The sequence below is a fragment of the Robbsia andropogonis genome (genome assembly GCF_034047095.1).
Classification (GTDB): Bacteria; Pseudomonadota; Gammaproteobacteria; order Burkholderiales; family Burkholderiaceae; genus Robbsia; species Robbsia andropogonis.
Genome location: NZ_CP139170.1, coordinates 115,344 through 173,014 on the forward strand (window position 1 = coordinate 115,344; position 57,671 = coordinate 173,014).

Annotated in this window: 45 protein-coding genes and 1 pseudogene (1 of these 46 only partly in view); 22 read left to right on the top strand and 24 right to left on the bottom strand. The window is 59.9% G+C overall.

What is annotated here, in order from left to right; genetic code table 11:
- Positions 1–303: 303 nt before the first annotated feature.
- On the bottom strand, positions 304–1,413 hold the full coding sequence (locus tag SJQ66_RS14140) for an arginase (RefSeq protein ID WP_052738187.1): 1,110 nt from the start codon (positions 1,411–1,413) through the stop codon (positions 304–306).
- 15 nt (positions 1,414–1,428) lie between these two features.
- Positions 1,429–2,706: an ornithine--oxo-acid transaminase gene (gene rocD, locus SJQ66_RS14145; RefSeq protein WP_236693408.1), complete on the bottom strand. Its 1,278-nt coding sequence runs from the start codon at positions 2,704–2,706 to the stop codon at positions 1,429–1,431.
- A gap of 106 nt (positions 2,707–2,812) precedes the next feature.
- Between rocD and SJQ66_RS14150 the strand changes: the two genes are divergently transcribed.
- A complete protein-coding gene (locus SJQ66_RS14150; RefSeq protein WP_320534916.1) occupies positions 2,813–3,889 on the top strand; it encodes a LysR family transcriptional regulator in 1,077 nt (358 codons plus the stop codon).
- On the opposite strand, the gene SJQ66_RS14155 is transcribed toward SJQ66_RS14150, so the two are convergent.
- The 3 genes from SJQ66_RS14155 to SJQ66_RS14165 form a co-directional block, all read right to left on the bottom strand.
- Entirely contained in the window at positions 3,866–4,798 is a 933-nt protein-coding gene (locus SJQ66_RS14155) for an SDR family oxidoreductase (protein WP_236693409.1), read from the bottom strand. The two genes, SJQ66_RS14150 and SJQ66_RS14155, sit on opposite strands and share 24 nt — an antisense overlap.
- Before the next feature lie 191 nt (positions 4,799–4,989).
- Complete coding sequence (locus tag SJQ66_RS14160; protein ID WP_024904974.1) at positions 4,990–5,580, bottom strand: YceI family protein; 591 nt, start codon at positions 5,578–5,580, stop codon at positions 4,990–4,992.
- A 58-nt stretch (positions 5,581–5,638) separates the two neighbouring features.
- The gene (locus SJQ66_RS14165) at positions 5,639–6,223 is read right to left on the bottom strand and encodes a cytochrome b (protein WP_081765104.1); all 585 of its coding nucleotides are present in this window, start codon (positions 6,221–6,223) and stop codon (positions 5,639–5,641) included.
- 293 nt (positions 6,224–6,516) lie between these two features.
- On the opposite strand from SJQ66_RS14165, the gene SJQ66_RS14170 reads away from it, so the two are divergent.
- The 5 genes from SJQ66_RS14170 (at position 6,517) to SJQ66_RS14190 (ending at position 13,875) form a co-directional block, all read left to right on the top strand.
- Positions 6,517–7,449, top strand: coding sequence for a LysR family transcriptional regulator (locus SJQ66_RS14170; protein ID WP_024904972.1), 933 nt, complete (start codon positions 6,517–6,519; stop codon positions 7,447–7,449).
- A 121-nt stretch (positions 7,450–7,570) separates the two neighbouring features.
- Positions 7,571–10,834 (top strand): hybrid sensor histidine kinase/response regulator, encoded by a 3,264-nt coding sequence (locus SJQ66_RS14175; RefSeq protein ID WP_024904971.1) that lies wholly within the window; start codon positions 7,571–7,573, stop codon positions 10,832–10,834.
- A gap of 19 nt (positions 10,835–10,853) precedes the next feature.
- Positions 10,854–11,681 (top strand): CheR family methyltransferase, encoded by an 828-nt coding sequence (locus tag SJQ66_RS14180; RefSeq protein WP_036012055.1) that lies wholly within the window; start codon positions 10,854–10,856, stop codon positions 11,679–11,681.
- A 5-nt stretch (positions 11,682–11,686) separates the two neighbouring features.
- Positions 11,687–12,418, top strand: coding sequence for a chemotaxis protein CheB (locus tag SJQ66_RS14185; protein ID WP_313905212.1), 732 nt, complete (start codon positions 11,687–11,689; stop codon positions 12,416–12,418).
- Positions 12,415–13,875, top strand: coding sequence for a hybrid sensor histidine kinase/response regulator (locus tag SJQ66_RS14190; protein WP_320534917.1), 1,461 nt, complete (start codon positions 12,415–12,417; stop codon positions 13,873–13,875). Before SJQ66_RS14185 ends, SJQ66_RS14190 begins: the two co-directional genes overlap by 4 nt.
- 480 nt (positions 13,876–14,355) lie before the next feature.
- Here SJQ66_RS14190 and katE read toward each other — a convergent pair whose 3' ends face one another.
- On the bottom strand, positions 14,356–16,482 hold the full coding sequence (gene katE, locus SJQ66_RS14195) for a catalase HPII (RefSeq protein ID WP_320534918.1): 2,127 nt from the start codon (positions 16,480–16,482) through the stop codon (positions 14,356–14,358).
- Positions 16,483–16,812: 330 nt separating this feature from the next.
- Between katE and SJQ66_RS14200 the strand changes: the two genes are divergently transcribed.
- Complete coding sequence (locus tag SJQ66_RS14200) at positions 16,813–17,577, top strand: phytanoyl-CoA dioxygenase family protein (protein ID WP_024904966.1); 765 nt, start codon at positions 16,813–16,815, stop codon at positions 17,575–17,577.
- Positions 17,578–17,995: 418 nt separating this feature from the next.
- Here the strand turns inward: SJQ66_RS14200 and SJQ66_RS14205 are convergent, their stop codons facing one another.
- Together SJQ66_RS14205 and SJQ66_RS14210 are read right to left on the bottom strand one after the other, a co-directional pair.
- On the bottom strand, positions 17,996–19,048 hold the full coding sequence (locus SJQ66_RS14205) for a serine/threonine protein kinase (protein ID WP_024904964.1): 1,053 nt from the start codon (positions 19,046–19,048) through the stop codon (positions 17,996–17,998).
- Between the two features lie 94 nt (positions 19,049–19,142).
- Positions 19,143–19,379: a hypothetical protein gene (locus tag SJQ66_RS14210; RefSeq protein ID WP_024904963.1), complete on the bottom strand. Its 237-nt coding sequence runs from the start codon at positions 19,377–19,379 to the stop codon at positions 19,143–19,145.
- 584 nt (positions 19,380–19,963) lie between these two features.
- On the opposite strand from SJQ66_RS14210, the gene gshA reads away from it, so the two are divergent.
- The gene (gene gshA, locus SJQ66_RS14215; protein WP_253464249.1) at positions 19,964–21,598 is read left to right on the top strand and encodes a glutamate--cysteine ligase; all 1,635 of its coding nucleotides are present in this window, start codon (positions 19,964–19,966) and stop codon (positions 21,596–21,598) included.
- A 35-nt stretch (positions 21,599–21,633) separates the two neighbouring features.
- Here the strand turns inward: gshA and SJQ66_RS14220 are convergent, their stop codons facing one another.
- The 9 genes from SJQ66_RS14220 to gspG all read right to left on the bottom strand — a co-directional run bounded on the left by SJQ66_RS14220 (position 21,634) and on the right by gspG (position 29,798).
- Positions 21,634–23,151, bottom strand: a complete 1,518-nt coding sequence (locus SJQ66_RS14220) for an efflux transporter outer membrane subunit (protein ID WP_024904961.1) — start codon at positions 23,149–23,151, stop codon at positions 21,634–21,636.
- Between the two features lie 162 nt (positions 23,152–23,313).
- Positions 23,314–24,108, bottom strand: a complete 795-nt coding sequence (gene gspN / locus SJQ66_RS14225; RefSeq protein WP_046152470.1) for a type II secretion system protein N — start codon at positions 24,106–24,108, stop codon at positions 23,314–23,316.
- A 131-nt stretch (positions 24,109–24,239) separates the two neighbouring features.
- On the bottom strand, positions 24,240–24,809 hold the full coding sequence (gspM, locus tag SJQ66_RS14230; RefSeq protein ID WP_024904959.1) for a type II secretion system protein M: 570 nt from the start codon (positions 24,807–24,809) through the stop codon (positions 24,240–24,242).
- Positions 24,806–26,593, bottom strand: coding sequence for a type II secretion system protein GspL (gene gspL, locus SJQ66_RS14235; protein WP_320534919.1), 1,788 nt, complete (start codon positions 26,591–26,593; stop codon positions 24,806–24,808). The genes gspM and gspL overlap by 4 nt, the downstream gene beginning before the upstream one ends.
- 15 nt (positions 26,594–26,608) lie before the next feature.
- Entirely contained in the window at positions 26,609–27,751 is a 1,143-nt protein-coding gene (gene gspK, locus SJQ66_RS14240; RefSeq protein WP_082102457.1) for a type II secretion system minor pseudopilin GspK, read from the bottom strand.
- Positions 27,748–28,410 carry a PulJ/GspJ family protein gene (locus SJQ66_RS14245; protein ID WP_051504637.1) on the bottom strand — a complete coding sequence of 221 codons (663 nt, stop codon included), beginning with the start codon at positions 28,408–28,410 and terminating at the stop codon, positions 27,748–27,750. Before SJQ66_RS14245 ends, gspK begins: the two co-directional genes overlap by 4 nt.
- A 31-nt stretch (positions 28,411–28,441) precedes the next feature.
- A complete protein-coding gene (gene gspI / locus SJQ66_RS14250; RefSeq protein ID WP_024904955.1) occupies positions 28,442–28,900 on the bottom strand; it encodes a type II secretion system minor pseudopilin GspI in 459 nt (152 codons plus the stop codon).
- Positions 28,900–29,364 (bottom strand): GspH/FimT family pseudopilin, encoded by a 465-nt coding sequence (locus SJQ66_RS14255; protein ID WP_236693410.1) that lies wholly within the window; start codon positions 29,362–29,364, stop codon positions 28,900–28,902. Before SJQ66_RS14255 ends, gspI begins: the two co-directional genes overlap by 1 nt.
- A 50-nt stretch (positions 29,365–29,414) precedes the next feature.
- Complete coding sequence (gene gspG, locus SJQ66_RS14260) at positions 29,415–29,798, bottom strand: type II secretion system major pseudopilin GspG (RefSeq protein WP_236693415.1); 384 nt, start codon at positions 29,796–29,798, stop codon at positions 29,415–29,417.
- A gap of 290 nt (positions 29,799–30,088) precedes the next feature.
- Here gspG and SJQ66_RS14265 point away from each other — a divergent pair, with 290 nt between their 5' ends.
- The gene (locus SJQ66_RS14265; protein ID WP_024904952.1) at positions 30,089–30,508 is read left to right on the top strand and encodes a type II secretion system protein N; all 420 of its coding nucleotides are present in this window, start codon (positions 30,089–30,091) and stop codon (positions 30,506–30,508) included.
- Between the two features lie 23 nt (positions 30,509–30,531).
- Here the strand turns inward: SJQ66_RS14265 and gspF are convergent, their stop codons facing one another.
- The 3 genes from gspF to gspD all read right to left on the bottom strand — a co-directional run bounded on the left by gspF (position 30,532) and on the right by gspD (position 35,847).
- The gene (gene gspF, locus SJQ66_RS14270; RefSeq protein WP_046152413.1) at positions 30,532–31,794 is read right to left on the bottom strand and encodes a type II secretion system inner membrane protein GspF; all 1,263 of its coding nucleotides are present in this window, start codon (positions 31,792–31,794) and stop codon (positions 30,532–30,534) included.
- Positions 31,795–31,861: 67 nt separating this feature from the next.
- Positions 31,862–33,307, bottom strand: a complete 1,446-nt coding sequence (gene gspE, locus SJQ66_RS14275; RefSeq protein ID WP_036012017.1) for a type II secretion system ATPase GspE — start codon at positions 33,305–33,307, stop codon at positions 31,862–31,864.
- Positions 33,304–35,847: a type II secretion system secretin GspD gene (gene gspD / locus SJQ66_RS14280; protein WP_320534920.1), complete on the bottom strand. Its 2,544-nt coding sequence runs from the start codon at positions 35,845–35,847 to the stop codon at positions 33,304–33,306. The genes gspE and gspD overlap by 4 nt, the downstream gene beginning before the upstream one ends.
- Positions 35,848–36,460: 613 nt before the next feature.
- On the opposite strand from gspD, the gene SJQ66_RS14285 reads away from it, so the two are divergent.
- Complete coding sequence (locus tag SJQ66_RS14285) at positions 36,461–36,883, top strand: lytic transglycosylase domain-containing protein (RefSeq protein WP_046152415.1); 423 nt, start codon at positions 36,461–36,463, stop codon at positions 36,881–36,883.
- Positions 36,884–37,094: 211 nt separating this feature from the next.
- Here the strand turns inward: SJQ66_RS14285 and SJQ66_RS14290 are convergent, their stop codons facing one another.
- Complete coding sequence (locus SJQ66_RS14290) at positions 37,095–37,373, bottom strand: HU family DNA-binding protein (protein WP_024904948.1); 279 nt, start codon at positions 37,371–37,373, stop codon at positions 37,095–37,097.
- A 334-nt stretch (positions 37,374–37,707) separates the two neighbouring features.
- Here SJQ66_RS14290 and SJQ66_RS14295 point away from each other — a divergent pair, with 334 nt between their 5' ends.
- The 6 genes from SJQ66_RS14295 (at position 37,708) to SJQ66_RS14320 (ending at position 47,979) form a co-directional block, all read left to right on the top strand.
- Complete coding sequence (locus SJQ66_RS14295) at positions 37,708–40,314, top strand: bifunctional tRNA (5-methylaminomethyl-2-thiouridine)(34)-methyltransferase MnmD/FAD-dependent 5-carboxymethylaminomethyl-2-thiouridine(34) oxidoreductase MnmC (RefSeq protein WP_320534921.1); 2,607 nt, start codon at positions 37,708–37,710, stop codon at positions 40,312–40,314.
- Positions 40,315–41,792: 1,478 nt separating this feature from the next.
- Positions 41,793–43,160 carry a cation:proton antiporter gene (locus SJQ66_RS14300; RefSeq protein ID WP_024904946.1) on the top strand — a complete coding sequence of 456 codons (1,368 nt, stop codon included), beginning with the start codon at positions 41,793–41,795 and terminating at the stop codon, positions 43,158–43,160.
- Between the two features lie 156 nt (positions 43,161–43,316).
- On the top strand, positions 43,317–44,441 hold the full coding sequence (locus SJQ66_RS14305) for a YbdK family carboxylate-amine ligase (RefSeq protein WP_024904945.1): 1,125 nt from the start codon (positions 43,317–43,319) through the stop codon (positions 44,439–44,441).
- Between the two features lie 770 nt (positions 44,442–45,211).
- Positions 45,212–45,910: a MarR family winged helix-turn-helix transcriptional regulator gene (locus tag SJQ66_RS14310; protein WP_024904943.1), complete on the top strand. Its 699-nt coding sequence runs from the start codon at positions 45,212–45,214 to the stop codon at positions 45,908–45,910.
- A gap of 334 nt (positions 45,911–46,244) precedes the next feature.
- Positions 46,245–47,354, top strand: coding sequence for an NADH:flavin oxidoreductase/NADH oxidase (locus SJQ66_RS14315; RefSeq protein ID WP_253464254.1), 1,110 nt, complete (start codon positions 46,245–46,247; stop codon positions 47,352–47,354).
- Between the two features lie 19 nt (positions 47,355–47,373).
- Positions 47,374–47,979 carry an SET domain-containing protein gene (locus SJQ66_RS14320; protein ID WP_253464255.1) on the top strand — a complete coding sequence of 202 codons (606 nt, stop codon included), beginning with the start codon at positions 47,374–47,376 and terminating at the stop codon, positions 47,977–47,979.
- Between the two features lie 169 nt (positions 47,980–48,148).
- Here the strand turns inward: SJQ66_RS14320 and SJQ66_RS14325 are convergent, their stop codons facing one another.
- Positions 48,149–49,684, bottom strand: a complete 1,536-nt coding sequence (locus SJQ66_RS14325) for a sensor histidine kinase (RefSeq protein ID WP_046152474.1) — start codon at positions 49,682–49,684, stop codon at positions 48,149–48,151.
- A 171-nt stretch (positions 49,685–49,855) separates the two neighbouring features.
- Positions 49,856–50,536 (bottom strand): response regulator transcription factor, encoded by a 681-nt coding sequence (locus SJQ66_RS14330; RefSeq protein WP_024904939.1) that lies wholly within the window; start codon positions 50,534–50,536, stop codon positions 49,856–49,858.
- A gap of 171 nt (positions 50,537–50,707) precedes the next feature.
- Between SJQ66_RS14330 and SJQ66_RS14335 the strand changes: the two genes are divergently transcribed.
- Positions 50,708–50,929: a DUF3717 domain-containing protein gene (locus SJQ66_RS14335; RefSeq protein ID WP_024904938.1), complete on the top strand. Its 222-nt coding sequence runs from the start codon at positions 50,708–50,710 to the stop codon at positions 50,927–50,929.
- Between the two features lie 379 nt (positions 50,930–51,308).
- Here SJQ66_RS14335 and SJQ66_RS14340 read toward each other — a convergent pair whose 3' ends face one another.
- Positions 51,309–51,602 (bottom strand): 4a-hydroxytetrahydrobiopterin dehydratase, encoded by a 294-nt coding sequence (locus SJQ66_RS14340; RefSeq protein WP_024904937.1) that lies wholly within the window; start codon positions 51,600–51,602, stop codon positions 51,309–51,311.
- 348 nt (positions 51,603–51,950) lie between these two features.
- Between SJQ66_RS14340 and SJQ66_RS14345 the strand changes: the two genes are divergently transcribed.
- The 5 genes and pseudogenes from SJQ66_RS14345 to SJQ66_RS14365 all read left to right on the top strand — a co-directional run.
- Entirely contained in the window at positions 51,951–52,424 is a 474-nt protein-coding gene (locus SJQ66_RS14345) for an Lrp/AsnC family transcriptional regulator (RefSeq protein ID WP_024904936.1), read from the top strand.
- Positions 52,425–53,380: 956 nt separating this feature from the next.
- On the top strand, positions 53,381–55,342 hold the full coding sequence (gene mnmG / locus SJQ66_RS14350; RefSeq protein WP_320534922.1) for a tRNA uridine-5-carboxymethylaminomethyl(34) synthesis enzyme MnmG: 1,962 nt from the start codon (positions 53,381–53,383) through the stop codon (positions 55,340–55,342).
- 86 nt (positions 55,343–55,428) lie between these two features.
- A complete protein-coding gene (gene rsmG / locus SJQ66_RS14355) occupies positions 55,429–56,067 on the top strand; it encodes a 16S rRNA (guanine(527)-N(7))-methyltransferase RsmG (RefSeq protein WP_253464280.1) in 639 nt (212 codons plus the stop codon).
- Positions 56,068–56,337: 270 nt separating this feature from the next.
- Positions 56,338–57,093, top strand: a pseudogene (locus SJQ66_RS14360) (ParA family protein); the annotation flags it as partial.
- Positions 57,094–57,200: 107 nt separating this feature from the next.
- A protein-coding gene (locus tag SJQ66_RS14365; RefSeq protein WP_036011985.1) for a ParB/RepB/Spo0J family partition protein crosses the window boundary here: on the top strand, positions 57,201–57,671 show its 5' portion. 429 nt of this gene lie beyond the right edge of the window; only the first 471 of its 900 coding nucleotides appear in the window; its start codon is at positions 57,201–57,203; the stop codon falls past the right edge of the window.

A 57,671-nucleotide genomic window follows, 5' to 3' on the forward strand; every position in this document is an offset into this window, starting at 1 on the left:
GCCAAAACAACATACAAGTTGGTGGACGGTCGGGCCTCTCCCATTTCGCCGGCATTGTCACGTTGGTGAGGGTGGCGCGAAAAATGACGTTTTACGACCACCGTTCAAAACGCGGGCAGACCCTGACTGCGGGGTAACCGCGATCACGCCCGTGTTATCCACCGCGTTATCCACCGGCTTTGCCCGTCTATTTCGCTCAATTGCACACAGCGTTATCCACAGCCCCACTCAATCCGAATATCCCGCCGCAGTTCGCCCGAATACACGGCTCGGCACGCGCGAGGCGTATCAACCGGCGCCCCGTCACGCCACTACCGCTATCGCCACGTCCGGATGCACGCCGTGCAGCATGCGATGCGTGTCCGCCTCCTGCCAGCCCGGGCATAACGCCGCGCACAGCAAGGCGCGACAGATCGCGGCGGTTGGTTCGGCGCCATGCGACGGCCCTTCCACGCCAAGCGTCGCCCCATCCGACGCCCCTTCGCGTTCCGGGTTGTATTCCACGAGTTCGAAGCCGATCAGACGCGGATCACCGGCAAAGCGTGGCATGGCCGCAATCGCCTCATGTGCGGCGATCCCGTCTTCCACTGGCGAACCCACCGCCATCGCTTCCCGTGGATCGATCGCGTCCACATCGAAACTGACGCCATAGCCACAAGTGCCCCGTGTCGCGATATCCACCGCTTCTTCCAGGCACGCGTCCAAACCACGCGCCTGCACCTCCGCGATGCCGAATACCCTGACGCCCAGTCGATTCAGCAGGGCCGCCTCGCCATCCTCGAAACTCCGCACGCCGACCACCGCGACATTCTCCGGGCGAACCTTGCCGCGCCAGCCGCGTAGATCCGTCAGCGCCGGTGCGCCATGGCCCAGCAACGCTGCCAGCGGCATGCCATGCGGGGCTTGGCTCTCCGACGTTTCCGGCGTATGGCTGTCCAAGTGCGCATCAATCCAGATGAGACCAATCCGGCCCGCCTCGCCCAGTCGCGTCTTATAGGCATCCGCAATCCCGCTCCACGTGCCTGCCGCAACCGAGTGGTCACCGCCCAGGATCAACGGAAACAGGCCGCGCGTGATGATATCGGCCGTGACCGCTGCCATCCCTGGCGCGAATGCGCTCACAGCGTCGAGCTTCGACGGCACTGCATGCGCCGGATCGGCCGCGTGCCGCGTGCCGCCTTCATGCGCCAGATAGTGCGTATCCACGAGTGTCGCCCCCAGCCGGACATCCCGGCCGACACCGGAGCCGCCCGCGCGGAGGTCCGTCGCGATACCCGCCTCGATCAACGCCTCGGGTCCCAGGCGACACCCGATGATCTGCGCACCGGTGCCGATCGACGCGCGGACCAATTCCAGCGGGGGCAATGCCGCGCAAGGTGTAACGGCAGTCAGTGCCGGGCGGAGCAGGGTCATGGTACGAACTCCCATTCATCGAAAATCGTTTAGTACACGCAACAGGACGCCTACGGCCCATTGCAACGTCTCATCGTTGATCGCCAGCGGTGGCGACAGGCGGATCGTGTTGTGATGCGTGACCTTCGTCACGATGCCGGCATCCATCAGCGCATGGCACACCGCTTCGGCGTCGACGGAGGCCACAAACTGGACACCGATCATCAGTCCCTTGCCACGGATGTCCGCAATCAACGGATGCGCCGCGTCGCGCAACAGCCCGACAAGCAAGGCGCCGCCTTGTTCGGCGCGCGCGCATAATCCCTCGTCTCGCAGCACCTGCAAGGCCTCATGACCCACCCGCGCCGCCAGCGCATTCCCGCCGAACGTGCTGCCATGATCGCCTGGGCGGAAGACCGTCATCAGCGCTTCACTGCCCACTACCGCGGAAACCGGAAGGAAGCCTCCGCCAAGCGCCTTGCCGAGACAAACCGCATCCGGCCGCACACCTTCGTGATCGCAGGCAAGCATGGCGCCAGTGCGCCCCAATCCGGTCTGAATCTCATCGGCCACCAGCATGACGTCGTGCGTGTCGCATAGTGCCCGGAGCGCTGCCAGAAAGCCTGGCGGCGGAACATTGACACCGCCTTCACCCTGGATCGGTTCGACGAGAACGGCACACGTACGAGGCGTGATCGCGGCACGTACCGCATCGATATCGCCATACGGCACGCTGACGAAACCCGGCGTCAGCGGTCCGAACCCGGCGCGGTATTCGGGATGCGACGAGAAGCTGACGATGCTCGTGGTGCGGCCGTGAAAATTGCCGTCGAATACGATGATTTCCGCCTGTCCGTCGGGAATGCCCTTTACCGTATGGCCCCATTTGCGCACGGCCTTGATCGCGGTTTCCACCGCCTCCGCCCCGCTATTCATGGGCAAGGCACGTGCTTGTCCTGTCATGTCGACCAGCGTCGCAAGGAATGGCGCCAACTGGTCTGAATGCATCGCCCGCGACGTGACCGAGAGCCGCGACGCCTGATCGGTCAAGGCCGCAAGCAACCGAGGATGAGCATGTCCGAAGCTGACGGCCGAGTAGGCGCTCATCATGTCCAGATAGCGCTTTCCGGCGAGGTCCCAGATCCAGACGCCTTGCGCACGCGTTGCAACCAGCGGCAACGACGTATAGATCGGCGCATTGACCCGCGCATCCAGCGCCAGCAAAGCGTCCGCCTCCGCCGCGCCGCGTGGCGACCCAGTGTTTTCTTGCGCCGCATCTTGCGCACTTCGGTCGTGCATCGTCGTCGCGTCCATGGCGATTCTCCTTTGCGTTGACACGCATCATAGAAAATGCTTTCGATCGAATCCAGCGAAACGTTTAGCATGCATCGTTCGAATTTTTTGCATCATAATGGGCGACATGCGTACGCAAACCAAATACATCGATACCTTTGTCGCCGCGATGGAAGCGGGCAGCTTTGTACGCGCCGCGGAACAGTTGCATGTGACCCCATCGACGATCAGTTATCAGATTCGGCAGTTGGAGGAATGGGTAGGGGCGCCGCTGTTCGAACGCAGTGGCCGTCGCGTGCTGCCAACGGCGCTGGGGGATCGGCTGTATGCGATCTGCGGACGTTTTATCGACGAGATGGGTAGTTTGCGCGCCGCCGCGCGGGGTCAGGCGGGCACCCCGCGCGAAGTGCTGCGCGTGGCCACGGGTTCGTCATTTGGCCGCTATGTGCTGACGCCGATCCTGGCGCAGCCGGCGTTCGCGCAAACCGTCGTCGATCTGCGCTTCGGTTCGGATGAGGAAACCTGGGAAGCGGTGGCCAGCGGGCGGGCCGATATCGGCTTTGCATACACGGTCACCGCGTCGAATACCTTGTCATTCGCCTTGGCCTACCGCTATCCGCTCGTATTGATCGCCGCGGGCACACACGTTCAAGCCGAAGCGCATGTCGGTGCGGATTCCCGCTCATTCGCAGCGTGGTTGGCGGCGTCGGATTTCATCACATACGACGATTGCGAGATCACCTTCACGCGCTGGTTCGAAACCCAATTGGGGACCATGCCGTCGACGCTGCGTACGCGCGGCCGCTGTAGCGAAATCGAAGAAGCCATCGCTCTGGTCGCGGCGGGTCGGGGGCTGTCGATCGTGCCATGCTATATGCTGGACGACGCGCTGGCGCGTGAGCGCGTACGGATTGTCTCCACGCCAGCCACCACGACAACGCCCGGCGCGTCAGCGGCGTCGGGCGCGTCGAATGCGATGAATGACATGGCGGCTTCGTCAGCGTCAGCGCAACTGGCCGTGATGGCTAGCTCGGAGAAGAAGCGGTCGCCGGCGCCTGACAGGGCGGCAACGGTGCCGCTCCCCCCGCTGGACACCGTCTATGGCGTCACGCGCGAAGGCGCTCCGCGCGACGCGGCCACGGTCCTGCTGCTCGACGCCGTGTCCCAGGCTCAGGCCAGTTCAGCGGTCGGGGGCGCGCAATGAAAACACGACATCGCGCGTCACCGGGAGCAGGTTCTGTCCACCGTCGACCACCCAGTCCACGCCGTTATACGCGGGTCCGGTCAACAAGTGAATGGCGGCCGCGAGATCATCAGGCGTTGCGATCCGATGCAACGGCGTTGCGTGTTGTCTCGCATGGGCGAAATCCTGCGGCGTTTGATCACCGCTTTCCAGCATCAGGCCCGGATAGACCGCATTGATGCGCAACACCGGCGCGGCCGATGTCGCCAGCATCGCCGTCATATGACCGATGGCGACCTTGCCCACGGTGTAGGAGAAGTGGTCCGGGTGAAAATTATCGCGAACCTTCTGGTCGACCACATTGATCACCACGCCGGTCGTGCCAGCGGCACGCGCGCGGCGATAAAACGCCTGTATTAGCAGTAATGGCGCGCGGCCATTGACGGCCCAGGCGTGATCGAAGGTTTCGAGCGTGAAATTGTCCAGATGGTCATCGGGAAATACCGAAGCACTATTGATCAGAACATCGAGTCGGCCAAACGCCACGTGGCAGCCGTCCACCAAGGCCTCGGCAGCCGATGGCGCCGCCAGATCGGCTTGCAGCGCCACCGCATGCGGTCCGGTGACATCCCTATCCGTCGATGATGCGTCGAGCAATGCCACCAGGGCATGGGCGTCCGAGGCCGATTGCCCGTAATGTACGGCCACCCGATAGCCCGCCCGTGCAAAGCGCTGCGCGATGACGCGTCCAACGCGCTTGGCACCACCGGTCACCAGCACGACCGGACGTGCATCAGGCGTCGCCCTCGAACCGGCAGTCCGATCCGTGTCGGAGAGCCGCCCGACGTCGACGCTGGGCGCGACGGCATCGCCGGCGGCAGGGTGCGCGGAGATCATCGAAGCAGGGGCGTCGGCACGGGAAGAAATCACGGAGTCACTGAATCATGAAGGCGGGCGAGCCACCGGGGCATGCAATGATTATAGGCGAGTGCGCGTCACAAAAAAGTGCAGCCCCGGGCCGCTTGCGCAAACCCGGAGCTGCAGGGGGAACATCGGTGTGCCGGCACTCGCGCGGGCGTCAGGCCCACGGACCGCACACCGGAAACACGGTTTGGCGGGAATCAGTCCGCGCGCACGCCTTCAACTTGGATTTGCAGGCGCGTGTACATCTTGAAGCCCATCTTCTTGCCGAAGTCGACGCCGAAGTCCGAGCGGTCGAATTCGCCCTTCGCGTCGGCACCGCACACTTCACGCTTCAGCATCGGATTCTGGTAGCACTTGAAGGAATCGACGGTCAACGTCAGCGGCTTTGTCACGCCATGCAGCGTCAGTTCGCCTTCGATCTTCGATGGCGTATCGCCCTTGAAGATGAACTTCGTGCTCTTGAACGTGGCGGTCGGGAACTTGGCCGAGTCCAACATCTTGTCGCTGACGATCTCGCCGTCCAGCGCCTTGTTACCGATGTCGACCGAGCTGGTGTCCGTCGTCACTTCCAGGCTGCCGGTCTTCGCCGCGCGATCCAGCGTCACCGTGCCGCTCGACTTCAGGAACTTGCCGCGCCATACCGACGCGCCGCCGAAGTGGTCGACTTCGAAGCTCGGGTAGGTGTGCGTCGGATCCAGGTTGTACGTTGCCGGTGCGGCAACAGCGGGCAAAGCGGCTGCGGCCAGGCTGGCAACAGCAGTAGCGGCAACAATCGAGCGAAGCTTCAGCATATCTTGTCTTCCGTTTAATGAATAAGTAACGCGTCGGTGCTGCGAACTGCCGCCGTCAATCGCCAAACGGCAACATCCGGGACAGCAAACGGTCGCGATCCAGCAACTGGTGCTTCACCACAGCCAGCAGATGCAGGACCACCACCGCGAAAAGCGTCCAATCCAGGTACACATGAATATTCCGGAACAAATGGCGCAGTTCCGGATGCGGTCCGACCAATGTCGGCAACGGCACCATGCCCAGGTACACCACCTGGATACCGGCGATCGAACTATACAGATAGCCCGAAACCGGCACGCAAACCATCAGCAGATACAGCAGATGATGCACGCCGTGCGCCGCGACCGCCGATAAACGCCCCATGCCGGCCGGCAACGGCGGCGGCGTATGCGTCGCGCGCCATGCAAGACGGATAATGATCAATACCAGCGCCGTGACGCCAATCCACTTGTGCCACGAAAAGTACTTCAACTTGGCGGGTGTGAAACCCGGGATATCGGTCATCACCCAGCCCAGCGCGAATCCACCGATGATCAACAGGGCGATGAGCCAGTGTAGCGCCATCGCGGTACCGGAGTACTTGCGCGCGACCGGCATCGCCTGGGTAGCGCCGGTCGTGGGAGTGGGGGACGAGGGCATGGTCATCGCGTTTCTCCGCCTTCGCGGAACGTCTTAATCGGTTCGCCGGAACAGTTGATCGAAGCGGGGGCCCCTGTCTCGGCAAGCAAGGCACGCCGCCGGGGACGATCGTTCGACATCGATGCCGTATGGCACCGCTATCCGGCTGTCGCGCGGCCATCAAAATGGGCATTCCCCTATCCAGCGCGGCGTTTCGCCTGCTCGGAATAGTGTCAGGGGCATAATGTAAATTAAGACAACCATCGAAGCAATCGTTTAAAATCGATTATCCATATCGAATCCATAGATAACAAATGAGCGACTCGGGGGACCGGGGACGCACCCCGACGCTGGATCAACTCCGCGTTTTCGCCGCCGTGGCGGACGCCGGCAGCTTCTCGCTGGCCGCCCAACAACTCGGCCGGGCCCAGTCCGCGATCAGCTATACGGTGACCAATCTCGAAGCACAACTGGGCCTGACACTGTTCGAGCGCACGCGTCGGCGTCCGGTGCTGACCGAAGCGGGCCGGGTCGTGCTGGCCGATGCGCGCCGCGTGGACGGGCACATGCACGAGTTGCTGGCTCGGGCCGAAGGGCTGACGATGGGCCTGGAAGCGGAGGTATCGCTGGGCGTGGACGTGATGTTCCCGATCGACAGGCTCGTGGGGGTCCTGGAGGACTTCGCGGCCATGTTCCCGACCGTGACATTGCGGCTGCGAATGGGCCCGATGGGCGGCGTGTTGCGACTGGTACTGGAGCGCGAGTGTCATCTGGGTATCGCCGGTCCGAGCGAATCCTGGCCCGATCCGATCGCCCCCAATTACCTCGATGCCATCAGCCTGATCAATGTCGCGGCGCCCCAGCATCCGCTGTCCCGCCTTGACGGCTTGATCCCTACACGCGTGCTGCGCGACCATACACAGTTGATCCTGACCGATCGCACCCACCGCACGGAGGGCCAGATGTATGGCGTCTATGCGACGCGGGCCTGGCGTATCGGCGACCTTGGGGCAAAACATCGATTGTTGATCGCCGGCCTGGGATGGGGCAGCATGCCTCACCACCTGGTGGCGACGGATCTCGCCGAAGGACGGCTGAAACGCATTCGTCCCGCCGACCGGCTGGCCGTCGAATACAAACTGCATCGCATCACGCGCGCCGATACCCATCCCGGGCCGGCCACGCGCTGGTTGCACGAGCGGATCGCGCTGCTCGCGCCACTGGACCCGCCCGAATGGAAAGTCTGAACGTTTAGTATGATGATCAATGCTTGCGCAAAAAGATGGCCATCGGCGACATGCGCGGCAACGTCACTGGGTTCTCCGGGGCAGCCTCTGACCTTAATTACCGCCGAAGCAAAGAGCAACTATGCTGCAGACCAGCCGTAACCGCATCGCGCTTCTCTATGCAGCGATCATCGCTTCGCTAACCGTGGTGTTCCTGGTGGATCTGTACACGCCAAATGGCTTTGCCATCTGGATCATGTACATGTTCCCGGTTGCCCTATGCCTGTTTGCCGCCGACGCCCTGATGCCGCTGATCATCGCCTTCGTGGCCTCGATATTGCTGATCATCAGCTACGTGGCGTCGACAGGTATCACCGGCACATGGGCGATACCGAATCGGATGGTCGGTGGCGCCACCACCTGGCTGATCGCGGTGGTGGCGTACCGCTATATTCTGTCCCGGCATCGCGTGGAGGCTTTCGCGTGGATGCAGGCCGGATTGATGCAGTTGGCGACGGCCGTCCGCGCCGCGCCCACTGCGCAGAACACCGCCGACGGTATCTTGAAATCCCTGCTGACCTACACCGGCGCCAAAGTCGGTACCCTGTACCAATTGGAAAAGGGGCAACTGCGCCGCTTGTCGACATGGGCACTGCCAGACAATGTCGCGCCGCTGACGCTGCAGCCCGGCGATGGCCTGGCCGGGCAAGCCATTGTCGCGAAAAGCGTGCTCACCGCTCGGGACCTTCCCCCCAGTCATCTGCAAATCGGTACAACGGTGGGCAGTTCACCAGCCGCGCATGTCACCGCCGCGCCGCTGACGGCCGAGGGGGACATCGTCGGCGTCATCGAGCTCGGGTTCGCCGGCAGCACGCTGGGCTATGGCAGCGAAAACGAGATGCTTGCACGCGTGGTGCAGTTGCTGGAAATGTCAGCCGAACCTGCCGGCATCGCGCTGCAGACAGCGCGCTATCGCAGTCGACTGGAACTCTTGTTGGCGGAAACGCAGCATCAGGCGGAAGAACTGCAGGTGCAGCAGGAGGAATTGCGGGTTTCCAATGAAGAACTGGAGGAGCGCGGACGGGCTTTGATGGATTCCCAGGCGCGCCTGGAATCGCAGCAGACGGAGCTGGAGGAGACCAACGTCCAGCTGGAAGAGCACACGCAGCGCCTGGAACAGCAGAAACGGTATCTGCTGGACACGCAGCGCGACCTGATGGAGAAGACCGGACAGTTGGAGCGAGCGAACCAATACAAGTCCGAATTCCTGGCGAATATGTCGCACGAACTGCGCACGCCCCTGAACAGTTCGCTGATTCTCGCCAAGCTATTGCAAGACAACAAACCCGGCAATTTGAGCGCGGAACAAGTGCGCTATGCCAGCACGATCTACTCCGCGAACACGGACCTGCTGTCCCTGATCAATGACATCCTGGATCTGGCCAAGGTCGAATCGGGTCATATGGGGGTGGAGGCCGAGCCCATTACGCTGGAAGCGATCATCCAGTCACTGCACCGGACGTTCGACCCCATCGCGCAGGACCGCCGGGTGGCGTTACGAATCGAACGCGGTCCGGATGCGCCCCTGTCACTGACGACCGATCACCAGCGCCTGATGCAGATTCTGAAGAATTTGCTGTCGAACGCTTTCAAGTTCACCCCTTCCGGCGAGGTAAGCCTGTGGATCACCGGCGCGGCGCCGGCGCATGTCCAGTTTGCAATACAGGACACGGGGATCGGTATCGCCGCCGAACATCTCGGCGCGATATTCGACGCGTTTCGTCAGGCGGACGGCACGACCAGCCGGAAGTACGGCGGCAGTGGCCTGGGCTTGTCCATCTCGCGCGAATTCGCGACCTTGTTGGGCGGCGATATCGATGTCACCAGTGAGTTGGCCAAGGGCAGCACGTTCACCTTGACACTGCCCGTGGTCTACACCGGCGATGGCAAGGCTCCGGATCGCATGACGACCGAGTTCGCGACGCCGGCACCGCAGGCGTTCGCGACGCCCCCGTCCTCAGTCCGCGCCGATTCCCGTCCACAAGATGGCGGCGCTATATCCCGGGGAAGGTCTTTTGGCGCCACCGCCCCGGCGGGCATTGCGTATGAAGCGGCGGCGGAAACGGACAGTGGGAGTGCGGGCGCGGCGCATCTTGCGAAAGTGGCGCACGCGCGGCAGGCGCTACCAACGCGGACCGGCATTGACGACGACCGCGACCAGCGCACACGCGAGCACCGGTTGATCCTGGTGGTCGAGGACGACTTCGCGTTTGCACGCATCCTGTACGATCTTGCGCACGAGCTTGATTTTGATTGCGTGCATGCCAGCACCGGTGCCGATGGCATCGCGCTCGCACGGCAATTACAGCCCAGCGGCATCCTGCTGGACGTCGGCCTGCCCGATGATTCAGGTCTGACGGTGCTCGAACGCTTGAAACGTGATCCGCAGACGCGCCACCTGCCGATTCATATGATCTCGATCAACGATCATACGGAAGCGGCGTTGCACCTTGGCGCAATCGGCTATTCCCTGAAGCCCACGGCGCGCGATGACATGGTCTCTGCGCTGAAGCATTTGGAAGCAAAACTGGACCAGAGCGTCCGGCGCATCCTCGTGGTCGAGGACGACCCGTTGCTGCGCGAAAACATTACGTTGCTGTTGAATGCGAACGGCGTCGAGATAAACGCGGTAGGCACCATTGCGGATGCGTTGGACAAGCTTTTCGAGATGCCGTTCGACTGTGTAGTCATGGACCTGACGTTGCCGGACGGTTCAGGCTATGACCTGCTGAAACAACTGGCCGATCGCGCACCGCAAACCTATCCGCCGGTGATTGTCTACACCGGCCGGTCATTGACCGCGGACGAGGAACGGCGACTCCGTTATTACTCGAAGTCGATCATCATCAAGGGCGCGAAGTCGCCGGAACGATTGCTCGACGAAGTCACGCTGTTCCTGCACAGCGTGGAGTCGGACCTGCCGGCCGACCAGCAGCGGATGCTGCGCCAGGCACGCCAGCGCGATGCGGCGTTCGAAGGACGCAAAATCCTGCTGGCGGAAGACGACGTGCGCAATATCTTCGCGTTGTCGCATGTGATCGAACCGCTCGGGGCCAAGCTGGAAATCGCTCGCAATGGCCGCGAAGCGCTGGAAAAACTGGCGCAGGACCCCGACATCGAGCTGGTGCTGATGGACATCATGATGCCCGAGATGGACGGCCTGACGGCAATCCAGGAAATCCGCAAGCGCGCGGCGCATGCCAGCCTGCCGATCATCGCGCTGACCGCGAAAGCCATGTCGTCCGACCGACAGCGCTGCCTGGAAGCCGGCGCCAACGACTACATCTCGAAACCCATCGAAGTCGACAAGCTCCTGTCGCTATGCCGAGTATGGATGCCGCATTGATCCATCCACCCCGTACGCCATGACCCCGCGCGCGATGCACGATTTCGATATCGAATTGCGGCTGCTTCTGGAAGCGATTTTCCTGAAGTACCAGCACGATTTCCGCAGCTATTCACTGGCATCGTTACGGCGCCGGATGACGCAGGCGCGGCACGATTTCAAATGCGAAACGTTGTCCGAGCTGCAAGGCAAGGTCCTGTACGACACCACAGCGTTCGCGCGCCTGTTGCAATACCTGACCGTACAAGTCAGCGAAATGTTCCGTGATCCGTCGTACTTCAAGGCGCTGCGCGAAAAGGTTATCCCTATCCTGAAAACCTACCCGTCGGTAAAGATCTGGGTGGCCGGCTGCAGCAGCGGCGAGGAACTATGGTCGCTGGCAATCCTGCTGGAAGAGGAGGGCCTGGCCGATCGCACCGTGCTGTACGCCACCGATGTCAATCCGCAAGCATTGCGGACCGCCGCCGAAGGCATTTACCCACTTGAACGCATCGCCAATTTTTCAAAAAACTACATCGCCGCGGGAGGCAAGCGTTCCCTGTCGGATTACTATCATGCTGCCTATGGCGCGGCGACATTCGCGCGGACCCTGAAGCGCCACGTGGTCTTTGCCGATCACAGCCTGGCCACGGACAGCGTATTTTCCGAGGTGCATCTCGTGTCTTGCCGCAATGTGCTGATCTATTTCAATGGCGACTTGCAGAACCGCGCCACGGGCTTGTTCGCCGATGCCTTGGTGCGCCGTGGTTTCCTGGGCCTGGGCAGCAAAGAGAGCATGCGTTTCAACGCGCACGCGGATCAATTCGACGAATTCGCCGACACCGAGCGGATCTATCAAAAGCGGTGAGCCGAGTGCAGCCTCCCCCTCTTTTCCACGAAACAGACGGTGCCGACGCGACGGATGATGCGCTGTTCAGCGCGATCGACGCGGTAGTCGTGGGCGCGTCCGCCGGCGGCGTCGATGCGTTGAACCGGCTATTGCCCGCGCTGCCGGCCACCTTGCCGGTGCCGATACTCGTGGTGCTGCATCTCTTGCCGGACGTGCACAGCGAGCTGGCTCCGCTATTCGACGCCCGCTGCGCGCTGCGCGTGCAGGAAGCGATCGATCGCCAACCCTTGCTGCCGGGGACCGTGCATATCGCGCCGCCGGGCTATCACCTGTTGGTGAGCGAGGACCGGACGTGTTCGCTGTCGGTGGACGAGCCGGTGAACTTCTCGCGCCCGTCGATCGACGTGCTGTTCGAATCCGCCGCGTGGACATACCAGTCGCGCGTACTGGGCATCCTGCTCACCGGCGCGAGCGCCGATGGCGCGATGGGGCTCGTACAGATCCGCGCACGTGGCGGCAAGGCATGGGTACAGTCACCAGAAACCGCGCAGGCGGATACCATGCCGCTGGCCGCCATTGCCCTGGGGGCCATGGACCGTGTGCTGTCCATCGAACAGATCGTGCAAGCGCTGCGCCGGGCCAACGATGCCGCACGCAAGGCAGTTGTCGATGCCACTCGACCCGACGCGGGCGCCCCCCCGAATTCAGACGCCGTATCACACGGCGCAGATATACCCTGGAAGGGGCCGAGATGACAGCGGCAATCAAGATTCTGCTGGTCGACGACGTCGGCCAGAACCTGGTTGCGCTCGATGCGCTGCTACGTCGGGAAGACGTGCTGCCGCTACACGCGACAAACGGGACGGCCGCGCTGGAGTTGCTGCTTGAGCATGACATCGCGCTGGCATTGATCGATGTGCAGATGCCGGAGATGGATGGTTTTGAATTGGCCGAATTGATGCGGGGCAGTCCGCGTACCCGCAATGTGCCAATCATTTTCTTGACGGCAACGGACCGCGATACAAGGCGGATGTTCAAAGGGTACGAGGCGGGTGCCGTCGACTTCCTCTACAAGCCGTTCGATCCCCATATCCTCCGCAGCAAGGCGGAAGTCTTTATTCAACTGCACCAGCAGAAGCGGCAATTGGCGGCGCAGCTGGAATCAATGAAGCAGTTGATCCGGACCAACGACATGTTCGTTGCCGTACTCGGTCATGACCTGCGCAATCCGCTCGCCTCGATCATGACCAATGCAGAGATCGTCCGACGCGCGGTTCCCCTGGCATTGCCGAATGAGGGACGTTTGACGGAAACAGAGCAGGGCATAATCGCCAGTGCGCCGTACGTACCCGCGCAAAATAGCGAGCGCCTTGTTACCGCGTCCGAACGTATCATCGCGAGCGGCAAGCGGATGGCGCATATGATCGATCAGTTGCTGGACGTCGCACGGGTGCGATCCGGACAACTCCAGTTCAAACCGGAACCGCTCGATCTGCAGTCCGTCACGCAGGCCATCATCGACGAATTCCAATCTGCCGAGTTCCCGCCGACGTTACGTCTCATGGTGATGGGCGACACGCACGGTGTCTGGGACCGTGGCGGCCTTGCACAGATCTTGTCGAACTTGATTGGCAATGCGCTGCGGCACGGCGACGATACGCAGCCGGTGAGCATCGAATTGGATGGATCCGGCGCGGAAGCCATCCGCCTGCGCGTGTCCAATGGCGGACTCATTCCGGAAACGGTCCAGCCACACCTCTTCACACCATTTCGCTCGGGAAAAAACACGCACTACGCCCCTACCGACATCATGTTAGATACGTTGTTTGATGCGGCGGCAGGCACTTCCAACGCGCCTATGCCGCTATATCCCTCACAATCCGCGAACAGCAAGGACGTCGACCCGTCCGGGCCCGTAAACGGCGGACAATCCGAAGGACTCGGCCTGGGCCTTTTCATCGTTTATGAATTGGTGCGACTGCATACGGGAACCATCGAGGCACGTTCGGTTCCAGGCAACGGCACCACGACCTTCGAAGTCACACTGCCTCGCCGCGCCAGGTGGCGAGGTATACACAACGGCGTCGATATGTCCCGCCGTGATCCCGCTGCGGCTTGCGATTGTGCCGCTCAGATGGCGACATTCAATAGCGAGAGCAGCAGCACCGCGACCAGCACACCTAATACGGCCCCGCCAATTTCCATCGAATAATGCGCGGCACGATGGTGATAGGGGATGCCGCTAGCCAGTACGACACCGACAAGTGCCATTGGGACCAATAGAATCAAGTTCCCGACCGTCAGCGGCAAGCTGCTCATTTGCGTAAGGAAGTCCATCTCACACCTCCTGTCTCCGTCATTGTTGCTCTGTTTTTTTGGCGAATCTATTCAACACGCCTTAATTATAGAAGACAGGAGGCAGGGGGAAAAGAACGCGCGATCACGCTTCGCGAATTCCTGCGAGGCCGGCCGGGCCGATACTCAAAACGTTCCTTCTGTGATGGCACTTTTGTCTTTCCTGGGATTTGTACCTAGCAAGTAACCCGCATCTCGAAAATAAACGCATCAATAAATAGACGTGCCATGAAAGAAGGGCCCGTATCGCATCGATCACGGGCCCTTCTTCATCCATCAGCGCGGCACTGGCAGTTTGAATAATTCATCCAGGCCAGAGTGATACGCGCGGCAGGCTTTACGCCGGCACCGTCTCCGCCTTCGCTGCACGACCCCACACCCGGTGGTGCGCGATGGCGTCGATAAAGGCTGGGAGCACCTTATCGATATGTGCCGTGTCATCGCTGATGACACCTTCCTCGCTCACGGGCAGATTGGCCGCCGCCAGGACATCGCGGCCATGGCCGACGGCGGCGATGGCTTTCAGGTGCTTATACGCCTCGAGAAGATAATGACGCGCATCGCCATTCTTCGAGAGAAGCTTGGCGCTGTCGGCACCGCACGCCACGAACACGGCATCAAACGCAATCGACGGCATACCGGCGATGGTGGCATCGGCATAGACGCCGGGCGCCACCTCACCCAACATCGGCGCAATAACCTTCGCTTGCGCGCCGGCCTTCTCCAGTGCCATCTTGGCGGTGGCAATACTGACCGGGTCGGCGCCCTTTGCCGCGAGGATCGCGATCTTTGTCGTCTTGATACCGGGCTGCACCTTGGACATCAGGCTCAACGACGGTGATGCAGAAACGGATTTCTTGCCTTTGCCAGGTTTGGCCAGCACGTCGGCGCCAGGGGTTGTCGCCTTCGCCGGAATCAAGCCGAGACCGTCGCCCACGCGCGCGGCCAGATCGGGATCGACGTTCGCAAGGTTATCCACCATCCGCTGTCGAATATATTCGCGCTCGACCTTGCCGAGTTCGAATTGGTACGACGCGACGATATGATCCTTTTCCGGATCGCTCATGCTGTTCCAGAACAATGTCGCCTGAGAATAGTGGTCGCCGAAAGAGGTACTGCGCTCGCGGATCTTCGCCGCATCGATCCGTTCCGGATAGGTTTCAAAGCCTCCGTCGCGCGCCGCCGCCGGCGTCTCCTTTGGCCAGCCACCCGATATCGAATTTGGCTCATACGACGTCTGCCCACGATGAATCACTTGGCGATGCATGGCGTCGCGCTGGTTGTTCACGTTCGGAGAGACCGGGCGATTGATCGGCAGCTCATGAAAATTCGGGCCGCCCAGGCGGCTGATCTGCGTATCGGTATAAGAGAACAGCCGGCCTTGGAGCAATGGGTCGTTGCTGAAGTCCAGGCCCGGCACGATATGCCCCGGGCAGAACGCGACCTGTTCGGTCTCGGCAAAGTAGTTATCCGGGTTGCGATTCAGCGTCATCTTGCCCAACATCGTGATGGGCACCAATTCTTCCGGAATGATCTTCGTCGGGTCCAGAAGGTCGAAGGCGAATGCGTGCTCGTCTTCCTCCTCCACGATCTGCACACCGAACTCCCATTCGGGAAAATTACCGGCTTCGATGGCCTCCCAGAGGTCGCGGCGATGGAAGTCCGGGTCCTTGCCAGACAGCTTCTGTGCTTCATCCCAGATCAGCGAGTATGAACCCAGGACCGGTCGCCAGTGGAACTTGACAAAACGGCCCTTGCCTTCGGCGTTGACGAAGCGGAAGGTGTGGATACCAAAGCCTTCCATCAGCCGATACGACTGCGGAATGCCGCGGTCCGACATCGCCCACATCACCATATGCGTGGTTTCCGGCACCAGCGTGACGAAATCCCAAAATGTGTCGTGCGCCGTCGCACCTTGTGGCATTTCATTGTGCGGTTCCGGCTTCACTGCGTGGACAAAGTCCGGAAACTTGATGGCATCCTGGATAAAAAAGACCGGCATATTGTTGCCGACCAGGTCGAAATTGCCTTCATCGGTGTAGAACTTGACCGCGAATCCGCGCACATCGCGAACGGTGTCGGCCGAACCGCGCGAACCCTGGACCGTCGAGAAACGCACATAGACCGGCGTACGCGTGGCCGGATCGGCAAGAAACCCGGCCTTTGTCAGCGCGGTGTGCGACGCGTATGGCTGGAAGTAACCATGCGCAGCAGCGCCCCGCGCGTGCACGATTCGCTCCGGAATGCGTTCATGGTCGAAATGCGTGATTTTTTCACGCATGATGAAGTCTTCCAGCAGTGACGGACCACGTGCGCCGGCCTTCAGCGTATTTTGATTATCCGAGACCTTGACGCCCTGATTCGTCCTCAACGCTTCGTTATCGACGCTGACACTGAACGTGTCGAGTTGCCGATCTTTTGATGTTGGCTGGTTTGTTGATTGCGAGGGTGGCGTTGTTGCCATGTATTGCTCCTTGGCATGCGGCGCGTGCGGCATGAGATCGAATTGAGGATCGATTTCTGCATCCGGCTCGGCACACACCGGTGTGTGGGGAAGGAACCACTCCTTTAGCAATCCCTGTTCCTGTCACCGCAATGAAAAGCGAATGAACCACCCGTTTCCCTCGGCGCGATCACGATTAATGAACGATCATCGGCGGGCCGGAAGCGTTCAAACCCCCGCGTCCTGATCACTCGACCGGCAAATGATGCACGGAGCGGCGCGGGGTTTTACAATGCAACGATCGCTCAAGCCGTGTCGACACACGGCGTGCCCAAGCAGGAAATTGCGTGCATGTCAGCAGAAACGAAGACTCAACAAATCGAGGCATTGCGCCAGGACGGTTTCGTCATCGTGCGCGGCCTCGTTCCGCCCGCAACCTGTGCCGCCATGCGGGAGCGAGCGCAAGTGCAACTGGCCGAGGGCAAGGCACCGCACGAACTCGAGGCGCAGTTGCAGTATCCGGGTGCGCCGGCGTCCATCGATGCGCCGGGAGGCAAAACCGTGCGTCGGCTGCTTGATGCCTATGGCCGCGAGCCGGCTTTCGCCGACTTTGCAACCTCCCCCGATATCGCGGGTTGGGTGACCGGTTATTTTGGCGAGCAGACATTGCTCTCGCGGGCGCACCATAACTGCCTGATGACAAAGCACCCGCAGTACGGCAGCCTGACCGGCTGGCACCGCGATGCGCGATATTGGTCCTTCTCACGAGACGACCTGGTTTCGGTCTGGCTTGCATTGGGCGACGAAACCGCCAGCAATGGCGCGCTCTGGTTGATCCCCGGGTCACATCAACGGCAATTCGCACCGGAGAGTTTCGATGATGCGAAATTCTTCGTGCCGAACAACGCGGAAAACGCCTCCCTCATCACACGTGCGGTTTGTCCCACGCTGGCCGCCGGCGATGTCCTGTTCTTTCACTGTAATACGCTGCATTCAGCTGGCAAGAACGTCACCGACGCCGTGAAGTTTTCCCTGGTGTTCACCTACCACGGCATCAGCAATCCCCCCGTACCGGGAACACGTTCGACGTCGAAGGAAGAAGTGTCACTGATCTAGAAACGGCACACCGACCGTCGCCGCGATCAACGCGCGATCATTTCGAAGGCACTGCCTGTGGATATCCTTGTGGATAGCACCGCGAGAAAGGCAGGGATAAGCTGTCAACAGCGTGTCGATAACATGCCCATTCCGCGCCTCTCCAGGGCAGCGTTGCAACTGGCACGCCATGACGGACATGGGATGCAGGATCAGCGTTGCATAGACCATGAGACGGCCGAAGCACGGGCCTTTTGCGCAGTCTCAACCACTGGATAACTACGGGATAAGACTAGGAAAGAATGGGGATAAGTGGCAAATAACATACCGATGCACAGGACATTTTTCGCCACCATTGTCGCATACGGGCCGTGGAAGCGGCGGCTGTCGTCCGCTTCGCCACGAATGCCTCATGAGCCCGTGATCCCCGGCCTCGCCGTCACACGGGCCAGAGTGGTTCTTCATCCATCAAGGCCACCTGTTCGCGGAGTTCCAGAATGCGGTCCTCCCAGTAGCGCTGGGTATTGAACCAGGGGAAGGCAGCGGGAAACGCGGGATCATCCCAGCGGCGCGCGAGCCAGGCGCTGTAGTGAATCAAGCGTAATGTCCGCAGCGGCTCGATCAGGTACAGCTCGCGTTGATCGAAATCGCGGAAGTCTTCATAGCCTGCCAGCACGTCGCCGAGCGCACGGCGCTGACCGTCGCGATCACCGGGCAACAGCATCCATAAATCCTGTATCGCCGGCCCCATGCGACTGTCATCGAAATCGACGAAATGCGGGCCTGCATCGGTCCACAGGACATTTCCGGGATGGCAATCACCGTGCAGGCGCAGCGATGTCAGGTCCCCCGCGCGGTCATAGCCGCGCGCAACCGCCGCCAGCGCCAGATCGACGATGGCAAAATACGCCTCTCGCAGAGATGGCGGCAGGATGCCGCTATCGTGCAAATACGCGCGCGATGCGACGCCGTATGTCGCCAGATCGATGGTGCCGCGTTCGACATACCGTTCCCGGGCGCCGACCTGGTGAATTCTCCCGATGAACCGGCCTAGCCATTCGAGCGTATCGGACTGCTCCAGTTCGGGCGGACGTCCACCGCGGCGCGGGAACACGGAAAAACGGAAATCGCGATAACGGCACAGCGTCGTGGCGCTTGCATCGCCCTCGGGCAAACACAGAGGCGCGACCGCCGGAATTTCCGCCTCCGTCAGCGCCTGCAGGAAAGTGTGTTCCTCCAGGATGGCGGCATCGGACCAGCGGTGCGGGCGGTAGAACTTTGCAATGACCGGTGGCGCATCGTCGATGCCCACCTGATACACGCGATTCTCGAAGCTGTTCAGGGTAAGAAGACGGCCGTCCACGCGCATGCCGATCGACTCGATCGCATCGAGCACAAGGTCCGGGTTAAGGGTGGCGTAGGGCTTGCCCATCGACGGCGCCTCGGAGGCGTCGTCAACGTCGTTCCTGCCAGTGGGGTCTTGCACGGTCATTCTCGAAAAGCGGCTGCCGCGGGAGGCTTGCCCCTTCGGACAGGCACCGCTTCAGCCTGTTGACGTCACGTGCGGCTGCGCGGGACGCTTACTTTCAGTGCAAGGCACCGCCTGCCGCGGCATGGGAGGTCAGGGCACTCAGCGGCAGCGCGTCGCCGGAGTCGATCAGGTCGGCAACAAAAAAAGGCTCGGTGTTGAGTTCGCGTGACGCGCCCGGCGTCCCTGCGTACCACGTCACCATCGCCATGTCGCCAATGATGCGCTTGATGATGCCAAGCGCGCCGGAGGGAACCGCGATATGGTTGGATCGCACTATGCTACCGATCTTCATCGAGGCTTCTCCCAAAAAGACGGACCTGGCATCCGCCTGCTGATAATAAAGGCACTTTAAACGGTTGACCGAAGCACAACCAGATTCATTATACGGCGGCCGCCGGCCGCCAAAACGATGTTGGCGACGTCCCCCTGCAACCGCGGGTGCCAGTCGCGACTGGAAAGTCCGCCGCGGACGGTCGCGCCCTCCCGGAGACAAAAAAAAACCCGCCATCGGGCGGGTGGAATCCATATCAGGAGGACATGGAGGAGACGATTTCAATGTAGTGCCGCCAAAAGCGGGACGCAATGGAATCGATAGAGGGTTAACTCTAAAAGGGTTGACCCTGATAAGCCTTAATCGCGTGTATGCCAACGCCGGATCACCGGCGGCAGCCTGCTGTGGGATCAAAGCCACAGTGCAACGCTGTACGCTGGCCATGGTGGCTGGCCGCGGCACGAGAATCTGGCGCGATGCCGTGGTCCGAAGGACGCCGAGGATGGCGTCAGCGGCGGGTCCGGCAAAATGATACAGTGCCCGGTGAATCAGGGATCCCGCACGATGCTGTCATGCCGGGATGACCCGCTTAAGGTTGTCATTGAATGAACAAGAGCACATCGGATTATTCGCAGCGGCTTGCCGTGTTGCAGGACGCGGCCCGATCGGGACTGCTGGCGACAGGCGGACGAGGTATTGAAAAGGAAAGCCTGCGCGTGCGGGCCGACGGTACGCTGTCGCGCACCCCGCATCCCAGCGCATTGGGCGCGGCATTGACGCATCCGGAAGTGACCACCGATTACTCCGAAGCCCTGCTGGAATTCATCACGCCACCCGATGCCGATCCGGTCAACGCGTTGTCGCGGTTGCACACGCTGCACGCGTTCGTCCATCAACGCCTGGGTGGGGAGTTGTTGTGGGACTTGTCGATGCCCGGCGTGCTGCCGCGCGATGCCGATATCCCCATCGCAGATTATGGTCGCTCGAACCAGGGCCGCTTCAAGCATGTCTATCGCCAAGGGCTGGCGGTGCGCTACGGCAGGGCAATGCAATGCATCGCGGGCATCCATTACAACTTTTCACTGCCTGATGCCCTATGGGCACCGCTAGTCGGTGTCGCCGATAACGCAGCGCCACCGCACGACACGCAGTCGGAAGGCTATATCCGCCTGATGCGTAACTATCGGCGCTTCAGTTGGCTGCTGCTCTATTTGTTCGGTGCATCGCCAACGCTGGATCGTAGCTTCTTCGCCGAACGCATCAACCAGCAGACGCTCGCCGTGGACAAAGGGACCTATCCGGGCGGCCTGGCGTTGCTGGATGAGCAGACGCTATATCTCCCATACGCGACCAGCCTGCGGATGAGCGATCTCGGTTACCACAACGAAGCGATGCGAGAACGCCGCCCGGATTTCGTCTCCCTGGCACGCTATATCCAAGGCCTGGAGGACGCCATTGCCGCGCCTTACGCGCCGTATGCCGCCATTGGCACGCATCGCGATGGGAAATGGATTCAGTTGAACACGAACCTCCTGCAGATCGAAAACGAGCTGTACGCCACCGTGCGCCCGAAGCGCGTTGGCGCCGAAGGCGAACGTGTCGTCCACGCCTTGTCGCGGGCAGGCATTCAATATATCGAGATACGCTGCCTGGACCTCAATCCCTACGATCCGATCGGCATCGACGAAAGCACGACGCGCTTCCTCGATGCCTTCCTCGTCATGTGTGCGCTGGAAGATAGCCCCGACGACGAGGCATTGCAGCGCGAGGCGGATGCCAACTTCCTGGCCGTCGCGCGCGATGGTCGCCGTCCGGGCAAGCAATTGCAGCGCTCCGGGGAAACGGTGACGCTGCAAGGCTGGGCGGAGGCATTACTGGATCAGATCGGCGTGACGGCCGCGCTGCTGGACGATGCGGGCCAGCACCGCGGCGGGCTGTCCCACGTCGCCGCGTTGCAGCGGCAACGGCAGATCCTGGCGAGTCCCGAAACGCTACCGTCGGCACGCGTGCTGGACGCCGTGCGGACGGCCGGCAGTTACGCCGCATTCGGCCTGCGGCAGAGCCAGGCACACGCGGCCCTGTTCATGAACGTACCGTTGGATGCGGCGTGCGCCGCCGCGCTGGATGCGCTGGCGCTAGCGTCGATAGAGAAACAACAGCACATCGAAGCGGCCGACGATATCGACTTCGATACCTTCGTTCACCGCTTCGGCAAGACGCTGAATGTCACCGCAGGCTGAGCCGGCGGCACGGCACGCATCATGTCGCATCACATTCAATGAACAGGGGATTTTCCGGCACTATTCTGAACTGGACCGGCCGCCGCGACGACCGGCTCGCCGTTCTGGTCAACCGGTGCAGACAGTCCTTCCCATCCGCCGCCCAACGCCTTGATCAGACCCGCCGCGGCGACCATGCGTCGCCCATTGACATCGATTAGGCTACGCTGCGTCGACAGCAACGTCGCCTGCGCGGTCAGTACGTCCAGGTATTGATTCGTACCGGCCTTGTAACCGTTCGTCGTGACGGTCAACGACTGCTGAGCAGACACCACGGCTTGCTGGTCGATGGCGGCTTCGTTCGCCAGGATTCGCAGGCTTGAGAGATTGTCCTCGACGTCCTGGAACGCGCTCAGCACCGTTGCGCGGTAGGTCGCGGCGGCCTGGTCGTACGCAGCACGCGCCCCGGCTACCTCGGCGCGTCGCAAGCCCCCATCGAACAAGGTGGCGGCCAACTGCGGGCCGATCGTCCACATCCGCGCGGGTGCGGTCAACCAGTTCGAGAACATACTGCTGGCAAAGCCGCCCGTGGCGGACAAGGTCAGCGTCGGGAAAAAAGCCGCTTGATAGATGCCGATCTGTTCGTTCGCGGCAGCGGCACTACGTTCCGCCGCGGCCACATCGGGGCGTCGCTCGAGGAGCGTCGACGGCAAGGCAAGCGGAATCGTCGGCGGCACGGACTGCAATGGCGCGGCGGCGAGCGAGAAGACCGAGGCAGGCTCTCCCACCAGCACCGCGATCGCGTGCTCGTACTGGGCACGGTCGACCTGATTGTCCACCGCGGACGCCTGCGCGTTTTGCAACTGCGTCTGCGCCTGCAGGACATCGGAACGGCCCGCCACGCCCTGTGCATAGCGGTTCTGGGTCAACTTCAAGTAGTCCTGGTAACTGCGGACGGTGTCGTCATACAACGTCTGCGCCGAATCGAGCGCGCGCAACTGGAAGTAGTCTTCCGCCAGCGTCCCCTGGACCGAGAGGCGGGCATTCGCGAGATTGGCCTGGGCGTTTTGCGCGCTGGCGCGTTCCGACGCCACCTTGCGCCGTACGCTGCCCCACAGGTCCGGCTCCCACGATGCGTCCAGCTTCGCGGAATAGCTGGTCGAGACGCTGGGTTGACCCGTACCCGATGCGACGCTGCCATAGCCAGACCGGGTCTCGCTGCCGTTAAGGCTGATCGTCGGGAAATAACTGCTGCGCGCCTGAGCAACCAGCGCGGTGGCCTGGCGGTAGGCGGCTTCGTATTCCGCGATCGATTGGTTCGCCTGGTTCGCTTTCTCGATCAGCGCGTTGAGCGTTGGGTCACCGAACACTTCCCACCATGCACCGCGCGGATCATGATCGGCCGGCTGCGCAACTTTCCAGCCCGGCGGCGCCTCCTTGAAGGCGGCCGGCACGGCCATCGCCGGCGTCTTGTAATTCGGTCCCACCGCACATCCACCCAAGGCACCCGCCATGACCAATGCGGCGCATAGCGCCAGCAAAGACGACGATGGTCCGCGGACATCCATTCTCATAGCCCCTTCCTTCGCATTTCACGCCACCCTTGATTATCGCCGCATCCGCGCGAGGACGGCGTTGTTCGCCGCATCTCCTTGCATTTCCAAAGATTTCAAGAAGATACGGCGCACCCGCCCCTTTTGGGCGAGAAAGGCCGGCGAGGTCGGGAGGTGAATATGTCAGGGGAAGCGCAAGGCAACGGTGTTCGATTCGATTTTTGGTCCCAACAAGGGTAGCAGGCCCGACACCAGGTTTGCCTGCGCGGGACCTTCCGCGCGGGCTTGCCCCGTAAACTGGAAGCCTTCCCCGTTACCTTCACCGCTGCCACTGAGGAAAAGCGGCCCCGTCTCCGTCGCCAACTGTAGCCGCACACCGTTCCCCGTTGCCTGCAGATGCACCCGATAGCTACCAAGCGGACGGACGCGCGAAATACTGGAAGACATGTTATCCAGGAGCACCGTCATCTGACCGTAGGCACCGGTTCGTAACAAACGCCAGTCCGTCCATTCCAGACGCGTTTCACCTTGCAAATCCAGCGTGTTGAAGGGTGCGCCCAGCCCATTCAGCAAGCTGACCGGCACCGCGATACCACCGGCGTGGACCGTCACGCCATTCATCCCGGCCACGATTCGGACATTCTGGGACAGCGGGCTATCTTCCCGCACGTCCAACCGGACCTCGCCGGCGAACAAGGGCCAGAACGCCGCATGCCACAGTACGCGATAAGGCAAGCGCGCCGCCTTCAAGGCGGCACTCCCGGGCGCCATGACATCGTCGGATCCGGCGGGCAGCGACGCATCCGGCAAGCCACCGGGCGCAAGCACCAGGACCGCGGACCCGCGCCACAGCGAACCGGTCACGTCGACCAATGCTACGCGCCCCTGCGTGTAGCGCGCGCAGAGCGGCGTCACCCAGGCGGCGGGCAGCAGCACCAGGATCGTCAGCACCACCGTCACTACCGCGATGAACGCCATGCACCATATGGGCGGCCGATCTCCCCACGGCGGGCTGTCGAGCGGGTCACGTCGATGGATGCCCGCCCACTTCGTGCGAGTGGGTCGTATCGCGGTCGCATCGACCGCCACGCGACGGCCGCGCATCAACGTCATCGCGCCACCCTCCCGCCACCACCGTCACCGCCGTATTGGCCGCCACCACTACTGCCTCGCTGGCCTTCCAACGTCACCACGGCGTCGACCCGACCATCGATGGCGCCGTCGGGCGCGCGCACCGGCGTGACCTGCGCATCGGCCACCTTGACCTTCAACTGGGTGCGCATCTGGTCGAGCCAACGCACCAGCGCCGCAAACGAGACCTGTTTTACCGTCACGCGAACGCCATTGCCGGCTGGCGCCACCGCGGAGGCATCACCCAGTCCGGCGTCGGTCAGTGCCGCGGTCAACCCGGTTTGCAACGCATCGCCAGTTGGCGCCACACCCTGGGCCCCGCTCGAGAGCCGCTGCGCGATGAGCGCCTGCGCCTGCATCTGCCCGAGCTGGCGTTGCAGGCCCGGCAAGCTTGCTTCTATCCGTCCGATCCCCTCCACCGCCGGCGCGATCAGCACCTGGTAGAACAGGGCGATCAACACCACCACGGCGCCAATCGACAATAGCCGGCGCTCACGCGGCTGTCGCTGCGCCCACCACGCCATGACCATCATCTGCAACGTACTCATCGCCGGCTCCTGATCGTCCAATGCTGACCGTCCGGCCGTGTCTCTGTCGTGGCCTCCAAACCCTGCCGCGACAGACGCTCGCGCAGCCCTTGATCCACCGACGCATCGCCGTGGAAGATCACCTCCAAGTTGCCGTTGTCATACTTCATCGTGGCAATGGCATTCGGCGAAATACCACCCATGGAAAGCGACAATCCGTTGGTCAGCATCAAGAAATCATTGGGTGACAACTCCCCGGCCGCCACGCGCAAGGCATCGAGCGAGCGCGTCATCTGCACGACTGGATCGAGTACGACCGTCGTCGACGGGAATGTGGACAAGAGCCGCTCGGTCATCGCCGCTTGCACCGCGTTACGCTGGTGGACCAATTGCATCCACCGCAGGTTCACGCCGATGACGCAGACCAGGATGCTCGCCGCCACCAGCAAGACCGGCCAACGCACTTGCCGCCACGTCTCGCCAGAGAGACGGAAACCCTTGGGCGCGAATTCGAACTGACACAGATCGATCGGGCAACGCTGCGCTGCCAACGCCAGTTGTTCCATCGTGAACGGCCGCGCCCCGGCGCGCAATGCCGGCGCAAGCGTTGACGCTGATTGGCCGTCGGGCGCACTGGCCAGGTAGTACGACACGCGGTTTGGCGCGATCATATCCAGCGTTGTCGCCATATCCGCAACCGCGATGCGCAAACCTTCGCCACACAGGCGATGAGCCGTTGCCGCGTCAACGGTCTCCGCCTCGGTGTCCACGCGATTGTCGGTATCGATTCGCGCCCGGCCACTGGCCTCCGTCAGTGCCTGCGCGTGCGCGGTCTCCGCAAGCTTGTCCGCCGCGCCCCCGTGTCCTTGCAAACCGGTGCCATCGATCGCCTTGCCCTCGTCACCGCCCGCGCCGTCCGGCAATAGCACGACATCACGCCCGTCAACGGTCGACTCGGCGGAAATGGCAGCATCGGCGAGACCCGCGCTGGCCGCCGACGTCACTAAGGCATTCGATTCGGTGTCCACCACATCGACCCGTTCGCCGTCGAACGAAGGCCGGCGTCGCAGCGTCACTTCGACGACCTCATCGTGAGCGTCATCCGGCGCACCGGGTGTCGATGCGACGCCCGGTGCGATATCGATCAACACCGACACCGGTGCCCCCGTGTGGTCAACAACGCCCTCCAATGCCTCGACAGGCGTACCGCCAGCGCCTGCGGACGTCCGGTCCGTGAGCGTTGGCAGCGGCAGACATCCCGTCATCGGCACGACCCGCAACACCTTATGCCCGGCGGCGGTGAACCGGTCGAGCAGACTGCGCAGCCAGTTTCGATCGACGGCGGCCACGGTACGCACGGAGGCCGCCTTGCCCAACGCGGCCAGACGCGGGCGACGCGCCGCGAAGCCACGCCGGCGCGTGCCGCCAGCCAACGCCGGACCGGCACCGGGCAGGGGACCAACGACAAGATGTACCGGCGCGGTGTCCGGCAGCAGCCAATCTTCGATAATGTTCGGCAGCGCTTGCTGCATGCGCACGCCATGCAGCGGCGGGACCGGAGCATCCACGAGCAAGACGTCGCGGGCGGCGAGAACGAGGCAGGTCATCTGCGCCACCGGCAGCAGGTGCAGCGGCGCGCTGCCCGATTGCAGCAACGCGCCGCGCCGGTCCATCAGGACATATCGCAAGCCGCCGGCCGCGGATGCGTCCGGTCCATTCGCCGTGCCGGACGTGCCAGGTACCGCACCGCCCTCCGCGCTGTCCACCGCATCACGCGGCGGAATCAATACGGTCAATGTGCTCACACACTCTCCAGTTCTTCATTGCCGCGCATCTTGCACCCGTATGATGCGTGTTGAATGGGTGCGCGGATCGCGATATACCAGCGCCACGCGGTCCACCACGGCGCGTTCATGCGTGATGCGCGCGTGGATTTCAAAGTAGTGCGTGGTGACATCGAAAAATTGTCCATCCAACGTCTCCCCCGTCGTCATGAAGCGCGCCAGCCGCGTCTGCGCATCGCCCAGGTTGATAAAGAACGCCTGGTCGCGCGTGGTGATCATCGCCTGCGCCGCGGTCAACGACAATGCCGGCAGCGCCGCGGCGATCACCTCCGGACCGGCCGTGTTCAGGTTGATCTGCGTCGGCACGGGCAGGATCGTGACAAACGGCCGCAATCGAGCGATGACCGCCGGCGTAAAACCGGGCACGGCAACCAGATCGTCGACGTCGTGCAACTGAATCGGTCGCGTCATCTGCGTTGCGACGTCTCCGGCGCTCATGCCGGGCGTGTTCGTCAAGCCACTCTCACGGCTTACCGCATCGCCATCGGACTGAGCCGCTGCCAGTGCATCCGACGCCACGTCGCCCGTCTGCGCCTGCTGTCCTTTCGTCACGGACGAGAGCAACGTCGTCAGCACATACTGCGCGGCGGGCGGTGCCAGATCACTGCTCAAGCCCAACAACGACAACAGCTTCTGAAACTGCATCTGCGCCTGCGGATTCACCTGCAATCCCGTCGCCGGCTTCGAATTGACCAGGTTGCGCAGGTTGAAACGCGACTGGGCATCCACCACGCCACCCGACAACCAGGTGGACGCGCCTTGCTCCGCCCGGGCAATGCCGATCTTGCCGAGAAAGTCCGAGAGGCGCGTCGGCGCGATCGGCACGCTCCAGGCACCACCTAGATAGGTCACCGGCAACGCGTCCGCCTGCGTGCGCAAGATCAGTCGCGCCCAATCGAACACTCCGCGCGAAACCCACCGCGCTTGCGCCGCCTCGCGCTGGTTCTCCACCCGACGGATCTCCACCTGCTGTCGCCACAACAATCCTGAGACCAGCACCGCCGCCAGTGTGGTCACCAGTAGCGCCGTGATCAGCGCCGCGCCCCGCGCGCGCGCGGCGCGCGGCCGACAAAACGCGCATCGTCCAGTTGATCGCATCATCATCGGGTGTGCTCTCATTGCGCCACCAGATAGTCGCGTTCATATCGGCGCACGCCGCCGCCCTTCGTCGTCAGCGTCAGTTGCAACCCCTCCGCGGCACGGTCCAGCGGTGCGGCGCTCGTCGCCGGATCGCGTAGCGCACGCTGCGCACGGGTCACCTCCGCGGCCACCTCTTGCTGCGACCTGGTCCATCCCTGCGCCTCCAGCCAGACAGCCGCCTGCAAACCCTGCACCTGCGGCAGCAGCACCACTTCGCCCCAGTCGCCCTGGTTGCCCTCACCTGATAGCGCTTGTCGCAACGCTCCCACCGTACCAATCGGCGCGGAGGCGCGGCGCACCAGATTACCGTCCCGCACCGCGTACACGATGACCTGCAAACGTTGCGGCTGTTCCGGTCGCAGCAGATAACGCACGATCGTGAAACCATCGCGTTGCAGCGTTATCGCGCTGCCTTGCGCATCGTCGTCGCTGGCCGCCGCACGGGCATCGTAGCCAACCTGATCGAATGCGCGCGCGATGGCCCGCTCGTCAGCCATCGCCGCCACCACGATCTGCCGACCCCGGACGATCTGGTCAAACCCCCGCCAACTCAGTAATGCCACCACGGCCAACAGCGCGATGGCCACCAGCAATTCGATCAGCGTGAAGCCGGCCACAGGCGGAGCCTTGCTCGCCATGGAGACGCCGTTGCGTCGGCCGGAGAACCTATTAGAGCGGTCTGTGCGTTTCATCCGCCACCACCGTCACCAGATCGGCCAACATCGTTTTTCCCGTCACCGCGCTGCGAACCGACACTTCTACACGCCGAAAACCCGGATTGGGCGTGGGTGTCACCGTCATATCGCACACCAATGCCAGTCCGCCCTGCGGACAAGGCGTCGATGTCGTACCGAATGATGGCCACGCGCGTTGCAAATGCAACTGGGTGATCGTGTTGTCGGCGCTCCACCCGGCCAGCAATCGTGCATGGAGCGCCGCGGTGTTCGTGGCCACGCTGCCCACTGCGCGCAGCGCCGCGACCAGACCCACCGCGATAATCGCCAACGCCACCAGCACTTCGATCAACGTGAAGCCGGCGGCGAATGCGGCACGCGCGCGCCTGCCGCGTCCCTTGCGGGCCGGCGACCCACTGCACGACGCGCGACGCGTGGATGCAATGCACCCCATCAAAGTGCCCCATTACGGACCACGAAATGTCCGTCACCGTTTGTCGAAATCGTCACCGCGCCATTGTCCGAATAAAGCGTGACACTGACCGCGTCACCAATGCTTTCGGTGCTGAATTGCAGTGTTCCGACCGCTTGTGATACGCCGGGATAACGGATTGCCACCCCGGTGACGCCCGTCATCCACCGCGCGCCGCCCAACACGTCGTCATTCAACGCACGCCAGCGGCGGCCTTCGCGAACCGAAAAACGATAGCCACCATTGACCGGTTCCCAGTTGATGGGAGCGTTGCGCAATTGCGCTTCATCGCCCGCCGTCTCGAAAGCCAGCGCCAGACGCTGACCCTGCTCGTCCAGCGCACCGTGCGCGTTATGCGACAGCGACAGTGATGCGAGGCCGACCAGCAGCCCGCCGATCACCAGCACCATCAGCATTTCGAGCAATGTAAAGCCACGGGCGCGCACGCGAGTCTGCCTTGACCGGATCGATCAGTAACGGGAGTCGAGACAGGCGTTCACTGCCACGAACCGATATCGGCGTCATTCCCCTCGCCGCCTGGTTTGCCATCCGCGCCATAGCTGAACACATCCACTTCACCGTGGACACCCGGGTTCAGGTATTGGTAAGGATTACCCCAGGGATCGTTCGGCAATCGTTCCAGGTAACCGCCGTCCTTCCAGTTGTTCGGCACCGGGTCCGTGCTGGGCTTGGCGATCAGCGCACGCAGGCCCTGCTCGGTCGTCGGATAACGGCCGTTGTCCAGGCGATAGAGTTTCAGCGATTGCATCAGCGTGGCAATATCCTGCGTTGCCGCCACCCGACGCGCCTGATCAGGACGATTCATGATTTTCGGCACGATCAACGTTGCCAGGATGCCGATGATGGCGATGACCACCATCACTTCGATCAGCGTGAAACCGCGCGCCAGCCGGCCAGGGCGTCGGGCACGGGCTCCCGCCGCGACCGCACGCACTGCCTGAACCTTTCGCAGACCCGTAAGCTGAATAAGACGAACGGAACGCCCGGCATCCGTCGCCGTGCCAACTTCCACGTCTATCGTTGAATCCGGAACGGCGCGATGCGCCGGTGACACAAAAAAGCGATTCATTCGAGCTAGCATTCCGAAATTTCCTCCCTCTGCAGGCACATCGTATTTGCCGTCATGATTTTGACCGTAGAATGCCATTCATGAACCGACTCCTGATGCCCCTCGTTACCTTGGCCGCCTGCGCGCTGTTTTGCGCGAGCGCCACTTATTGGACCGTGAAACTGACCGCGTCGCGACAGGCGCCCGATGACGCCGCCACAGTGGAAGCGCCGCCGTCCGTCCAGGCGGCCGCGCAACTGTTCGGGGGTGATGCACAGCAGCAGACGCGTCTGCGCGTGGCCGGTGTATTGTCGCTGGGCGTGGGTCGCGGCGCAGCGGCCATCATCAGCGAGAACGGCGCGGTTGGCCGTGCGATCGGTCTGAACCAGGCCATCGACAACCAGACGGTCCTTCGCGAAGTCTACGCGGATCACGTCGTCGTCGAACAGAACGGCGTGCGCAGCAATATCCGTGTTTCCGCACCCGTCGGTGGTCCCGGCGGTGTGGCGTACATGCGCTGATACCCTCCAGGTGGTCGTGTTCATCACTGCACCATCTGGTTGAGCTGGATGATTGGCATCATCACCGCCAGCACGATCACCAACACGATACCGCCCATTGCCAGGATCAGCAGCGGCTCCAGCAATGTTGTCAGAAACATCGTCCGGCGCTCCAATTCCTGCGCTTCGCCGGCAGCGGCACGATCCAGCATCGTCGTCACGTCGCCGGTCGCCTCGCCGGAGCGAATCAGATGCACCAGTACCGGGGGGAATGTGCGTGTTCCGTGCAAGGCTCGCGACAACGCCGTGCCTTCGCGCACGCGGACGATGGCATCGTCAACGACCCGACGCATCGCGCGGTTGTTTAACGTCTCACCGGCCGCCTGCAATGCCCGCAGGATCGGTACCCCCGCCGCCGTCAGAATGCCCAGCGTGCTAGCGAACCGCACGGTGTTATAGCCACGCACCAGCCGCCCCACCAGGGGTGCGGTCAGCAACCAGCGGTCGAAGGAAAGGCGGGGTCCCGACATACGCAGAATCTTGCGCGCCACCCACGTCACGGCGATGACGGCCAGCAGTGCGGCCCACCAGTAATGCCGAACGAAATCCGACAACGCCAGCACGACCAACGTGATCGTAGGCAGCGCCTGTTTATTGTTCGAAAACACGCTGACGACCTGCGGCACCACATAACTCAGCAGGAAGCTGACGATGCCGATGGCGATGAAGGTCACCACCACCGGATACGTAAACGCCAACTGGATCTTCTGCCGTAACGCATTGCGTTGCTCTACATAATCGGCAAGCCGCGTCAGCACCAACCCCAACTGCCCGGTATGTTCACCCGCCGATACCAGCGCGCGATAGATATCGGGAAAGTCGCGTGGGTGCAGCGCCAGCGCGCCGGCCATCGACTGTCCCGCCAGCACATCGGCGCGGATGGCGGCGACCAGTTCCCGTACATAATCCCGTTCCGCCTGCTCCGAGAGCACGCCAAGCGCCTCGCCCAATGGCAGTCCCGCCACCAACAAGCTGGCGAGCTGACGCGTGAACAGCCCTTGCTCGCGTGGCGACAAGCGCCGGCCGAATGCAAGACGGCTGCGCTTGACCTGGTCATCCGCGGCGGCGGTAGCCGATGCACCGCCGGCGCCCTGGCCGGACGTATGACGCCCGGCTAGTTCGACCACGAGCGGCGTCAGTCCCTGCGCACGCAATATCCCACGCGCGCCACGGGCGCTTTCGGCGTCGATGACGCCGCGCTGGGTCTTGCCCTTTGCGTCGATCGCTTCGAAACGGAATGCTGGCATGGTGAGAAACCTTGAGGCAGACCGGGCACCTCCACGATGCACCCGGACGCCATGAAAAGAAGCGGGGCTAGGATCCGGTCACGCGTAGCACTTCCTCCAGTGAGGTCGCACCGGTCGACAACCAGCGCTCGGCGTCCTCGCGCAAGGTCTGCATGCCGCGGGTGCGCGCCGTCGCCAGAATCGCCGCGTCGCTGCCTCCATCGTGGATCTGTTTGCGAATGGTTTCATCCAGCTCAAGCAACTCGTAGACACCGCGCCGTCCGGTATAACCAGTTCGCGCGCAGCGGTCACACCCCACCGGATGCCACTGCCCGTCGCGTTCGACCTTGCACGCAGGGCACAACTGCCGGACCAGCCGCTGCGCGAGCACACCAAGCAGGCTCGACGCCAACAGATAAGGTTCGACACCCATGTCCACGAGCCGCGTCACCGCGGATGCCGCGTCGTTCGTATGGAGCGTCGCCAGCACCAGATGGCCCGTCAGCGAGGCCTGCACTGCAATCTGCGCGGTCTCCAGGTCCCGGATTTCCCCGATCATGATGATGTCCGGGTCCTGACGGAGAATCGATCGCAACGCCCGAGCGAAGGTCATGCCGATCCGATCGTTGACCTGGGTCTGGCCCACGCCTGCGAGATCGTATTCGATCGGGTCCTCGACGGTCATGATATTGGTCGACGCGGTCTCGAGACGGCTCATCGACGCGTACAAGGTCGTGGTCTTGCCCGACCCGGTCGGGCCGGTCACGAGGACGATGCCATGCGGCTTGCCGATCAGTTTGTCAAAACGCTGTTGCGTCGACTTCGCCATGCCGAGCGCATCGAGGTTCAGCCGCTGCGCATCCTTTTCCAGCAAACGCAGCACGGCTCGCTCGCCGTGGCCCGTCGGTAACGTCGACACCCGCACATCCACCGGACGCCCCCCCACGCGCAGCGTGATCCGGCCATCCTGTGGCAGGCGCTTTTCCGCGATATCGAGCTGCGCCATGATCTTGATCCGCGAGATCAACGCACCGTGCAGCGCTTTTTTAGGGCGAACGATATCGCGCAGCGTGCCATCGGTGCGAAAGCGCACCACGCACGACTGCTCGAACGGTTCGATGTGAATATCGGATGCGCCTTCACGCGCTGCCTGGGTCAACAGCGCGTTGATCATCCGGATGATCGGCGCGTCATCTTCAGACTCGAGCAGATCCTCGATCTCGGGAATGTCCTGCATCAGGCGGGACAAATCCACTTCGCCTTCCACTTCGCCCACGACCTGCGCGGCGCTGCTGTCCTGCATCGCATATGCGCGGTTGATATGGTCGGCGAGTTCGGTATCGGACTTGCGCACCAGCCGCATGGTGCCAAAACGCCGACCCATTTCAGCCAGCGCCGACGGTCGCGTGCGGCCGCTGATCCATACTTCGAGTCCGTCCGGATGCCGATGCGCGACCAGCACCTGCGCGCTGCGCGCGAAGCTATAGCCAATCAGCCGCGTGGCGTCCAGGGACGGAACATCGGTCGTGTTCATGGCGCGGCCGCACCGGATGACGTGCTATCAGACGGGACGTAGGCCGGTGTGCCAGGCACCTGTGCCTTCGGATAGGTCAACGGCGAATGTTGTCGCAACTCAGCGCCGTTTACCGGGCGGGTGGTTGACGGCACTGGCGTGGCGACCACCCCATTTGGCGTCACGTAGGCCGGCGGCATTGGCGCGGGGGGATCGATCTGTCCGCGCGACGGCACACTATTATCCGGCACGTACGGCGGTTGCTGACTGACGTTCGGCGACACCATCGGGGCACCCACCGCGCGTTCGCGGTCGCGCAGATCGGTCAGGCCATTGATCTGGTTGCCTGGCGTGCCATCCGGGTTGATCACTGCACGGCCGATAGGGGCTTCCGTATTCGGCGCAATCGGCGCGGGTACCGGATTGGTCTTCTCTTTCATGACCCAGTTGTTGGGCGTGTAGTTCGCCGACAGGGCACGCATGTAATCGTAACGGTTCATTGAAATATCGCGCATCGTCGATTCGTCGCGAACGATAACGGGGCGCAGGAACAGCAACAGGTTGGTTTTGGTACGCGATTTTGATTCATTGCGGAATAACGCACCGATGACCGGTATTGCGCTGAGCCAAGGCACACGGCTATTGCTCTGGGTGACCTTATCCCCGATCAGCCCGCCGAGCACAACGATCTGACCATTGTCCGCCAGCACGGTGGTTTGCAACGACCGCTTGTTGATGGTGGGGTTGGTATCCCCCGATGCCGACGCCAGACTGGAGTCTTCCTGGTAGATCTGCAGCTTGATGGTGCCGCCCTGATTGATCTGGGGACGCACGTTCAGCATGGTGCCGATGTCCATGCGGTTATATGTATTGTAGGCTGCTGTCGAACTGGTACTCGTACTTGAGGTATTGGCAATGGTCCCGGATAGCACACCGATATTCGAACCCACCAGGATGCGAGCCTCCTGATTGTCCATCGTCATCAGGTTTGGCGTGGACAGAACATTGACATCGCTATCCCCTTGCACTGCTTGCAACAATCCGCCGACGCCAAGAAGGCTGCCGAAGTTGTGCATGATCCCGATGCCATAGACACTGTTACTCGTGATGCTCGACAAGGACGTCGTACCGGAGGACAAACCGGCAACGGTGCTCGAGACGTTTGCGATGGATGTCGCAGAATTGCTCGAGTCGTTCCCAATACTGAAAACGCTGTTATTCCCACTGCCGCCGAACAACCACTGCACGCCGAATTGCCCGGTCTTCGTCGACGACACCTCGATGATCATCGACTCGATGTAAATCTGCGCGCGGCGCTGATCCAGTTGCGCGATGACGTTGCGCAGGTTCCGGTACACCGGCTCCGGTGCGGTGATGATCAACGAGTTCGTCGAGGCATCTGCAACGATCATCCCAGAACCGGATTGGTCCGCACTGTCGTCACTGTTGTTGCCGTTATTGCCGTTGCCGGTCCCGTTGTTGCCACCCAGGCCGCCCATTCCGCTGCTATTGCCGCTGGAACCGCTGGTGCTGCCAAAGCTACTGCTATTACTCGTCCCACTTGGCAATGGCGGCAACGAACCATTGTTGTTGGCCAGGCCGCCACCGCTTCCGGACTGACCACCGCTGTTGCCGAACAAGCTGTTGCCAGCCGTCGCGCCCTTGCTATCCGACGACTGTCCCATCATCCCGCGCAGCGTCTTCGCCAAAGTCGTTGCGTCAGCATTGGTCAGCGGCACCACATGGATATTGCCTGGTTCGCGCGTGGGCGAATCAAGTTTCCGTACCAGTTCGTGAGCCATCCGCATCCGCGCCGCGTTACTCGCGCGCAGAATCACGGAATTCGTCCGGCTGTCGACGCTGACATTCACCTTCAACGTTGCATCGGTAGCACCTATCGCGCCCGGGTCGAGCAACTTACTTGCTTCCGCCGCAACGTCCTGCGCATTGGCGTTTGCCAATGGAATCACGTCTATATTGGTGCCCTCGGCGCTATCGATACCCGCAATGATCGAGCCGATCCGACGCACATTGTCGGCGTAGTCGGTGACGATGATCGAGTTGGTATTCGGATAGGCCGCCACCGTATTATTCGGCGATACCAGTGGCCGTATTACCGGCAAAAGGTTATTTGCCGATGCGTTATGCAGTTGGAAAACCTGCGTGACCACTGTGTCGCCCCGCGCCTGCGTCCGGTTGCCGATAAAGGTGGGCACACCCTGCAACTTTGCATCCGCTTCAGGTACAACCTTCAAGATGCCGTGGTCCTCAAGCAGTGCGAAACCTTGCATCCGCAGCGCGGCCTGTAAGGTTTTCAGTGCTTGCTCATTGGAAACGGGGCGATCAGATTGCAGGCTCAACTGGCCTTTGACCCGGGGATCCACCACAATCGTTTGATTGGTGGCGGCACCAATTGCACGGGCAATCTGGTCGATATCAGCATTTGCGAAGTTCAGCGTCACATCGGCGCGGGCGAGAGGCGCCACGACGAGTGCCGACAACAACGAGGCGGCCAGCACGGCACGCCGCGCAGGCAGTGCCGTCCAAGAATGAGTCGTCATAGAGTCAAGCAACAGAGGGCTAACTGCACGGCGCACACCCGGCCGCCAGAAAGAGGAACATCGGCGGCCTGGATGACGCCCCCGAACACGCGGGCGTGTACATTCAGCGAAACATTATCAGGTTTCAGCGATAATTTTTTCACAATCGGAGGCTGGCGCAGATGTATGTGAGTGGAATACGTCATTATGGCTAAACGACTCGGCAGCACACGGTAAACGCTGGCCTGCCATATCGCCAGACCTAGTAACGCTTATATGCGCCGACGTTCCGCCGTTTTGGACCGTTCTTATCATTCCGTTCGGCGTAACCGTTCATTATGCGTTTGTTTGTGTCAGTCGTTTGAACATCTAAGAAATTGATCGGGTGCATTGGCGAATACCCTGAGTACAGCCCTGTTGCGCGCTGTCGCCGTGATACATCCTCGTCTGGATCTTGCGCCCGACATGCCTGTTCGTACTGCACCACGTATTCGGCATGCAAGGTTAATGAAAGTCGTAACGGCGTTAAAATAGCCGTGCCAACAATAACGCCAACCGCTGACGCTACGACACAAGAAGCATGACCCGTTCGCCCCGACACTGGACTGTGCCGCAACTGCTTTGTCTCGCAAGCATGCCATTACTTGCGATGAAAGCTTGTCCTGCATACGCGGCGGATTGCTTCACCGCTGCCGGACAGTATCAGAAGGTGAATCCGCTGATCCTGCGCGCTATCGCATGGCAGGAATCACATGACAACGTTGCCGCCAAGCACGTCAACAACAATGGGTCGATCGACTACGGCCTTATGCAGATCAATTCGATCCACCTGCCAAGGCTGGCGCAATACGGGGTCTCGTCAGAGAAGCTGATGAACCCATGCGCCAATGTTTACGTGGCGGCCTGGCATCTGCGCCAGAAGATGGACAAGTACGGCAATAGCTGGGCAGCGGTAGGCGCGTACCATTCGGAGACGCCGACACTGCGAGACCAATACGCGCGTCAGATCATCGCGATCTTGCGACGATGGAATGTCATGCCGGCTACAGAAAAATAAAGCGGCGCGGAGAAGGAGCGATTAATGCGGGAGGATTGAAATGGACGCAATGCCCCTTCGGAGAGGCAATACGTACGGCAAGCGCAGCACGCGATGACGTGGCGGAGGAGGGCGCCGCGCGCAAAGCGCCACTCGCCGTCTCGGGCAGGCCATCGCATCGTGCGCCGGAGAGGTCATCGCAGACCTCCCTGCCTTGCAGCCAGGCAGCGAATTACTTCGCGTTGACAGCGTCCTTGAACGCCTTGCCCGCAGTGAACTTCACCGTCTTGGCTGCTGCGATCTGCAGCGTTTCGCCAGTCTTCGGGTTACGCCCTTCACGCGCGGCGCGCTGACCGGAGCCAAAGCTGCCGAAGCCGACCAATTGCACGGTGTCGCTCTTGGCAACAGCGCTTTTCACGGTTTCCATGAACGCGTCTACCGTTTCCGTCACGGCACCCTTGCTTTGGCTAGTCTTCTTCGCGATTTCGTCGATCAGTTCTTGTTTGTTCATAAGGCTCCTTTCTCGGATTAAGGTAAAACTTGGACCGGTCCAGGACCGTCTTGGTCCTGTCGTTCGAAATCGATCGACAGTCGGAAAACTTGTATCCCACGTCCAGCCTACCGGGGCGCGAGTACCAACCAGTCCGATCTCAGCGACACATGATACACGCTGGACGCCCCGTGGATAGGGCCGCTTGCTATCATATCGTACCGTTTGCGGCGGTTTTGGCCCGGCTTCGGCCTCTCAGAACACCTCCTGGCAGCGGCCCAGCCAATGCAATCGATAACCTCAGCTTGCCATTGGCAACCAATAAAATCGGGCAACATCTGTCAAAATCGCCGAAATGACCGCTGAAAAGCCTAGTTTGACACAACATGGCCTTACACCGGCGGCCGTGTCATTCCGTGCGGACGGCACCGCATTCAGTGAAGCCTACGGTGATATTTACCATAGTGCGGCAGGTGCGCTGGGGCAGGCCCGTCACGTTTTCCTGGCTGGAAATGGCTTACCAGGGCGTTGGCGGGGCAGGCGGCGCTTCACAATTGTCGAAACCGGCTTCGGTACCGGTTTAAATTTCCTGGCCACCTGGCTCGGCTGGCGCACCTTCCACGGCGCCGCGATGCCATCATCGTCATCCATTGCCACTCCGGAAGGCGGCTTTCACGCGCCGGGAGCGGAAGGCACGCCCCAGGGTGTCGTGTCTTCGACCGGACCGGATGGTCCACGATTGCACTTCGTCTCGTTTGAACGTTATCCCTTGGTCCGGGATGACATGCAGCGCGCATTGATGCAGCATCAAGGAGTTACCGCTACAAACGGCACCTTCCGCGACGGGGGACCGGACCGCGATGCCGATGCGCAAGACCGGGCCGACCTGGCACCCCTGATTCATGCCCTCGTGGATGCCTGGCCATCCGTGCTGACGAACGGGGTGCATCGCCTGTCATTCGACAATGACCGGGTGGTACTCACCCTCGTATTCGGCGATGCCTGCGAATGCGCGGGCCAGATGCGGCTGCGCGCCGACGCATTCTATCTGGATGGCTTCTCGCCCGCGTGCAATCCAGCGATGTGGCAACCCCGTCTGTTCAAAGCGCTTGCTCGAATGGCTGACGAGGGTGCCACGGTTGCTACCTATACCAGTGCGGGACAGGTCCGGCGCGATCTGATCGATGCGGGTTTCGCCGTGCGTCGCCTGCCCGGCTTCGGCGGCAAGCGACAAATGAGCGCCGGCCCCTTTGCGCCACGCTGGCGTGTTCGTCGACATCCGCCTCCGGTTCCGGCCGTTTGCCAACCAGGCGATACAGGCATCGATAGTCCGGCCAACGCGACAAGCAAACATCGTACGGCCATGATCATCGGCGCTGGCGTTGCCGGCAGCGCGGTTGCAGACCAATTGACACGCCGCGGTTGGCACGTCGTGCTGATAGAGCGGTCCGAGCGGGCAGCCCAAGGCGCCTCGGGGAATCCTGCCGGCATTTTTCATCCTGTGGTGACGCGAGACGAAGGTCGCGCGACCCGATGGAGCCGTGCCGCTTTCCTATATGCGTTGCGCTATTGGCGAAATCTCGACCGTCACGACACTGACGGGGCCGGACACATTGGCACGCTCAGCACACATCGTAGATTGCGTTGGTCTGACACCGGGTTGGTGCAGCGGATCGCGCGCGTCAGCGGCACCAGCGTTCCCAACGCTGACGATCTCGATGCACGCGGTAGAACCCAAAAAATCGTAACCGACCTCGCTAATCCCAATAAAGCAATGGAGATTCCGGCCAGTGCGCCGTCGTTGTCGGTGACAGAGGATGAGGGCGGAGATGTGCCAGAAGCACCAGGGCTGCCTGCTTCTATCGCCGAACGAGTAACCTCCCCCATTATCCATGCGCTTACAGGCGTTTCCCTTCAAGGCGACGGATGGTGGTTCAAGGAGGGCGGCTGGATCGATCCGCGGTCGCTCATCGATTGCATGCTTCACCGCGCGCGATCAGCAGCGCACGCGAAGACACCAACAGGAAGGGCTCCCGATGATGCTCCTCTCATCGATACCCACACCGCTCATGACGTGTCGCCACTGGATATCCGATTCGGCGTGCATGTCGCACGCGTATCACAACACGATGGTACGTGGCACGCGTACGACGCAGAAAATACGATCATCGCGTCCGCCGATATTGTCGTACTGGCGAACGCATCGGACGCGGAGCGTGTCGCGGGTATAAATTTTCTGCCGACGGAGCCGGTTCGAGGTCAATTGACGGTACTGCTTCTAGTGCCTCAAATCAGGAGTGTCCATACACGGGCGGACACTTTTGAAGACACGCCGCTTTCCGCCGCTCATGCCACGTTGCAGGCATTGAAAATGCCACTGATCGGTGGTGCTTACGTGATTCCCTTGCCGACACCCGCGCATGCGAAACATGAAGGCAGGACAGGCAATCCGTCTGACATTGGAGCAACCTTACTGACAGGTGCAAGCTATCAAATAGGCGACACAAGTACCGCTATCCGCGATGCGGAACACCGCGATAACCTTGCACGCCTGGCCTTATTGCTGGATCTCCCACCAGACACATTTCTAGCGTTGTCAGCAGACCCCTGCGCATCCAATGACCAATTATTAAACAATACGATTGGTGGCCGTGCCGCCATTCGTTGTGTAACAGGCGACCGCATGCCGTTTGTAGGGCAATTGCCAAACACAGAAGTCGCGCTGGCGAAAGCGTCCGCCCTACGCGGCGCCCATCTTGCCGATGTGCCACGAATGCCAGGCCTGTTCGGCATATTCGGCCTGGGCTCACGTGGCATTCTGTGGTCAGCCCTCGCCGCGGAATGCCTTGCCAGCCTCATTGAAGGAGAGCCCGCGCCGATCGAAAACGATCTCCTAGACGCGATGGATCCGGCGCGATTTCTTCTTCGACACCTGCGGCGCTCGTCAAGCGAGCCTCGGTAAAAAATACTTTCTTGACTGGGTCTGGACAGCCGCAGCGATTTAAGCGGACGTTTATCGACGGATGTGTTCCTCCAGCGAACGACTGCTTTACCACCCTGAAGCCATCAGCGGAACATGGCCTCGTGCAATGCGACCAGACTCTCGCTGATTCGTTCCGATCTTGTTCACAAAATAAAAGCACTTGCCAGGCAAAGCCCGCTGCAATCTTGTGGATAACTTTGTTAGTAATGGGGCGGTGCAGCGTTGACGATTTCTGCATAACCCCGAAACAGAATGATAAGCGTGTCGAGGGAAGCGCCTTTTCCATGCAACAATCCCCGAAGCATACCGACCTTATGAATACTATAACTATATGAAAAATATGATAATTATAGGCTTATCCACAGAAAATATCGACCTTTGTTAACTACTACTATGTTTACTTAAGGTAAACATGAGTTAACGATATGGAAGGTATTCCGTTTCTGTTGACAATGTGAAGAACCCACTGAACTTCATCACTGCCACTTCAAAAAAGGCAGTAAATATGTCCATCTACTCAAGAGATAGCTCTCGATGTGCCCGCTTATAAAATAAGCAACCTTGCAGCAATTGCTTTGCGTACGAAATCGGCGAAAGTCAGCCCTTGTCGATCAGGACCGTTCGTTGGTGTGAAATCGGTGTCTGTGAAAAACCGGGATCGCCGATGCAAAGAGCCTGCGTAAAAAGCGATTTGGGCGCAAAAGGTGGGGATTACATGTGCATGGATCTTGAAGAATTGGCGTTTCACCCTACTTCCATCGAAAGAACGCGATAACATGCACTTGTCATACCGTGTTTGTCCCGGGGTATACAGCATATTCAACACGTTGTTAACAGGGAAGTTAACGGGGTTATCCACATAAATCACGGTCCTTTGTTAACTATTACTACGTATACATACGTAAACAAAGTAAACGCTATCGTTTAAAAGACAGGCGAAAAATATGGGGCACGAGCGATGTCCCCGATATTTCACAGGATGTCGTGACACCAATGCGAATGATCTGGGCGGCGTCTTCGCCATGACGTGGAGTCGCCGATCGTGATGTGACGAAAGAATCGTATTTGGCAGAACGCACCAAACGGTGCATTTGCAGCATGAATGTAATTCATATTACTGCCCTTGCTCGCCGTGATGGTCGTCTGGAACGCAAATAGCAGCGCGATGCTGTGGCAGAATGACTGCCCGCCGGATCGAAATGAGTGGATCCATCCGTCGATAGGCGGCGAAAGTCATCGTTCAGTCGATCGGTACAATCGATCTGGAGGCCTTCCAAGGGGTCCAGGAGCCAGTTCCAAGCATTGAGCGGCCATTGGGGTGTCTTTGATGCTTCTCGGGCCGCGTACGGTGTTTGAGGCCGTTTGCACCTAATTCGGGGTAACGCGGCAGGTCAATAGCAAGAGGGACGCCGCACCCCTGTGCGCGAGTCCCCGGATGTCATGGGAGACAGCACCAAATGAATGCCGCTTTTTCTTTCTTGCCGTCGTCATCGAATTGGATGGCTGACGACGTACTTTGGGCTGGGATCGCCTTGTTGTTTGCCGGCATCTTTGGCGAGCTGGGCTGGCGTCGCTGGCACATTCCGCGCGTCAGCGGATACGGGCTGGTGGGGGTGCTCGCCGGGCTGTGCGGGGTTTTCAACAAAGACCATGGCGCGGTGGCGACGCTACTGCCGGATGCGCGCCTGCTTGTCGATGTCGCGCTGGGTGTCTTGCTATTTCAACTGGGCGGTCATGTATCACTGCGCTGGATACGGAACAACCCCTGGCTGATTGTCATGAGCTTGGCTGAAGCGACGCTTTCCCTTTTGTTGGTCGCAGGCCTCGCATTACTTTGTGGTGTGGCGCCGATGACCGCATGGATACTCGGTGGTCTGGCGATGGCAAGCGCGCCAGCCATGTTGCTACACCTGCGTGGCGAACTGCGTGCGCAAGGGCAGGTCAGTGAGCGGATGTTGGTGCTTAGCGGCCTCAATAGCATTTATGCCGTGCTGGTCGTCAAACTAGGCTCGGCCTGGCCCCACCAAGTCTTCTATGGCGACCTGGCGGCGTCGTTGTTGCAACCGGCTTACCTGATTATCGGTTCCGTGATAGTTGGCATGGCGCTAGCGGTGGCGTTTCACTTCCTCGGCACCTACGTGGTCGCGCGCGCGGAGTGGGGTGGCGGGCCAGCCCAGCAACGTGCCGAGTTCGTGCCGGCGGGCGCGCGTGACCGGACCGCGGGTGTCGTCATGTTGTACGGTCCGGTGCTGATAGGTATCGGCGTCTGCGATTTGTTGAAATTGTCTCCCATTCTTGCGATGCTGGTCGCGGGAATGATTTTCGGCAATCACGGAGAGCGTCCGCGTGGATGGGCAAGGGAGTCGGGTTCGGCGACCTGGTTGATCACGGTGATCCTGTTTGTCCTTACCACGGAAACGTTCCGGTGGTCCGACTTGTCTTCCGGAGCGCTGGTCGCCGTCGTGGTGCTGGCCGCGCGTGCCATGGCGAAAATCAGCATGACCGCCTTGTTTGCGCGTCGTTCCGGGATAGGCGTGCGCAAAGGACTGGCCTTGGGGATCAGTCTGACCCCGATGTCGTCCCTCGCCTTTGTGCTGATGAGTGACACGTTCCTTCTTTACCCGTCATTCGACCCCGGGCTGAAGGCCATCGTGATGTGCGCGGTGGTAGCCTCGCAGTTGATTTTGCCGGTTTGTATTTACCGGGCGCTGATGTGGGTCCAGGAGGCGCCGCGAATCCCTGTTTCTGCACGGGCGGCCGAGGCCGGCCGGGCACGACGTGGCGGTAAGGAAAGGGCGGCCGGTGAGGCAGGCAGCGCCGGTTGAATGCATCGTCGTGGTTTGACCGGTGGGGTATCGTACATGGAAGGCATTGCTGTACGCCGCAACGCCTTCGATGGTTTTCAAATCGGCGAACACGTTGTCGTGTGCATTATTTTTCGCGGTTTGCCGTGTCACATCATTATGTAATCCGAATAGTCTATGGCCTTGGAACCTTTTGTCGAATCGCGTCCGTTTACGCTTGGCGTCGAACTGGAAATCCAGATCGTCGATCGCTTGAACTATGACTTGACCCATGCAGCCTCGGACTTGCTTGCCTTGGTAAAAGACGAGCCGATCGATGGCTTGATCACGCCAGAGATCACGGAAAGCATGATTGAGATGTCCACGGGTATCTGCGCGGATTACCAGGATGTTTTGCGGCAGCTTGGCGCCGCACGCGATGTATTGGTGCAGGGAGCCGATCAATTGAATGTCGGTCTGGCCGGTGGCGGCACGCATCCGTTTCAGCGCTGGAACGATCGACAAATCTACGACAGCCCTCGATTCCACTATATTTCAGAACTGTATGGCTATCTCGCCAAGCAATTTACGGTGTTTGGGCAGCATGTTCACGTAGGCTGCCCAAGCGCTGACGATGCGCTTTATCTGCTGCACTCGCTTTCGGCTTTCGTCCCACACTTCATTGCGCTTTCGGCATCCTCACCTTATGTGCAGGGGGAGGACACCGGTTTTCATTCGGCACGGCTGAATTCTGTCTTCGCCTTTCCGCTCAGCGGACGTGCGCCTTTTGTCTTGACCTGGGACGATTTTGTTGTCTATTTCGACAAGATGCGCCAGACCGGGGTCGTAAACAGTATGAAGGACTTTTACTGGGATATCAGGCCAAAGCCGGGATTTGGCACGATCGAAGTGCGTGTAATGGATACACCCTTCACAATAGAACATGCATCCGCCATTGCGTGTTATATCCAGGCCATTGCCCGGTGGATTTTGCATGATCGGCCTTTTGTGCCCATCGAGGACGACTATCTGGTTTATACATTCAACCGTTTTGAAGCGTGCCGGTTTGGGCTGGATGGTGTAATGGTGGATCCACGTTCGCATGTGCGCATGACAATCGCTGATGCGGTACTGGCGACCATTGATCAGATCACGCCGCATGCCGAGGCGCTGGGAGGCCAGGCGGCATTGGCGGTGATTCAGCAAGCGGCGAACGCGCGCATGAATGATGCCACCCGTCTGCGCCAGACGGTATTGCGGGAAGGTGCGCTGGACGAGGCTGTTCGTCAGCAGTGCGATCACTGGCGTCGCGTGCGGGCGTGAAGATTGATAAGTCGCGTTCCAGGAAATGCGTTGTTGCAAATTTCCACAATTGAAATACGCATTTCAAGCCTGAATATTTTTCAATACTCGCTTAAAATAGTCGCACTGCGACAGGATTCTGATGTGGTCGCTGGAATATGACGGTGAATGAAAGAATTGCCGAAAGCGTTGCATCGGAAGGTTCGATCTGGATTCGGTGGTCCATTCATGCGCTTCGTGGTGAATTCTTGCGGCTTATGTCACGATGTTTCACTAGAGCGCGATATTGTTGTATAAAAAGGCACGCGGGAACTAAGTGGCATTTGGTCAGTCGTGCGGACGGTTGTTGTTCTCTTCTTGTGTAATGAAATGCCGGACGGATGATGTGGCGTGCTGTGCCTGCATAAACGTCATCAAGTAGAACCGCGAGATGGCGTAATATTTTTTGGTCCTTTTTAAGATAAGCTTTGCCAAATCGGTTTGATGGTGTGGGTAGACCGTAAGTGAATCGGCATGGATCCGGATATTCATCCCGCGCGTGGGATTGTCGGAATGGAGATACTCGGGCGAGGTAGCGATTGCGCAGGGTTGTATGTGGATTGAATGGCTGATTTGCCCAAATATGCGTTTGTGTCTAAATAGTCGAATGAAGGAAAATGGCTCGATGTGACGGGTTCGGTTCCTTCGGCTTTTGTGTAGACATAGTTGGTGTTGCGAAGGGGTCCGTCAACGCAAAGCGGCTGTCATGAAAACGTATTAGACCTGCTAAACAGAGATAAGAGCGAATATTGATGAGTGAAGCAGTGTACGGCGAAGAGGTGATGGGACGCATCACCCACGGCATGTTGCGGCTGAGTACAGCCATGCGCAGCCAAGCGTGGAGTTGGGCAGAAGGCGCGGGCCTGACACCGACGCAAGGCGAAATTCTCGTGTTGCTGATGCAACGTAAGTCGGCGTTGCGTCTTGGTGAGATCGCACGTCAGACCGCGTTGACCGCGGCGACTACCAGCGATGCGGTCAGCACGCTCGAAACCAAGGGTCTGGTGGAAAAACGCCGTGCCGTCGATGACGGGCGCGCGTTGGCCGTGCGCTTGACAGCGAAGGGGCGCACTGCGGCCAAACGCGCGGCGCTCTGGCCTAATTTTCTGCAATCCGCGGCGTCATCACTGCCGGTGGAAGAGCAGGGCGCGTTGTATCGTTCCTTGTTGAAGGTAATCAACGAGCTCGAGGTCAAGGCACATATCCCGACGCATCGGATGTGTTTGAGTTGCGAGCATTTCGAGCCGTTGGGCGAGGCAGGAAAAGAAGGCAAGGTTGCGAAGAAGACGGCCCGTAGCGCCAAGGTTCGTGCTGTCGCGCCTGTACACCATTGCACCGCCTTGAAGATCGATTATCCCGACACGGGCATACGACTGGATTGCGCGGCGTGGGAAGAAGCCAGCGAATCCAAGCGCAAGAAACATTGGAAGTTGTTTGTCCAGACGGCGTAAGCCGCCGACGGTCACACGACCGACCGTCAAAACGGTGCGGTATTTCATCGCAAGTACGCTGATTTATCCCCACACAAAATGTTGCGCCGCCCATTAGGGTGGCGCATTCTGCCGATGCGACGGCGATCGTCGCACCGGACGAACGGCGGTGCCATTCCTGGAAGTGTCGACTTATTTATGCCTTGGTCGCGACTATCGGCACCGTGCCTCACGATTTGTCCCAAATACCTTTTTTATAAAGCGATGAGACGATTCATTTCGTTCTCAGCGCGCATTCGGTTTCTCCCGCAGAATAACGGTTGGTTTTTCACGAATCGTCTGCATTGGAGCGGTCATGAGCGCATTATTTTCGTCGCAGTCGATACGAGGGCTGACGCTGCGCAATCGCATCATTGTCTCCCCTATGTGCCAATACGCCTGCGACAACGGCGCTGCCAATGACTGGCATCGCACCCATTGGGGCCATCTTTCGTATTCAGGCGCAGGCTTGTTCATCACCGAGGCCGTTGCGGTCGAGCCGGATGGGCGTATCACATCGCGGGACCTCGGGCTGTGGGACGACGCGACACAGGCGGCCATGGCCTCGGTGCTGGCATCCGTGCGCAGATACTCGGATATGCCGATAGGCATGCAGATTGGTCACGCCGGGCGCAAGGCATCATGTGCGGTGCCGTGGGAGGGGGGAGCGCAAGTCGGCGAGGCAACCGGTGGATGGCAGACCGTCGGACCATCGGAACTGGCCTTCGCGGAAGGTGATCGTGCGCCCCGACGCCTGAGTGTCGACGAGATCGCGCGACTAGTGCAGCGATTCGTGGATACCGCCACGCGTGCCGTGTCGCTGGGTGTTGATGCATTCGAGATCCACGCCGCCCATGGCTACCTGTTGCACCAATTTCTGTCGCCGCTGTCCAACCAACGAGATGACGCCTATGGCGGGGCATTGGAAAATCGCATGCGCTTCCCATTGGCGGTATTTGATGCGGTACGTGCGGCGGTGCCTGAAGCGATTCCCGTTGGCGTGCGTGTCTCTGCATCGGACTGGGTGGATGGCGGTTGGGATATCGAGCAAACGGTAACATTCGCGAAGCAATTGAAAGCGCGCGGTTGCGATTGGATCGATGCATCGTCCGGAGGCCTATCCGGTGCGCAACGCATTCCAGTGGGACCAGGCTATCAGGTTCCCTTCGCGGAACGCCTGAAGCGCGACGTCGGCATGCCGACAATGGCCGTTGGGTTGATCACTGAACCGACCCAGGCGGAGACAATCGTGGCAACCGGACAGGCGGATATGGTCGCTATTGCCCGCGCGATGTTGTACGATCCGCGTTGGCCCTGGCATGCGGCCGCCACTTTAGGCGCGCAAGTCATTGCGCCGCCGCAATACTGGCGGTCGCAGCCACATGGGGTTAAGGGGTTGTTCGATACGGCGAAGCCGTCTTATTGATTCAAGTGATGAGTGTGCGATGAGCGGACGCAGAATCGCGGTAAAGCGGTCTGGGATTCACGGCAGGGGCGTGTTTGCGCTGGCGGCATTGTCGAAGGGCGAGCGAATCTTTGAATATGAAGGCGAGCGAATTTCGTGGAAGGAAGCGCTGCGGCGTCATCCGCATGACCCGTCGCAGCCGCATCACACGTTTTACTTCGCGTTGGACGACGGCCGTGTCATCGATGGCCTGGTGGGCGGTAACAGCGCCCGCTGGATCAATCATTCGTGCGCACCGAATTGTGAAGCCGAAGAAATCGATGGACGTGTGTTCATACACGCCGGACGCGATATCGCCGCGGGCGAAGAGCTGTATTACGACTACGGACTCGTACTGGAAGGCAAGCACACTAAAAAAGTGAAGCGAGATTACCTTTGCTTGTGTGGTGCGCCGAATTGCCGTGGGACGATGCTTGCGCCGAAAGACGGCAGCAAATCGGCGAAGAAAGCGGACAAGGACGGCAAAAAAGCGAAGTTGTCCAAGCGGGACAAATCCGGCAAGCTTGCTGATAAGTCGACAGGCAAATCGGTGAAGGCAGAAAAGTCCGATAAATCCGGCAAGAAAAAAACGGGCGAGAAAGCCTGACCATGTGGATATCCGCGCCTTGCCGCAATGGCGTGGGTCGCACTGCTACATACAGAACATCAGACTGTTAGCGCGGGGCGGATCTTGTCGATACTTTCCGATTGCTTGGCGGTGTACCTTGCGGTATGTGCGATGCGTGTCGTAAAAACTGCTATCCATTGACGTAATGTCAGATACGCACCGCCCCATGCGGCGGCCGATGGCTGAGGGGCAGGCTGACGATAAAACGGGAACCGCCACCACGGGCATCTTCATATCTGACCGAGCCACCATGAAGCCGGACAATATCGCGAACTATGGCCAGACCGAGTCCGGCGCCACCCTCGCGACCCGCGTGCGCATCGCAGCGGAAGAAGCGTTCGAACAATTCGCCTTGTGCAGATGGCTGTACGCCAGGGCCATTGTCTTCGACGACCAGGTCGACGCAAGAGCGTCTTGGCCCAAGTGTTGGCGTGGTGGTGGGGTACGGTGTTGGAATGGGTAACCGTCGCATCGTCGGAACCACACTGACAGTGACGCGCCCATTACGCGGCCGATGCGGCGGGACATATTTCAGCGCATTGTCGATAAGATTCGAGATGATTTCCCGGAGCAGCACAGGATTGCCGCGAATCATCATCGGATCGTGCGGTGGCTCGTCCGACTTGCCAGCTACGCGCAGCGCCAATGCGTCGTCTTCCAGCACATGATCTAAATCGGCCAGCGCCGGCTCTGGCTCGCCGGGCAATTGGATACCGAGATCGATGCCTTTGTCCAACGCCTGCGGTACCCATTCGGCGCCGGTTTCGAAGGCCAGCGCGCTGATATCGACATCGACGAAGCGTGCGATCTGTTCGTTTGGATCAGCGCGCGCCAGTGACAGCAACTGATTTGACAAGCGGACAGCGCGGTCCGCGGATGCACGTACTTCGACAATGGCTTGCGTAATTCGTTCGGGGTCCTTTGCAGTGCCGGCCTGATCGGCATGCAGCTTGACCGCGGTCAATGGCGTGCGTAGCTGGTGCGCGGCATCGGCGATGAATTTCCGCTGCGCATCCAAGGCTTGTCCCAGTCGTTGAAGCAACGCGTTCAAGGCGTTTGTCAGCGGCCGGATTTCGACAGGAACGTCGGTTTCGTCAACAGGCTCCAGCGACATATGAGTCTGCCGGTTCAATGTGTCGGCCAACGTTGTCAGTGGAATCAATTGCTGATTGACCACGCGCCAGACGATGAGCCAGCCTGCGAACAGCAATAGCAGCAGTGGCGTCATAATGGCAATCAGGAACTCGGCGGCCAGTCGTAAGCGGCGTTCAATGCGCTGACCCACTTCTACCACAGCGTTATGCCCGTCGGGCTGGGTGACGACAACTTGTGCGATGCGAACATCTGTACCCAGGAAACGGGCATCGAAAACAGTCGCGTTGTGAATACGGACGATGCCCGAGCCCGCGCTCGGCAAGCCGGCATTGCCTGCCAACTCGACGTCGTCACGACGTATGCGGTAGACGAGTTGGTCGACGGGGTCTGAGAACATGGCTTCGGCGAGCGGTGGCACGGTTCGCGTGGCATCGTCGCCGGAAATACGAATTTGTTGGGCCACCGCATTCGCCAGATCGACCAATGATCGATCGACGACATGCGCGGTATATTGCCAGGCAAGCCAATAGGCAAACGTACCGCTTGCCAGCGCCAGGATTGAAAGCGGACCAGCCAGCCGGCGCAACATCGTCTGGCGCAGGCTGCGCACCGGCGCGAGGGAAGGGGGAGGCGAATGGCGCGCGCTGGCGGGATCGCGTTGATCGCTATGTTGATCGGGGACGCGGTCCGTCATCGGCATTCCTTCAGGTAAAGCATGCCGCCCGTCGGCATTGCGCGGCGTGCTTCGGTGGAGAGCAACTCAGCTTCGTATTTCCTGCAACAGATAACCGAAGCCACGCACTGTGACGATTTCGACGCGGCAATTTTCGAGTTTTTTCCGTACACGGTGAACATACACTTCAATGGCCGTGTCTCCTAGGTCACCACCAAAATGGGTCAGGTGGTCTTGCAACTGCGCCTTGCTCACGACACGGCCATGGCGCATCAACAGCAGTTCCAGGACGGCGAATTCGCGTGGTGACAGTTCTACGGCCTTGTCGTCATTGAAAATGCGGCGATCAACGCCCGAGAGGCGCAAACCACCCAACGAGACTTCCGGACGCGGCGCATCTTGTTGCGGCCCGCTGCGACGCGCCACGGCCCGAATGCGGGCTTCCAATTCCGCGAGTTCGAATGGTTTGACGATATAGTCGTCAGCACCGCTGGTCAAACCCTGAACACGGTCGTGTAACTCGTCACGTGCGGTCAGGATGATCACCGGTGTATGGCGATTGGTCTGGCGAAAGCGATTCAGCAGCGTCATGCCATCGATGCCCGGCAGGCCGAGATCAAGAATTATCAGATCGTGCCGGTTTTGTGTCAGCGCATGTTCGGCAAAAATGCCGTCATGGACCATGTCCACGACGAAGCCTGCTTGCTCGAGACTGCTTTGGATACCGCGTGCGATTGGCCGGTCGTCTTCGACTAGAAGGAGTCTCATCGTTTATGCTCTATTTAGGCTAGAGGGGATGCGTACCGTCGCACCACGTTTCACGTTCGGCATGGGTCTCGTGCCAATGCTGACGCGATGCCGATGCGCAGGCATTGGCGGGAACGGTGAGCAAAAGATGCTCCCTGTAGCGTTCACACCGCAAGCAGGGATGATGCAAAGATGGAACTGACCGTGATCCAGATTGAATCGGCGATCAATTATTGGCGCAATCGTTCGCCCGCGACAGGCGACGAGTTGCGTTTGTGCCCGCAAGCCAGCGCGCTCGGCGGTACTTATGCGCGAATGATCTACGAGCACCGGTCCACCGTGCTGCTCGATGAAATGGATTCCACTGCGCGTGATGCGTGGCATGTTTTTCAGACAGCCTGTAGCGCTGTGTAAGCCTACCTCTATCATTGCCATGGCATCCGATACGTACCCCACGCCACCTGACGGCCGCATGCCGCCGAGGATGCGACGCATCGCATGGCGGAATGAAGCGTGGCAGATAAACGGCGGCATCAGGTATGTGGCTAGGTTTTAGGAAGCGTGGCGGCGCCGTAACTCGGTGCTTCCACCGACTAAAGCAACGGCAGATGCAATGACATAACGCCGACCGTGGGTAATCGGTTGACCACTGGCTTTTATCAATGCACTTACAGCGTTTAATAGTGAATAGTGCGACGCTTGGCTTAAAACTGACTTAAACAGCAGTAAGTCATTTGTCTCCTTTCATTGCAATGTCGCACCGCGCCAATGCTCGAGTGGGGCCCAGCCAGCTTTAATTTGCGATGCGAGCGGCCTTATCGATGAAATGCGCCAGCGTCTCGTCATGCGAGGTCAGTCCATTAGCGTCATGCGTCGATAGCGTGATGTCGACCACATTCCAACTATTCGACCATTCAGGATGGTGATTCATCAGTTCTGCTTTCAGTGCAACGCGTGTCATGAAACTGAACGCAGCATTGAAGTCGGCGAATTGATAGCGCTTGCGAATGGCATCGCGTCCCGCGGTGGGTGCCCACCCGCTCGCCGCCAAGGCGGCGCGAGCGTCTGTCGAAAGCAGTTCCAGCATGATGATGGTCGTAGTCCTGTTCGTCCAAATCCGCATCCTGGGTTCGCCTGCCTGACGCCTTGGTGCAAGCGCTTAAGCCTCCCTCGAACCCTTCTAGGCATTGTTCCATAAATCAAGGCATACAGTGATGTCCCTAACAGACGGTAATCTGTTTTTTGTATTTTTAGGCAAGGCAAGCATTGTAGGCAGGGCTGATTGCCATTCCGGCGCCTTGGACAGGCTGTTTTCGCAACGGACGAATGGGGAGAAGGGCGCAACGTGTCGTGAGTGTTCCATAGCGGCAGTAGCGGCTTCGCGCTATTATGCAAGAAGCATGCACGAAACCTCTCTTTTACGCGGGATTGCACGATGATCGAGTTGGACCATTTCGATTTGGCGCTTTTGGATGTCTTGCAACGTCAGGGGCGTGCAACGCACCAACAATTGGGTGAGCAGGTGCCGCTGTCTCCGTCACAAATTGGCCGTCGTCTCCAGCGGCTTGAATCGATTGGCGTGATCGACGGCTACCAAGTGGTGCTACGTCCAGAAGCCTTGCAGCTTAGTGTCATGGCCTTCACAAGCTTGAAGTTGAAGCATCAGAACGATTCGAGCATTGAACAGTTTCAGCAGGCGGTGGACCGGTTGCCGGAGGTGCTGGAGTGTCACGCCGTGGTCGGCGATGCCGATTATCTGCTACGTATCGTTGCGCCGGATCTGAATACGCTGTCGAACTTTGTGATGAAGAAGTTGATGCTGGTGCCGGGCGTGGATAACGTTCGCTCCCACATCGTGTTGAAAGCGTTGAAACGCAGCGGTCCATTGCCGCTTGATCATTTGCGATAGCGCGTAGGCGTATCGATCAGCGCCTAGGGTAAATGCTATCTTGTTGTAGTGGGTCCGTCTGATTACACTTCATTTCAGTTCGCGACACAGAATTTGTGGTGGAGAACGAGGAGACAAAAGGTACTCAGTACCAATAAAAAACGAAGCGCCATCGGATTGCCGATGGCGCTTTTATTTTGTGCGCCGCATTTGCAGTAGACGATTGGCTATCGTGTCGCCGCATGCCCCATCTCTGCGCGATGGTAGCAACCAGCTATCAGCTTCGGTTAAATGAAATACTTGCTGCAGCATATGCCAATGTCAAAAATCTCCGGCACCGGACGCATCATTTTCATTGATGAAGTGCATGCAAATCAACTGCTTAGATCTGGCATGCTAGTATATGGAAGATGCTACAGTCTCACGCTATGTGCAGCATCCATGTGATACGGAAGGCTGAATACCAGCCTTGACCGGATGAAGCGTTGGTTGGTTTTCACGCGTAGTGTCATATGTTTCACGTAAGCTTGAACGTGAAGGTTCATAGGTGCTGCTCGGCATGCGCGCGTTCTCTTGTATCTCGTGACTACGTTTCACGTGAAACACCGTAGATATGGCGTTGACTAAGACTGCGCTGGGATAGCGCCCGGGATACGTGATGTTTCACGTGAAACATCCAACAAATCGCCTGATGTGCAGTTTGCTAGTATTGCACCCGAAGCAATGTTTCACGTGAAACAGGGACTGAGCCACGATGCAGTGTTCGTGTTTTCACTGTGATACGTGAGGCACCAAGTAACAGATTCGCCTCTCGATCCATAATGCTGCTGTGTCGCCACATTCCGTGCGCCGCACGCGGGTTTGCCGGGCTGTACGACATCTAAGGCGTATAATCGCGCCCTTTGGTCGATCGTCTTTTACAAGGCGATTGTCATCTACTGATCAAATAGAGGTCGGCGCGTAGGCGCCTGATAGCGATGCAATTTCCGAGCGAATTCGATGTCATCGTGGTTGGCGGTGGTCACGCCGGTACGGAAGCGGCCCTGGCAGCCGCGCGGATAGGGTGCAAGACCCTATTGCTGACGCACAACATCGAGACGCTCGGTCAAATGAGTTGTAATCCATCGATCGGCGGGATTGGGAAGGGGCATCTCGTCAAGGAAATCGATGCCCTCGGTGGAGCGATGGCTGCCGTAACAGACGAATCAGGCATTCAATTCCGCATCTTGAACTCGTCAAAGGGGCCTGCCGTGCGGGCTACACGAGCACAAGCCGATCGATTGCTCTATAAACAAGCAATTCGTTCCCGTTTGGAAAATCAGGCTAATCTTTGGCTGTTCCAGCAAGCCGTGGATGACTTGATGCTAGAAGGGGACAAGGTTGTTGGTGCGGTGACGCAGATCGGTTTGAAATTCCGTTCTAAGTCTGTCGTTCTCACTGCGGGGACCTTCCTCGACGGCAAGATTCACGTGGGTTTGAACAATTACACCGGAGGTCGTGCTGGCGATCCCGCTGCTGTTTCACTTTCGGCACGCTTGAAGGAGTTGAAGCTACCGCAGGGAAGATTGAAGACGGGAACGCCCCCGCGGATAGATGGTCGGTCGATCGATTTCTCGAAATTGGAAGTGCAACCGGGTGATATGGACCCAATTCCCGTGTTTTCCTTCCTGGGACGTGCCGAGCAACATCCGCGGCAGATGCCTTGCTGGGTGACGCACACGAATGCTCGCACGCACGACATCATACGCGCCGGTCTTGATCGATCCCCGATGTATACCGGCGTTATCGAGGGAGTCGGCCCACGATATTGTCCTTCGATAGAAGATAAGATTCATCGGTTTGCCGCAAAGGACGCTCATCAGATCTATCTCGAACCCGAGGGGCTGACGACAAATGAGTTTTACCCGAACGGCATTTCGACCAGTTTGCCTTTCGACGTCCAGCTTGACTTGGTACATTCGATGGTTGGCCTGGAAAATGCCCATATTTTGCGCCCCGGCTATGCCATCGAATACGACTACTTCGATCCGCGTGCATTGAAGGCCTCATTAGAGACGAAGGCGATTGGCGGATTGTTCTTTGCGGGACAAATAAATGGGACGACCGGCTATGAAGAAGCAGCTGCACAGGGACTGCTGGCAGGGCTTAATGCCGGCCGTTACGCTCAGGACAAGGAGGCGTGGGTACCACGCCGCGACCAAGCCTATCTAGGCGTACTGGTTGATGATCTCGTGACCCGGGGCGTCTCCGAGCCTTATCGTATGTTTACGAGCCGAGCGGAGTACCGCCTGAGCCTGCGTGAAGACAACGCGGATTTGCGCCTGACCGAAATCGGCCGAGAAGTGGGGCTGGTCGATGACGTGCGGTGGCGGGTATTCGAATCCAAACGGGAAGCGATTTCACGTGAAACCTTGCGTTTGGAAAAGACTTGGGTGACACCACGAACACTTCCGCCCGAGGCCGCTGTCGCCCTTCTGGGGAAGGCGATCGATCACGAATACAGCTTGGCCGAACTGTTGCGCCGTCCCGAGGTTCGTTATCCTGCACTGGTCGCGCTGGCTGCGCAAGGCTTCCCTCAGGCCTCGCCGGACAAGCCGTTGGCGAATGACCTTGTGCTATTGGCGCAGATCGAAGAACAAGTCGAAATCGGCATCAAATATCAAGGCTATATCGAGCGGCAAAGTGGTGAAATTGCGCGGAATGACGCGCATGAAAGTACACGCTTGCCTAGTGATCTCGACTACCGTGACGTGCGTGGGCTTTCCTTTGAAGTGTCGCAAAAGCTTAATAGCCATCGTCCAGAAACGCTCGGTCAAGCCTCTCGGATATCCGGCGTAACGCCCGCTGCCATTTCGTTGCTGATGGTCCATATGAAGAAGCGTGGAGGTCGCTCGGCAGCGTCAGCCGAGAAAACCGCAATGCGAGTGGACGAAGCATGACAGCTAGGAATACGGTAGGGAGGGATCCACGGACGGTCACTCAGGTTGGTGACACTGCCGCAAGCATCGTGCAGGACGCTGCAACAATGGGCATCACGATCGAACCTGGCACCGCTGAAAATCTGGCTGCCTATATTGGCTTGTTGTCGAAGTGGAATCGGGTGTACAACCTCACGGCAATCCGCGACCCGGAGCAAATGCGCATCCAGCACGTGCTGGATTCGCTTTCATTGCTACCGCATCTGGAGGCGGATGGCGTGAGGTCGGTTATAGATGTTGGCACGGGTGGCGGCACACCGGGTCTGATTCTGGCCATCATGCGTCCGGATTGGCGGATCACCTTGAATGACATTGTTCAAAAGAAAATTGCCTTTCTGACCCAGGCCAAGAGCGCACTCGGCCTGAATAATGTGGCCATTGTGAATGGACGTGTCGAGCAACTGCATTTTCCAGAAGGTTTCGACGCCGTCACGTCGCGGGCGTTTGCCGATCTGGCAGACTTTGCGCGCTGGGCGGGCCATCTGGTGGCGCCTCGCGGCGCGATGTATGCAATGAAAGGTCTGCAACCGGATGACGAGATCGCACGCTTACCTACTAACGCTACAGTACGTGGTGTTACGCCGTTAACGGTCCCGCACCTGCATGCCGAACGCCATTTGGTCGTTGTGACGTTCACGCAGGCATGTGCGCAGCGCGATAGGGACGAGGATCAGGCCGCGCTGTAACACGATCGCAGGTAGACGTGGTGACGTTAACCTAGTGAACAAGGCGCCAACCGGAGGTACTGTTCACCGAAAATCGCGACACTGTTTCACGTGAAACAGGGGTGTCTATGTCGGCATGGCAGTGGTGCCAATGCGCGTATCGAATGCGCTGAGCGGATCTTCGATCGATACTCATGATAGATCGAACGGAACACTGGCAAGTTGCTGATTGATGCGGTGTAATGCGGTAGCAGGAAATCAATACGATTTCCGCAGAGCAGGAAAAGGAAGATGACACAGATATTTTGCGTGGCAAACCAGAAGGGTGGGGTAGGAAAGACAACAACGGCAGTCAATCTGGCGGCGAGTCTTGCCTCGCAAAATCAACGCGTGTTGTTGGTCGACCTGGACCCTCAGGGCAATGCCACGATGGGTAGCGGCGTGGATAAACAGGCCGTTACGCATACCGTCTACCAGGTGCTGATTGGGGAAGCGAAGATCGAGGATACGATTGTTCCGGCGGCGGACACGGGCTTTGACATGTTGCCGGCAAATCGCGAACTGGCAGGGGCGGAGGTGGACCTGGTCGACGTAGAACGACGTAATCGTCGTCTCAGTGACGCATTGGAGAGCATCCAGTCGCGCTATGACTATATTCTGATCGATTGTCCGCCCGCGCTGTCGCTGTTAACGCTGAATGGTCTTGTTTCCGCGCATGGCGTCATCATTCCAATGCAATGCGAGTACTTCGCGTTGGAGGGGCTATCTGATTTGGTGAATACGATCAAGCAGGTACATGCCAACTTTAATCGCGATTTAAAGATTATTGGCTTGTTGCGGGTCATGTTCGATCCGCGAATTACATTGCAGCAGCAGGTATCTGAACAACTGAAGCAGCATTTCGGTGACAAGGTGTTCGATACCGTCATTCCCCGCAATGTAAGGTTGGCTGAGGCCCCCAGCTATGGTTTGCCTGGCACGACGTTCGATCCCGGTTCGCGTGGCGCACAGGCGTATGTGCAGTTTGGAGAGGAAATGATTCGTCGCCATGGCGCTGCCGGATCGCGGAAAACCGGCGCGCCGGGAGCCGCCGACGCGGCAACGAAGGCCACGATGAGCAATGAAACCGGTACCGCAGGAGCGATATGAAACCGATGGTCGCAAAAAAGAAGGGTTTGGGACGCGGGCTCGAGACGTTGCTCGGTGGTAACGCGGACATCAGCGACGCAATGCAACGGGAGGCCCACCCCAGCACGATGCCATTGCGGCAATTGGTGCCCGGCAAGTATCAGCCGCGTACCCGGATGGACGAAGGTGCCCTGCAGGATCTGGCATCCAGTATTCGTGCGCAAGGCTTGATGCAACCGATTCTGGTGCGGCCGATTGGCGGCGATATATACGAGATCATTGCTGGTGAACGCCGCTTCCGAGCAGCGAATCTGGCAGGGCTTACGGAAGTTCCAGTGCTGGTGAAGGATGTCCCCGATCAAGCTGCCGCGGCAATGGCATTGATCGAGAATATCCAGCGCGAGGACTTGAACCCTCTGGAGGAAGCGCAAGGTATTCAACGCTTGCTGGATGAGTTCAAATTCACGCACGAACAAGCGGCCGAGTCGGTTGGCCGT

What these genes read in the sequence shown, in the direction of transcription:
- SJQ66_RS14165 (WP_081765104.1), bottom strand. Translation starts at nt 6,223, where the DNA reads ATGCCCTCGTCCCCCACTCCCACGACCGGCGCTACCCAGGCGATGCCG.
- gspK (WP_082102457.1), bottom strand. Translation starts at nt 27,751, where the DNA reads ATGAGAGCACACCCGATGATGATGCGATCAACTGGACGATGCGCGTTT.
- SJQ66_RS14180 (WP_036012055.1), top strand. Translation starts at nt 10,854, where the DNA reads ATGACCCCGCGCGCGATGCACGATTTCGATATCGAATTGCGGCTGCTT.
- SJQ66_RS14330 (WP_024904939.1), bottom strand. Translation starts at nt 50,536, where the DNA reads ATGAGACTCCTTCTAGTCGAAGACGACCGGCCAATCGCACGCGGTATC.
- gspF (WP_046152413.1), bottom strand. Translation starts at nt 31,794, where the DNA reads ATGCCAGCATTCCGTTTCGAAGCGATCGACGCAAAGGGCAAGACCCAG.
- SJQ66_RS14175 (WP_024904971.1), top strand. Translation starts at nt 7,571, where the DNA reads ATGCTGCAGACCAGCCGTAACCGCATCGCGCTTCTCTATGCAGCGATC.
- gspN (WP_046152470.1), bottom strand. Translation starts at nt 24,108, where the DNA reads ATGGCGTTCATCGCGGTAGTGACGGTGGTGCTGACGATCCTGGTGCTG.
- gshA (WP_253464249.1), top strand. Translation starts at nt 19,964, where the DNA reads ATGAACAAGAGCACATCGGATTATTCGCAGCGGCTTGCCGTGTTGCAG.
- mnmG (WP_320534922.1), top strand. Translation starts at nt 53,381, where the DNA reads ATGCAATTTCCGAGCGAATTCGATGTCATCGTGGTTGGCGGTGGTCAC.
- SJQ66_RS14220 (WP_024904961.1), bottom strand. Translation starts at nt 23,151, where the DNA reads ATGAGAATGGATGTCCGCGGACCATCGTCGTCTTTGCTGGCGCTATGC.
- SJQ66_RS14290 (WP_024904948.1), bottom strand. Translation starts at nt 37,373, where the DNA reads ATGAACAAACAAGAACTGATCGACGAAATCGCGAAGAAGACTAGCCAA.
- SJQ66_RS14285 (WP_046152415.1), top strand. Translation starts at nt 36,461, where the DNA reads ATGCCATTACTTGCGATGAAAGCTTGTCCTGCATACGCGGCGGATTGC.
- gspM (WP_024904959.1), bottom strand. Translation starts at nt 24,809, where the DNA reads ATGAGTACGTTGCAGATGATGGTCATGGCGTGGTGGGCGCAGCGACAG.
- SJQ66_RS14315 (WP_253464254.1), top strand. Translation starts at nt 46,245, where the DNA reads ATGAGCGCATTATTTTCGTCGCAGTCGATACGAGGGCTGACGCTGCGC.
- SJQ66_RS14340 (WP_024904937.1), bottom strand. Translation starts at nt 51,602, where the DNA reads ATGCTGGAACTGCTTTCGACAGACGCTCGCGCCGCCTTGGCGGCGAGC.
- SJQ66_RS14170 (WP_024904972.1), top strand. Translation starts at nt 6,517, where the DNA reads ATGAGCGACTCGGGGGACCGGGGACGCACCCCGACGCTGGATCAACTC.
- SJQ66_RS14345 (WP_024904936.1), top strand. Translation starts at nt 51,951, where the DNA reads ATGATCGAGTTGGACCATTTCGATTTGGCGCTTTTGGATGTCTTGCAA.
- SJQ66_RS14295 (WP_320534921.1), top strand. Translation starts at nt 37,708, where the DNA reads ATGACCGCTGAAAAGCCTAGTTTGACACAACATGGCCTTACACCGGCG.
- gspD (WP_320534920.1), bottom strand. Translation starts at nt 35,847, where the DNA reads ATGACGACTCATTCTTGGACGGCACTGCCTGCGCGGCGTGCCGTGCTG.
- SJQ66_RS14320 (WP_253464255.1), top strand. Translation starts at nt 47,374, where the DNA reads ATGAGCGGACGCAGAATCGCGGTAAAGCGGTCTGGGATTCACGGCAGG.
- gspI (WP_024904955.1), bottom strand. Translation starts at nt 28,900, where the DNA reads ATGGGGTGCATTGCATCCACGCGTCGCGCGTCGTGCAGTGGGTCGCCG.
- SJQ66_RS14335 (WP_024904938.1), top strand. Translation starts at nt 50,708, where the DNA reads ATGGAACTGACCGTGATCCAGATTGAATCGGCGATCAATTATTGGCGC.
- rsmG (WP_253464280.1), top strand. Translation starts at nt 55,429, where the DNA reads ATGGGCATCACGATCGAACCTGGCACCGCTGAAAATCTGGCTGCCTAT.
- SJQ66_RS14245 (WP_051504637.1), bottom strand. Translation starts at nt 28,410, where the DNA reads ATGGCGAGCAAGGCTCCGCCTGTGGCCGGCTTCACGCTGATCGAATTG.
- SJQ66_RS14140 (WP_052738187.1), bottom strand. Translation starts at nt 1,413, where the DNA reads ATGACCCTGCTCCGCCCGGCACTGACTGCCGTTACACCTTGCGCGGCA.
- SJQ66_RS14200 (WP_024904966.1), top strand. Translation starts at nt 16,813, where the DNA reads ATGTCAGCAGAAACGAAGACTCAACAAATCGAGGCATTGCGCCAGGAC.
- katE (WP_320534918.1), bottom strand. Translation starts at nt 16,482, where the DNA reads ATGGCAACAACGCCACCCTCGCAATCAACAAACCAGCCAACATCAAAA.
- SJQ66_RS14325 (WP_046152474.1), bottom strand. Translation starts at nt 49,684, where the DNA reads ATGTTGCGCCGGCTGGCTGGTCCGCTTTCAATCCTGGCGCTGGCAAGC.
- gspG (WP_236693415.1), bottom strand. Translation starts at nt 29,798, where the DNA reads ATGGTGGTCATCGCCATCATCGGCATCCTGGCAACGTTGATCGTGCCG.
- SJQ66_RS14190 (WP_320534917.1), top strand. Translation starts at nt 12,415, where the DNA reads ATGACAGCGGCAATCAAGATTCTGCTGGTCGACGACGTCGGCCAGAAC.
- SJQ66_RS14310 (WP_024904943.1), top strand. Translation starts at nt 45,212, where the DNA reads ATGAGTGAAGCAGTGTACGGCGAAGAGGTGATGGGACGCATCACCCAC.
- SJQ66_RS14210 (WP_024904963.1), bottom strand. Translation starts at nt 19,379, where the DNA reads ATGAAGATCGGTAGCATAGTGCGATCCAACCATATCGCGGTTCCCTCC.
- SJQ66_RS14150 (WP_320534916.1), top strand. Translation starts at nt 2,813, where the DNA reads ATGCGTACGCAAACCAAATACATCGATACCTTTGTCGCCGCGATGGAA.
- SJQ66_RS14300 (WP_024904946.1), top strand. Translation starts at nt 41,793, where the DNA reads ATGAATGCCGCTTTTTCTTTCTTGCCGTCGTCATCGAATTGGATGGCT.
- SJQ66_RS14265 (WP_024904952.1), top strand. Translation starts at nt 30,089, where the DNA reads ATGAACCGACTCCTGATGCCCCTCGTTACCTTGGCCGCCTGCGCGCTG.
- gspE (WP_036012017.1), bottom strand. Translation starts at nt 33,307, where the DNA reads ATGAACACGACCGATGTTCCGTCCCTGGACGCCACGCGGCTGATTGGC.
- rocD (WP_236693408.1), bottom strand. Translation starts at nt 2,706, where the DNA reads ATGGACGCGACGACGATGCACGACCGAAGTGCGCAAGATGCGGCGCAA.
- SJQ66_RS14305 (WP_024904945.1), top strand. Translation starts at nt 43,317, where the DNA reads ATGGCCTTGGAACCTTTTGTCGAATCGCGTCCGTTTACGCTTGGCGTC.
- SJQ66_RS14205 (WP_024904964.1), bottom strand. Translation starts at nt 19,048, where the DNA reads ATGACCGTGCAAGACCCCACTGGCAGGAACGACGTTGACGACGCCTCC.